Source organism: Candidatus Baltobacteraceae bacterium (assembly GCA_036559195.1).
Taxonomy (GTDB): domain Bacteria; phylum Vulcanimicrobiota; class Vulcanimicrobiia; order Vulcanimicrobiales; family Vulcanimicrobiaceae; genus JALYTZ01.
Window position 1 is genome coordinate 1 of the sequence record DATBTN010000039.1, and the last position, 56,766, is coordinate 56,766.

Below are 56,766 nucleotides of genomic sequence, written 5' to 3' on the forward strand. Positions count from 1 at the left end.
GTTTCATTGTCATACTCAAAGCGACGGCGGATTCAGAAGCGGGAGTGCTGCCGAGCGCGGAGACGTTGCAGACCGTGGGAAAATTTAACGAAGAGATGGCTGCCGCCGGTGTACTGCTTGCAGGCGAGGGTTTACAAGCGAGTTCGAGCGGCGTTCGAATTTCATATTCTGCGAACGTCACTCCGCTGGTGACTGAGGGCCCGTTTCCGGTGACTCAGGGCCTCGCCGCAGGCTTCTGGATCATCAAGGTAGCCTCAAAAGAGGCGGCGATCGCGTGGGCGAGCCGCGCTCCGTTTCCGGAGGGCGAGGTCGAAATTCGGCGGATACTCGAAGCGGATGACTTCGGCGAAGACTTCACCCCTGAGATGCGCAAGCGTGAGGCGCAGCTCCGCAAGGTCGTGGATGCAGGCGACGGCTATTCTTCAAAACGCTCGATGTGGGCACGCCCCCAATGGACGACGCTCTGGAGCAGCGGTACCAGCGTACGTCCGTATTCCGTCAACGAATAGATCACCGGGGCGGGAACCGGTCCCGTCTCTTCCCGCATGACGATGTCGTCGGCGATCAACTCCCCTAGTTGCTCCGTCAGGACTTTCTGGGACACGGCGGGCATGAATCCGCGAAGAGCCGAGAAGTGACGGGGCGAGTCGATCAGGCAATTTACGATAATTAACTTCCATTTGCCGCCCACGGCCGCGAGCGCTGCGGTAAGTGGGCATTCGCTGATCGGGTTGATTCTGCGTGAGCGGACCATGCCGCTGGATTCCACCAAGACGGCCTCGCCACCCTACCGCGACCGCGACCGATAGGCCGCCTGGCCGGCTTGGGCCAGCCCCTAAGGTCGCTCCGGCCGCTTGCCGATGATCTATCTACAGAAAGGGGGTGAGATAGATAGGATTACCACAACTTCTACCCATCGTCCCGGCGGTCGCCGGGAACGTACCGGCCGTACGCGGGCTGCTTCAGTTTAAAGGTTCGACCGGCGAATCGCACTTCGGCGCGATCGTCAAAGCGAAGCTCGACAAAGCAACCAGCGGATCCGATATCGCCGCGCAGCTCGCTGCGCTGCTACAAAACGGTACGCCGATCGCAGCGGTCATCGACCGGATTGCAAAACAGCTTGCGGATTCCGCCGCGCGCTCGCTTGGAAAACCGATCGACGCCGATGCACGCAAACACCTCGAAGAGGTCTTCGCAAACGCTCTCGCTCCACCGGGCACCGGCCCGCCGGGTACGAGCGCACAACAAGCCTCGGCCCTCGGAGAACGACTCAGAAATCTTCTGAGTACGCTCGCGAGGGAAGCGGAAAACGCAGGGCAGCAGAGTCGATTCTCGGGTAAGATCTTGGACGCCGTTACGGCGAAAGAACCCCCGGCCCCGCAAACGAAAAACTCCGCCGACCGTCAATCGGCGCAGATCGCTTCGTTCGTTGAATCGCTCATTGGAAACGCCGTAGCACAGCTGCAGGCGCCAGTTTCCGCATCTGCGCCAGCCGCACCGGTTCCCACCTCGACACATGCGCTACCAGTGCCCGCGCAACCGCCGCAACCCGCGTCGGATCTGCTCGGCCGCATGATCGCGCGCGCGGTGCGAGCCGACGCAGCGGTCAACACGTCGAAACCACCTACGTCCGTCGCCGCGGCGCCGAACGCAGCCGGTACTCGCACGGCGTCCGCAATACCCGCGCAATCCGTTCTCTTCGCACGTCTGATCGCCATCATCGCACACGCAAACAACGATGGCGCAAGCGCGCAAAGCGACGGGCAGTCGCACGCTTCGTTCGATTCAAACGCTCCGCTCGCGATGACGACCATCGCGAATCCGAGCAAACAGGATGGGACGCAGGCGTTTGGCGCGCAGCTCTCCACGAACCCAACCTCGATCCAGGCAACCTCCGCAACGCAGCCGAACGCGGCCGCGCCGTACCGCGCCGTGGATCCGCAAGCGGTCATCGAACAAGTGGTTCAAGGCATCGTTATGCGCAGCGCCGGAAATCATTCCGAGCTTCGCATGCGGTTGTCTCCGGCTCATTTGGGCGACGTTTCGCTCAAGCTCACGGTCGACGGCGGCACCATCAACGCGACCATGATCGCGCAAAATGCCGACGTCCGCGACATGCTGCTGGGCAACCAACACCAACTCGCACGATCGCTCGCCGAAGCCGGGCTCCAACTCGGCTCGTTCTCGGTCGACGTCTCGGGCAACAACGCCAATGGTTCGGGCGGACAGCAGCAACAACCGACCTTCGGCAACCGCCACGGCCAATTCGGGCATCTGGGCGAGCAAGACGGCATGGATCAATGGATCGAACCGCGGTTCGGCCCAGCGGTTTTGCCGGGCATACGCAACCCGTGGTTATTGAACACTCTGGCTTAGGAGAAGATATGTCAACTCCAGTAACTGGAACGGCGAACGGTCTTCCGATCGATTCGCTGGTCCAGCAAAAACCCGCGGCGGCAGCGCCGTCGTCAAACGGTCAACTCGGGCAGGATGCGTTTCTGCAATTGCTTACGGCGGAACTGCGAAATCAGGATCCGCTCAAGCCCATGGACGACACGCAGTCCGTTACCCAGCTCGCGCAGTTCTCGGCGTTGCAATCGCAGACGACCCTCGCGAGTTCGTTCCAGAACTTCCAATCGAACTTCGGCGTCCTGCAAGCCTCGACGCTGCTCGGTAAGAGCGTCACGGTCTCGACGACCAACGGCGCCGGCAATACCTCGACCCAGACGGGAACCGTCTCGTCGATCGACGTGCAAAACGGTCAGCCCTACTTCACGATGAAGGGCGCCAACGGCACTACGCTCGCCGATGCAAACGGCGCACCGCTGCTCTTTAACACGACGCAGATCGTGGGTATCGGAACCGCGTAATATGGATCCAAAAGAGATCGGCGCCCTAACACCCGGCATCGTTCCCGGACCGGCAGCACGTCCGGCCGGCAAACCGGTGCAGATTCCGCCGACATCGGCACCGAGCTTTCGCGCGGTTCTGGAGCAACAAGCGGGCCAACCGCTCAAGTTCTCGGCACACGCGTTGGCGCGATTGCAATCGCGCAACATCAATCTTTCAAACGACGATGTTGCCCGGATGAATCACATGGCCGACAAAGCCGCTCAAAAGGGAGCGAAACAGTCGCTCTTCATGCTTCGCGACGTCGCGATGGTAGTGAGCATTACCAACCGCACCGTCATTACGGCGGTCGATCCCGACTCGATGCGCGAGAACGTTTTCACCAACATCGATTCGGCGGCAATCATCTAGCGAATACTCATTGTCACTAACCGGGGCGGACCGCTTGCGGGGCTCCGGCCGCGGCGTCGATCGATAGACGCGCCGCGGATCTCCGAAAGGTCAAACTTCGAATGGCTTTCGACTCACTCTTTACCGGGATCTCCGGCCTGAACGCGTTTCAGAGCCAGATCGACATGATCTCGAATAACATCGCCAACGCCGGCACGACGGGTTTCAAGGGCCAGCGCATGACGTTCGCCGATCTGTTCTATCAGAGCCAAGGCTACGCGTCGGGCCCCACCCAGCAGCGCGGCGGCGTCGATCCCCAGGAACTCGGTCTCGGCGTCAAAGTGAACTCCGTCGACACGAACTTCCAGCAGGGCGGACTGCAAACGACCGGCATCAACACCGACCTCGCGCTCAACGGCGACGGGTTCTTCGTGCTGCGCAACACCGACGGCAGCGGCGCGCCGATCTACACGCGCAGCGGTGCGTTTTCGCTCAACTCGAGCGGCGTGCTCTACGATCCCGGCTCCGGGCTCGCCGTGCAGGGCTATACCGCTAACGCGAACGGCCAGATCACCTCGACCGGCACGCCCGGGACGGTGCAAATCCCGCTTGGCCTCGCGCAACAGGCCACCGGCACCGGCAGTGCGACCGCGGTAAAACTCGGACCCGGCTCGGACAAGAACTTCGATCTCTCGCTCGGCGGCTCGCTCGACCAGACGCAGTATGCGGCTGAAGCGACCACGACCGGATCGGGACAATCGAAGATTCTCACGACGACCGTGTACGACTCGCTCGGCAACGCGCATCAAGCGACGATCACGTTCAAGCCGATCGCGCCCAACACGCCTCCCGCCACGGCTTTGCCGCCGACGGTCAACGACGCAAACGGCGTCGCGCACAACGACGTCGCGACGCGCTTCCAATACACGGTCAGCTTTGCCGACGGAACGACGATGCCGGCCGGTGCAAATACCGGCTACGCGTTCTTCGATAGCAAAGGTCAGTACATCAATAGTTCGGCTGCCGCAGCCGGCGGTGCCGGTCACGTTGCCGGAACGGCGGCCGCGCCCGCTCAAGGTGACGCGATCACGATCAACGGTTGGGGACCGACCGGACCGAACAACCCGAACAACTCGACCGTCCCCACCACGATCGGATTCGACTTCTCCAACATGTCGGCGCTCGCGGGAACCGCGACGGCGAACGTCATCGCCCAAAACGGCTACGCGGCCGGCATCCTCTCCAACATTACGGTCGGACAGGACGGCACCGTGACCGGTTCGTTCACCAACGGTCAGCAGAAGGCACTCGCACAAGTCGCCGTTGCGACGTTCCAGAACGAGGAAGGCCTGCATCGCGCCGGCGGCAACGGCTTCGTCGAAACGGCGAACTCGGGACTCGCGCAGTACGGCAGCGCTTCCACCGGACGCTTCGGTTCGATCATCTCGGGTTCGCTCGAGCAGTCGAACGTTTCGCTCGCCGATGAGTTCACGAAGATGATCGTGGCTCAGCGTTCGTTCGAGGCGAATAGCCGCAGCATCTCGACCGCCGACCAAAACCTCACAACCGCCATCAACATCCGCGCCAGCGAAAACTAACGGCGCCGATCGATAGAACCAGCGTTATCATGGTGAGCCTGTCGAACCGGCGTTGTCATGGTGAGCTTGTCGAACCACGACAGGCTCCGTCCTTCGACAGGCTCCGTCCTTCGACAGGCTCAGGATGACAGGACGGTGTAACCGCGTGGCGAGCGGGGCGTTGTCATGGTGAGCCTGTCGAACCAACGACGATGGCGGTGTGGGACTTCGGGGGCGGGTCGATAATTTACTGAAGCTATGATCGCTTTAACCCGGCTTAATGGCCAGTCCATCATGGTGAACTCGGATCTGATCGAATCGATCGAACCGACGCCCGATACGGTCGTGACGCTCACGAGCGGCAACAAGTTGATCGTGCGAGACTCGCTCGATGACATCCAGGCCCGCATCATCGAGTTCAAACGGAAAATCTACGGGCCCTAGAGACAAGTGGGGCGGCACTCGCCCCCGCAGCCGCGGCTGCCCGCGGCGGGGCCCCGACGGGGGCTTTAATGTTGGTCCGGCCGCGGCCGATACATGTTAGGTGGGTGCCCGGACTACGTATACACCTGTCCTATAGCCCTCCGAAGTACCGCGGAGAAGCAACCTCTTGGATTTAGCGACCGTCCTCGGCCTCCTTATAGCTTTTGGGGCCATTATACTTGCCGGCTGGGTCGGTGGAACCGATCCGCACGTCGTGTTCGGGCGTTGGGAAGCGCTCGTCTTGATCATTGGCGGAACGATCGGCGCAACGCTCACATCGTTTCCGATGCGCACCTTTCTCAAGGGCTTTTTGGGCGGCTTTAAAGTCGCGTTCACCGAGCCGGTCTACCACGAGCGCGATATCATCGCGACGCTCGTTTCGTTTGCCGAAAAGGCCCGCCGCGAAGGTTTGCTGGCGCTGGAAAACGAGGCCGCGGCACTCGAAGACGAGTTCATGCGCAAGGGCATCCAACTCGTGATCGACGGCCGCGACACCGACGTCATTCGCAAGGTCCTCGAAACCGAGGTCAGCCACGTTCAAGAGCGCGGCACGAAGGCGGAGGCGGTCTTTACGAATCTGGGCGGATACTCGCCCACACTCGGCATCATCGGTACCGTGCTCGGCCTCATCGGCATGCTGCGCGGCCTGGCTTCGGCCGCCGGCAGTTCCAACGTAGCGGGCTCGATCGGCGTCGCCACCGCCCAAGCTTTCGTCGCGACGTTCTTCGGCATTCTCTTCGCCAATCTGCTGTGGCTGCCGATCGCCACCAAGATCAAAGAGCGTTACGGGCAACTGCTGCTGGTGCGCGAGATCATGATCGAGGGCATTCTCTCGATTCAGTCCGGCGATAACCCGCGACTGCTCGAAGAGCGCTTGCACGCGTTCCTGGATCCCGCCGAGCGCGAGACCGAGATCGAAGAAGGCGGCGCCGTGGTCGAACCGAGCTACTCCACATAATGAGCCAACCGGTGAAGACGGCGGGACGCGCGGCCGAAAGCAAGTTCCGCAAACGTGCCGAGGAACAGAAGGTCGAAACGGCCGGCATGATGCGGTGGCTGCTTACGTACGCCGATATGATCACGCTCATGCTGGCGCTCTTCATCATCCTCTTCGCGATGTCGACCATCAGTAAAGTCAAAGTTCAGAGCTTCGCCAAGTCGGTTTCGGGCGGCTTCGATAACGTTTGGTCGGTCAATCAGCCGCCGGCGGGCGGTACGAGTGGCGCCCACGCGTTTAGTTCCCCCTCCGCGGTTCCGACGGTTCAGCGGGAGCTGCAAAAATATATCGAGCAGAACAACCTGCAGAGTCAAGTTCAGCTGCGTATGGATCACCGAGGTCTGGTGATTACGCTGCTTTCCGACAAGTCGTACTACGACGAAGGGAGCGCGCAGCTGCGCCCCCAGACGATGCGGATTCTGGACGAAGTCGATCTGTTCTTAAAGAAGAACGAAAATCTCATCCGAGTGGAGGGCAACACGGACGACGTGCCGATCCACACGGCGCTATATCCGAGTAACTGGGAGTTGTCGACGGCGCGGGCCGTCAACGTCGTGCGGTATCTCGTAGAACGCGATAAGCTCGCGCCTACGCGGATCTCGGCGGCCGGATATGGAGAGTTTCACCCACGGACGGACAACAGCACGGGTAGCGCGCGGCAGACGAATCGACGAGTCGATATCGTTTTGCTCAACGCGTCTATTTCACGCGCCGAAAAGGGGCAGTAAACTCTAACTATGTCGAGTCTCTCGCAAGAAGAAATCGATGCGCTGATCAACCAGCTCTCGCAAGAGCCGGCCGAAAAAGCCGAGGTAGTCGAGCAGAAGAAGATCAAAACGTTCGACTTCCGCTTTAACAAGCGCCTAGACAAGTTCTCGAACAATCAACTGATGACGCTGCGTACGCTGCACGAGAACTTTACGCGGCTGCTGAACAATTCGCTCTCGGTCTATCTGCGCACGCGCGTCGAAGCGACGATCGTTTCGATCGAGCAGATCAGTTACGGAGACTTCATCGCCTCGATCGGGATTCCGTCGATCCTCTCGATCTATTCGATGGATCCGTTGCCCGGCAGCGGTATCGTTCAAGTCGATTTGAACCTCGTCTTCTCGATCATCGACCGGCTTCTAGGCGGTCCGGGTTGGTTTCCGCAAAAACTTCGCGATCTCACCGATATCGAGCGCACGCTCATGCAGCGCTTCATGGCCCGCATGCTCAACAGCTACCGCGAGTCGTGGAACTATCTGCTGACGCTCTCGCTGAAGATCGAAGCGCTCGATTCCAATCCGCAATTCATTCCGCGCATCATCCCGCTCGATCAGATCGTGGCGTACGTTTCGTGCGAACTCAAGGTCGGGGACATGGCCGGGATCATGAACTTCTGCCTCCCGTATCCGGTGCTGCAATCGATCGGCGGCCAATTGACGGACTTTCAATGGTCGCCGTCGCTGACCGCCGGCCGCGCCGTGACGGAAGAAGATATTGCCCAATTGGCGCGTAACGTCGAGCGAGCCGGGGTCGAACTCGAGGTCGAGCTCGGCAAGACGACGGTCTCGCTGCGTGATTTGGTGGCGCTCGCGCCTGGGGACGTGATCTTATTCGATAAGCCCACGGACCAGCCGCTCGTCGCTAAAGTCAACGATCGCGAGAAGTTTCAAGTGTTTCCCGGCGTGAACAGGGATCGAATCACCGTTCAAGTCGCCGGTTTCATTGCGAACGAGGACGGAAGAGTTTAATGCCGGATATTCAACAACTCGCCGATTCGATGCTGGCCGCAGCCGGTACGGTTCTCGGACGGCTCGTCGACGAGCCCATCGGTGCGTCGGGCACGAACCGCAACGATCACGAGGGCTCGATTCGAATGGAAGAAGGCCACCTCGTAACGGTGGCCGGCGTGCCGTCGCTCGGCGCGCAACTCGTCGTGCGTTTCGGGTCGGCCGATCTCGCGCGGGTCGTCGCCTTGATGCTCGGCGGGGCCGATGAGGGCGGCGAGCTCGGAGCGATGCAGCTTTCGATCGTCTCCGAGACCGTCTCGCAGATCGCGGCCGCCATGGCCGAGCAACTCGCAAAGGAACTGGGCGCGAGCGCGGACGGCATTCACGCCGAGCTCTGCAACGACGCGACGAACGTACCGCCGCCGCCGTTTGAATCCTACGAAGGCACGATCCAAGTTGGCGAGATCGCGGCGCACGTCGCGATCGACTTCGACGGGATCGCCGTGTCGAAAATCGCACCGCCGGCGGCGAAGGGGCCGCCCAAGCGCGAGGCCCCAAACGCGCAGGCCGTGACGTTCACGCCGATGACGCCGACGCCGTCGCGCGCGGCGCAGCCCGGCCGAGCAAATCTGGACCTCGTCCACGACGTGCCGCTGCAGATCAGCGCCGTTCTCGGCCGAACCGGTTTGACGTTGCGCGATGTCGTGGCGCTCGCACCCGGAAGCGTTTTCGAACTCGACAAACTCTCGACGGACCCGATCGACCTGTACGTCAATAACATCTTGATCGCGCGCGGCGAAGTGGTCGTCGTGGACGACAAGTTCGCGGTAAAGATTAGCGAACTCAACCCGAACGTCGGGTAGGGCCCATCATGTCATCAGGTTTTTTGGGCCACTACATCCTCATGCTGCTCGTCGTGGCAGTCATGCTCGCCGGCTTATACATGGTCGCTCGCGCTCTCGGCCGCGGCCGCTTGATCGCATCGACCGGGAAGCGTCTGGTGAGCGTCGTCGAGTCCACGTACGTCTCCCAGAACACGACCTTGCACGTCATCAAGGTGGCCAATAGCTATTTCTTGGTCGGCGGCGGAGCGGGTCACCTTCAGACCCTGGCGGAGATTCCGGCCGAGAACGTCGAGCCGTGGCTGACCGAACAGCGCAATCTCTTTACCACACAGACCCAATCGTTCGCAGCGCTATGGCGAAATCTGCGAAAGCCCCAGCAATGATCCGCGCGTTGCTCGTTCGTCTGTGGACCCGGCATCGCTTGTTCTTTGCCGTCGGCGGCGTGGCCGTACTCGCGCTTTGGGTGGTTCCCGCGATCGCGAACGCGGCGACCGCGCCGACCGCGCCGATCGTTCCGATTCCGCAGATCAGCTTCGGCGTCGGCCAAGCGCACAACCCCCGCGATGTTGCGACGTCGCTGCAGATCCTGCTCTTGCTCACCGTGCTTTCGCTCGCGCCGACGCTGCTCGTGCTCGTGACCTCGTTCACTCGCGTCATCGTCGTACTTTCGTTCGTTCGAACGGCACTCGGCACTCAACAAGTTCCGCCGAATCAGGTGCTGGTGGGCCTCGCGCTCCTGCTGACGTTCTTCATCATGAGCCCCGTAATCAAAGACGTGAACGCGAACGCGCTCCAGCCGTACCTCAAGAGTCAGATTTCGCAGCCCGTCGCGCTCGATCGCGCGGCGCGGCCGCTGCGCGCGTTCATGTTCAAGCAAACGCGCGTAAAAGATATCGCGCTCTTTTACGGGCTCGCAAAAGAACCGCAGCCGGCGGCTCAAAAAGACGTCCCAACCTACATCCTGATTCCCGCGTTCGTCATCTCCGAATTGAAGACGGCCTTCGAGATCGGCTTCGCGATCTACGTCCCCTTCATCGTGATCGACATGGTCGTCGCGGCGATCCTGCTCTCGATGGGCATGATGATGATTCCGCCGGTGATCATTTCGCTGCCGTTCAAGATTTTGATCTTCCTCCTCGTCGACGGCTGGAACCTCACGGTGTCGGCGATCTTTCAGAGCTATAGATGAACTACGCCGACGCGATGACCTTAGGCCGGGACGCGATTTTCGTGGCCTTCGTGGTCGCCGCACCCGTGCTGCTGCTCTCCATGGTGGTCGGGCTCGCGATCTCGATTTTCCAAGCCGTGACGCAAATCCAAGAACCGACCCTCACGTTCATTCCGAAGATCCTCGTTTCCGCGTTGGCGCTCCTATTCTTCGGCCCGTTCATGCTCGCAATCTTGACCGATTTCACGAGCCGCGTCTTTACGCACGTCGGTTCGTTCGTCAAGTAGCATGCCCGATGTTTTTGGGCTGAGCGCGGCTCAATTCGAAACGTTCTTGCTCGTACTGATGCGCACCGCAACGATGCTCGCGGTCTTTCCGATCTTTTCAGCCAGTCAGATACCGTCGTACTCGAAGGTCGCGATCGCCGTCATCATCGCGTTTTTGCTTTACCGCACCGTGCCGGCCATCGCTCCGTTTGGCAACATGGGCGAATTGGTCGTTGCCGCGATCAGTCAAGTCGCGCTCGGACTGATCGTGGGCTTCGTAGCGCAACTCGTCTTCGCCGGGATCCAATTCGCGGGGCAGCTTCTCGATATCCAAATCGGCTTCGCGGTCGCCAACATCATCAACCCCACGACGCAGCAGTCGGTAACCGTGCTCGGCGAACTCGAACTCGTTTTGGCGACGCTGGTATTCCTTATCAGCAATTCGCACTTGCTGCTCTTGCAGGGCATCGGCGGTTCGTTCGACCTGCTGCCGCTTCCATACATCAATCTCGACCCGAGCGTTGCCGGGAACATCGTGGCTTTTTTTAGTCAGTCGTTTTGGATCGTTTTTAAGATCGCCGCGCCGCCTGCCATCGCGCTCTTTCTCGTCAACGTGGCCCTCGGGTTGATGGCTCGCGTCGCCCCGCAGATGAACGTTTTCGTGGTCGGCTTTCCGCTGCAAATCGGCATCGGCCTCATCATGCTCGCAATCAGCGTGCCGATTTTGGTGGGCGTGGCGCCCCAGCTCTACGCGCAGATCCCGCATCAAATGGACGCGGTGATGCGCGGCATGGTCGTCTCGTCCCCGCTGCCGTCGCCAACGCCGTAGAGAGATGCGGCGCAACCGCGCCCTCCTACGGCGTTGCCGTTGCTTCTAGTAGCTGAGCTGACCGATCTTGCCGGCCGCAGTCTCGGTGAAGTAGACGCGGCCGTCGGAGCCTAACGCCGCAAAGGCGGGTTGCGCGTTCGCCGTGGTGATGGCGAACTCTTTAACCCCGGGCGTTCCGAGGATCGTCGCTTGCCCGACCTTGTTCTGGAGCGGATCGAGGAAGTAGAACGCGTTATCGGTGCCGAGGACCAGCCCGCTGGCTGACGTCGCGGGTGCGAGCGACGATTCGGGATCCATCGTGCCCTGCGTGGTCATGTGTCCGAGCTTGACGGCGCCCGTTTCGACGAACCACAGCTGGCCGTCGGGACCGATCGCGATGGACCCGGGCTGCGCGTTGGCGCTCGTCGTCGGCGTCTCGAAGGTGATCGCACCGGCGGTCGTGATGCGAGCTACCTTGGATGCCGCAGCCTCGGTGAAGTACAGCGCGCCGTCGAGCCCGGCCACGATATCGGTCGGCGCCGCGTTGGCGGTCGTCGTCGGATATTGCACGACTGCGGGCGTCGCCGCCATCGGATTGATGGCCCCGATCGCCGATGCGTTCTTCTCCGCGAACCACAGTTGACCGTCGGGACCGGGGGTGATTCCGGCCGCGCCTGCGTTGGCCGCGGGAATCGCGTACTCGGTGAAGGTGCCGCTGGTCGACATGCGAGCGATCCGGTTGCCGGCCTGTTCGGTGATCCAGAGATTGTGGTCGGACCCGGTCGCGATCGCATAGGGGCCGCTCCCGGCCGTCGGCATCGCATACTCGGTGACGCTGCCGTTGCTCTCGATGCGGCCGATTTTATTGCCGGCCTGCTCGGTAAAATAGATCAATCCATCGGGACCGCGCGTGAGGCCTTCCGGCTGCGAGCCGGCGGTGGGCACGGCGAATTCGCCGGAGACGGTGGGTGCCGTCGACGGTTGCGCGGTCGGAACCGCGTTTATGGTGCCGCCCTTGCCGCAGGCGGCAAGAGCAAGCAGGCTTAGTAGAGCGAGGGGGGCGAGGGTGGCAAAACTCGTCCTGAGCCGGGCGTTGGGCCGCATGTACTCTCCTTGGGATGGGGGTGGAACGACCTGGCGCTATTCGCCGTCCGCGCCGTAAAGACTGCGTTGCGCGCTGAAGGCTACGCCCCTTCCAACCGATGATAGCTGTAGGCGCTCTTCACGGGCGCCGTTCTATGCCGAGACCAGAACAAACCGAAAGAGCCACTCCGAAGCGCAAAGAAGAAGCGCGCAAGCGTGGCCAGGTAGCAAAGAGTCCAGACCTTGCCGGTGCCGCGATCTTTCTAGCGGTCGTATTCGTGCTGCACTCGAACATGATGCAGGCCCTCGGCGGCATCGGCGGGACGATGCAGAGCATCCTCGTCGGTCTCCACCAGCGTCAGGAATTTACGATCGTTTCGGTGTGGATGCTCTTCGTGCAGGCGTTCGGCGGCGCGGCGATGTTGCTGCTCGTGCTTTTCGGAACGGCATTGGGTATCGGCTTGCTCGCAAACTATCTGCAAGTCGGCGTCCTCTTCACGCTCAAGTCGATCACGCCGAGTTTTTCCAAGATCAACCCGGCGACCGGCTTGAAGCGGATGTTTTCCAAGCAAGTGTTGGTCAATCTCGTAAAGCAGCTGCTCAAACTCACGGCCGTCTTCATCATCATTTACACGAGCATCGCGGGCAACCTCGACATGTTCTATCGTTTCGCCGGCCTCGCGCCGCAGGCGATGGTGAGTTACGTCAACGACATCGTCTTCGGGATCGGCTGGAAGTTCGGGTTTCTACTGGTGGCCGTTGGGCTGCTCGACTTCGGCTACGAGAAGTGGAACAACGAGCAAAGCCTCAAGATGTCCAAGCAAGAAGTGAAGGACGAGTACCGTCAATCCGAGGGCAATCCCGAGGCGAAGGGCGCGTTCAAACGGCGCCAGCGCGAGTTTGCCCGCCGGCGGATGATGTCGGCCGTGCCCACCGCCACCGTCGTCGTTACCAACCCGACGCACTACGCCGTGGCGCTCGGATGGGACGAATTGAAGATGGATGCCCCGGTCGTCGTCGCCAAGGGCGCGGACTTGATCGCTAAGCGAATCCGCGAGATTGCCGAAGAACATGGTGTGCCGATCATGGAGAACCCGCCGCTCGCGCGGACGCTGTACGCGAAGGTCGACCTCGATGGGGCGATTCCGCCGAACATGTACGCAGCCGTCGCGCAAGTGATTGCCTTCGTCTTCAAACTCAAACGAAAGACCATCGCCTAATGGCCTGGTCCTTCGACAAGCTCTCGTCCTTCGACAAGCTCTCGTCCTTCGACAAGCTCAGGATGACAGAGAGTCGTGGCTAGTACGCAGGTTCCGGCTCCCTCATCGGGGGGAATCGTCACACGTATTGGAGCGAGTGCACCCATCTGGGTGGCCGGCGCTTCGGTGATGCTCGTCATCTTGATGATCGTGCCGATCCCGCCCGAGTTGCTGGATCTGTTTCTTTCTCTCAATATTATGATCGCGTTGCTGATCATCGGCACGAGCTTGTACGCGGAGAACGCGCTGCAGTTTAGCGTGTTTCCGACCTTGCTGTTGATCGTCACGCTTTTCCGGCTTTCGCTCAACGTCACCGCGACGCGCGCGATCCTCCTCCATGGCTATGCGGGCCAGGTGATCGAGTTCTTCGGCAATATCGTTGTCGGCGGCAACTATGCCGTGGGCTTCGTGATCTTCTTGATTCTCATCGTCATTCAGTTCGTCGTCATCACCAACGGCGCCGGACGCGTCGCCGAAGTCGCCGCGCGCTTCACGCTCGATGCCATGCCGGGCAAACAGCTCGCGATCGACGCGGACCTTAACGCCGGGCTCATCACGGAGTCGGACGCACGCCAACGCCGCAAGGATATCCAGCGTTCGGCCGATTTCTACGGCGCGATGGACGGCGCGAGCAAGTTCGTGCGCGGCGATGCGATCGCGGCGCTCATCATCGTCGCGATCAACACGGTCGGCGGCTTCATCGTCGGCATCTTTCAGCAGCACATGGGAATCATCCAGGCGCTGCAGCATTTCACGCTGCTCACCGTGGGTGAGGGCATCGTCACGCAAGTCCCGGCATTGCTGATCTCGACGGCGACCGGCATCATCGTCACGCGCGCCGCATCCGAATCGAACTTCGGTTCGGATTTAACCAAACAGCTGGCCGCGCAGCCGACCGCGATCCTGATCGCGGCCATCATGACCGGGATCTTCGGTTTGGCGGGTTTGGCGCGCTGGTTTATGCTCCCTATCTCGCTCTTGCTCTTCGTGTTTTGGCTGCGCCGCCGCCGGATGACGGCGGCCGCCGGCCCGGGCGGCGTGCTGCCCAGCGCAGCGCAGGCAGCGGCCGTGGCCGGCGGCTCGAGCACGCCGATCGCCAAGGGTGCGGAGAGCGTCATACCGCTGCTTTCCTACGATCCGATGGAGCTAGAGATCGGCTTCGGGCTCATTCCGCTCGTCGACGTCGGACAGGGCGGCGATTTGCTCGAACGCATCACGCTCATTCGCCGTCACGCCGCGCGCGATCTCGGCATCGTCGTGCCCCCGATTCGCGTGCGCGACAACCTGCAGCTCAAACCCAGCAGCTACGTCGTAAAGATCTACGGTCTCGAGGTCGCCTCGGCGGAAGTGATGGTGAGCCGATTGCTCGCGATGAACCCGGGAACGGCGACCGCGCCGATCGACGGGATCGCGACGACCGAGCCGGCGTTCAATCTGCCGGCGCTCTGGGTTCCCGAATCCTCGCGAGCGGAGGCGGAGATGGCGGGCTACACGGTGATCGATCCGACCAGCGTTATCGCAACGCACCTGACCGAGATCATCAAGAACCACTCGCCCGATTTGCTCGGCCGCCAAGAAACCTCGGCGCTGCTCGACAACGTCAAGACGCACTACCCCGTCGTCGTCGAAGAACTCGTGCCGAATCTGTTGACCGTCGGCGAAATCCAACGCGTCATGCAGAACTTGCTGCGCGAGCGCATCCCCGTACGCAATCTCTTATTGATTCTCGAGACGCTCGCCGACGCCGCACGCGTCAGCAAAGACGTCGATTTTCTCACCGAGAAAGTTCGCGGCGCGATGGCGCGCCACATCTGCGCCGAGTATGCCGAGGACGGCCTGCTCTCCGTCATCACCGTCGATCCGCGCCTGGAATCGCTGCTGGGCGAAGCCGTGCGCCGCGGCGAAGATGCCTACGCGCTGCTCGATCCGAATACGGTTGCGAAGATCTATTCGTCGCTGACCAAGCAAATGGCCACGGCGCAGGGAGCGGGCTTGCATCCGATCGTTTTGGCTTCGCCGTCGGTGCGCTTGGCACTCAAACGCCTGACGGAACGGGCCGCCCCGCAACTGGTCGTGCTCTCCTATTCGGAGATCGCGCCGGGCTTACGCGTCGAATCGATCGGGCAGATCTCGACGACCGATGAGGCGAACGAACCGATGGGGAGCGCGGCACCGTGATATTTAAGTTGTTTGGCGGCGCGAATGCGAAGAAGAAGAAGAAACTCGATGCGCAGCAGCTTCCCGCGATACACGCGTTCGTCGACGTTACCGTGATGGGGCGTTCGATGAAATCGGTCTCGATCGAGGATATCGGCGAGAAAGAGATCGTGACCGGCGAGGCTCTCGGACGAGCGGGCGAGACCGCCGCGTTCATCTATCAAAACGAGCACGGCCGCTTTCGCTTTTCGACCCGGGTGGTCGGATTCGGCGGGGGGCGAACCCGGTTCGAACTACCCACCTTCATCGAACCGTTGGGCGGCGGCACGGAAGACGGTCAAAAGCGCGCCAGCCTCCGCCTCGACACGCTCGTCCCCGGCTTCTGGCGATTCGCCCCCAGCTGCCAGGGCGTGGGCGAGTTCATGAAGGGTAGCGTCCGGGATATCAGCCGGGGCGGCTGCTCCCTCATTACCGATCGCCGGTTCAAGATCGGGCAGATGCTCGAGCTTAAACTCCAGCTGCGTGCCGATTTCGCACCGCTGCAGGTCTTCGGCGAAGTCGTCCGGGTCGAGCAGATCCCAACCTCGGGGAAATTCTCTCACGGCTTGCGCCTGCATGGCACGCGCGAGGACGAAGAGCGCGCGATCCTGGAGTTCATCCACCGGCGGCAAGCCGACCTTCGCAACCGGGGCCTCGCCTAGCGAAGCGCCCCGGATGGCCTTAAAGTACTAGTGGGATTCTACCGATGAAGTTCAAGGAGAGCACGCGCTCGTTATAGCGATGTGCGTGCCCCATTTTCAAAGGAGCAGCCAGTGAGCAAGAGGGTCCTCATCGTCGACGACGCGGTCGTCATGCGGATGATGATTAAGGGCATTCTGAGCAAGAACGGATTCGACGTCGTTGGCGAAGCCCAAAATGGCCTCGAGGCGGTCGACAAGTATAAGGCTCTGACGCCCGATCTCGTGACCATGGACATGGTCATGCCGGAGATGGACGGCATCAGTGCCGTTCGTCAAATCATCAGCCACGATCCCGAAGCCAAGATCATTATGTGCACGTCCATGGGGCAGCAGGCGCTGGTCGTCGAGGCCATCCAGGCCGGTGCGAAATCGTTCATTACCAAGCCCTTCCAACCGCCGAAGATCCTCGAAACCATCAATAAGGTGCTCACGTGAGTACCGAGACGATGAAACTGAGCGATCTCCAAAAGGACGCGCTCAAAGAGGTCGGAAACATCGGCGCCGGACATGCCGCGACGGCGCTCTCTCAATTGCTCAATACGAAGATTAACCTGAGCGAACCGCGCATCGACGTCGTCAAATTTCGCGACTTGGCATCGCGCGTCGGGCACGAAAACCGCACGGTCGCCGCGCTGCACATGTACGTCCGCGGCGAAACGCCGGGTCAGATGGTCGTGCTTTTCGATCGCGATCAGGCGCTCGATTTCGTCGGCACCTTTCTCAAACGCGTGATCGGCGACATTCAGATTTTCGATTCGATCGCGGATTCGACGCTCAAGGAGATCGGCAACATCATCGCCGGTTCGTATCTGACGGCCATCATCAACCTGACCGGTCATAGCGTTCTGCCCTCGGTTCCGACGCTCTCCTACGGCACGATTCAAGCGGCCTTCCGGACGTTGATGTCGATATTGCCCGATCAAGATGTGTTCTTGATCGAGAGCGCGTTTCTCGATAAGGAGAAGGTGGTCGCGGGCCAGTTTATCCTCATCCCCGAAACCGGATCGCTCGGACCGCTCCTCTCCGTCTTCGGCGTGGAGTAGGACCGCACCGAAAATGTTTCGGGCGCGATGAGTGAAGATGTTTTCGATCGTTCGGAGTTCGTTGCGTATTTTCGCGACGAAACCGAAGAGTTATTGCAACAGATCGATGCCGATCTGTTGCAACTCGAAGACCTCGTCGCATCCGGACACCCCGATCCGGAAATCGTAAACTCGCTCTTCCGGGCGCTTCACACGATAAAAGGCAGCGCCGGCATGCTGCAGTTCGGTGAAGTGCAAAACCTCGCGCACAAACTCGAAAACCTCTGCGATCTGCTCCGCAAAGACCGCATGCCTCTCTCCGAGGGATGCGTCGACATCCTGTTCTCGGGGCGCGATTTCCTCACCGATCTGGTCGAGGGAGCGATCGGCGATGCGGTCGTTCCGGAGGGACTCGGCGACTACGTGGCGCGACTCGATCAATTCGTCTCCGTCTACGAGGAGACGTCGCAGATGATCGACGGGATCGCCGGCGCCGAACCGCCGTTCGAGGAAGTTTCGGAACGGGCCGTGCAATCCGCGAGTGCCGGCGACGCGGAAGCTTTCGAGGCCGAGATCGAGCGTCTGCTCGAAGAGGCGCAGCGCGCGAAACCCGGCCCCGCTGCCGTAGCGGAGATCGTCGTAGCGGAGGTCGTCGTCGCCGAGCCCGCCTCGCTGCCGCGAGCGGCCGAGAAGCGCGAAAAGCGCACGGGTTCGCATCAGACGATCCGGGTCGATATCGAGCGGTTGGACATGCTGCTCAATCTGGTCGGCGAACTCGTGATCAATCGCACGCGCATATCCGATATCGCCAATACGCTCGATCGCACGTTATCGGATAAGAACGGCGCGCGCCTCAACGGCGACGCGCAAGCGATCGCGCCGCTAGCCAAGGATCTTGCCGAGAGTTCGGCCCTCTTGGCGCGTACGACCAACGAAATCCAAGAATCGATCATGAAGGTCCGCATGGTGCCGATCGGGCAGGTCTTCGATCGTTTTCCGCGCCTGGTTCGCGACGTGGCCAAGGCGCGCGGCAAAGAAGTGCAATTGCGCATCTCCGGCGCGGAGACGGATCTGGACAAGACGATCGTCGACGAAGTCGGCGAGCCGCTCATGCATCTCTTGCGCAACTGCGTCGACCACGGCATCGAAACGCCGGAGGTTCGCGAGAAGAACGGCAAGCCGCGCGCCGGCACCCTCTCGCTCAACGCGTACCACGAGGGCAATCAAATCATCATCGAGGTCGCCGACGACGGCGCCGGGATCAATCTCGAGGCGGTGCGCGCGCGCGGTATCAAGCAAGGGTTGATCGCCGCCGACGACCGGCTGACCGATCGCGAGATCATCGAGTTGATCTTTACTCCGGGGTTCTCGACCGCGGAGGTTATCTCCGACGTTAGCGGGCGCGGCGTTGGAATGGACGTCGTGAAGAAGAATATCTCGCGCCTCAAAGGCGTCTTCGACGTCAATAGCGAGACCGGCGGCGGAACGAAGTTTACGATCAAACTGCCGCTCACGCTGGCAATTATCCAAGCGCTGCTCGTGCGCGTGACCGACGAACTCTACGCCATCCCGCTCGACTCGGTCATCGAGTCGCAGCGCGTCGAGATGCGCGACGTTCGCACGGTCCACGGCAGCGAAGTGATCACCTTGCGCGGTCAGGTCGTGCCGCTCTTGCGGGTCGCCGACTTCTTCGAACTCGCCGGCGCGCGCGACCCGGACAAGGTCATGATCGTGATCGTCGGTTTGCAGGGCCGTCAGGTAGGGCTGGTCGTCGATTCGTTTCAGGGCGAGCAAGAGATCGTCATCAAACCGCTCTCGGACGTCGTCGGACGTATCGCCGGCATCTCGGGAGCGACCATCCTCGGGAACGGCTCCATCTCGCTGATCATCGACGTTCACTCGCTCGTATCCGAAGCTTACGCCAGCGGCCGCGTTGCGCGCGCCGAATACTCGGGGGTCTAACCATGTCAACGATGTCTTTCGCATCAACGGGCTCCGCTCACACCCGATCCAGGTCGCAGGACCACGAGAACGTACAGCTCTCGGGCGAACGCGTGCAAGTCGTCTCGTTTCATCTCGGCAGCGAAGAGTACGGCGTGGATATCTCGCAGGTGCAGGAGATCATCCGGATGGTCGAGATCACGCACGTTCCGCGAGCGCCGCGGTTCATGGAAGGCGTCATCAACCTGCGCGGACAGCTGATTCCGATCATCGATCTGCGCACGCGATTCGGCATGTCGCGGGCGGAGCACTCGAAGAGCACGCGCATCGTCGTGACCGAGATCGGCAACAAGCGCGTCGGCATCGTGGTCGACTCGGTCTCCGAAGTATTGAACATTCCGATCGAGCACGTTGAGGATGCGCCGGATATGATCGCCGGCGTCGGTACCGAGTACATTCAGGGCGTCGGTAAAGTGGGCGATCGTCTGATCATTTTGCTCGACCTTACGATGGTCATGAGCGGCGAGGAAAAGCAGCAGCTCGAGAACGTTACGTCGGAGATCGCAGGCTAAGCTTCATCCCTTCGTGGGTAGCGGCAAGGCCGAGGCGTTCGTAGAAGCGGCGAGCCTCCGGACGCGCTTTATCCGTGGTGAGTTGCACGATGCTGCAGCCGCGCGTTCGAGCCGCATCGATAGCGAAGGCCATCAGCCGCTCTCCGAGCCCGGCCCCCCTAGAGGCCGACGCGACGCGCACCGACTCGATTTGAGCCCGCCAGGCACCCCGACGGCTCAACCCGGGTATGAAGCTCAGCTGCAGGCACCCGACGACGAGGCCGTCTTGCTCGCAGACGATCAGCTGCTGATTCGGATCCGACTCCAGCGCGGCGAACGCGGTTACGTAGCATCGCGGGACCGGATCTTCGGCTAGTTCGCGCGTCGCGCCGAGCCGATCGTCGGCCAGCAACTCCACGATTCGCTGTAGGTCGGCGCGCGTCGCACGACGGAATGCAATCTCGGACACGATTAATACCAGCTGTCTGCGAGTTGGGTCAACTCGTAGAGCGCCTTGTCGAACTCGGAGGACGTCGCGGCTGCGCCGTTAGCGATCGCGGCTTGGAGTGCCGCGGCGAGGGCGGTTTCGAAGGCCGCGCGCCGGCCCCGCTTCGCGACGATCAAGGCGTCGATTGCAGAGCGCTCGAGACCCTTGATGGCGCTTTCGTTGACGTCGCCCCGGAGCTTGTCTACTTGCGAACGCGCCCCGTCGGCGATCGTCGCGACGCGCGTGCCGTCGGCGTGCGAAACCCCGTGCGCGAACGGTGCGTTCGGGCTGAGCGGATCGAACGAGCCGTACGAGCGGCCGTAGCGCCGGTAGAGTTCGCCGAGTTCGCGTCGCGTACGTTCGCGAATTTCGTGGACGCGCTCGCGAAATGTGGCCATGGCGGCCAGCAGCGAGCCGGCGGATTGCGGCGGCAGCACCTCCCCTATCGTGCGACGGTACTCGCGATCGGCTTCGTCGAGCGCGCCGATCGCGGGAACGAACGACTCGCGAAACGCCGTCTCGCGCTCCTCGAGATGAAGGCGGGATGCGGCGGCGGCGGCGAGCGCGAGTGCCAGCGGAGGGGTGGCTCGATCGATCATTGGGGCCCTGTTCGCCACGATCCGGTAGGAGTAATTTACTATTAAAGAATTAATTGACATTTCCAACGAAAGTCGATATATTCTACTAACGAATTAATACTTCGATCCCTGGAGGCCCGTTTTGGCACGTAAGAAGTCCGCGATCCTCACCGAAGGAGAGCTTCGGCTTATGGAGATCCTGTGGCAAAAAGGCAAGGCGACCGTAGCGGACGTTACGAGTGCGCTCCCGCCGCCGCCGATCGCTTATAGTACGGTGCTTACGACGATGCGCATACTCGAACAAAAAGGCTACGTCTCGCACGAAGAGGACGGACGCGCCTACTTGTACCGTCCGCTCGTCGCGCGGGACGAGGCGGCAAAGTCGGCGATCGGTCAACTCGTCGATCGTTTTTTTAAGGATAATTCCGGCGAACTCGCGTTGCGTTTGGTCGCGCAAGAGCGGCCCTCCGATGAAGAACTGCGCCGGCTTAAGGCCCTCATCGAACGGTACGAGGAAAACGGCAAATGAACGCGATCATAGCGATGCTCGAACCGATCGCTCGTGCGGTCGTCGCAACCCTTTTTAACAGTTTGTGGGAGTCGACGCTGCTCGCGATCGCCGTCTGGGCCGTCCTGCGTTTCGTTCCCAATCTCAATGCCGCAACTCGCTATGCGGCGTGGTGCGTTGCCATCGCCGCGGCGATCGTGTTGCCGCTGGCGACGACTCTTCCACGCATCTCGCTCCAACACAATGTGGCGTACGAGCGCGTACGGCTGACCTCCGCTCACGCCGTACGACCCTCGGCCGCAACGCTGCGAACGACGCACGCTCGCGTCGCGTCGCCTGCAGTAGACTCGAAGGCGGCGCCGTCGCCGAGTGGGTTTCGCTTCCCCGATCGGCTGCGTGTCGCCGTCCCGAGTCTCGCGGCGCTGGTGATTTTTTCCGCTTGGCTGTTGGTGGCTCTTGCGATTCTCGGGCGCCTGCTCCTCAATCTCGTACGGCTGGAAAAGCTTAAACGCGATGCGTTGCCGTTACCGGTCGACTATCGCGAACACCTCAAGCAATGGGAAGGCGCCGCCAAGGGCGTCCGCGACGTTCGGCTTTGCGTCTCCGACAAGATCGAGGTGCCGATCGCCGTCGGTCTCTTCGATTCGATGGTGTTGATTCCGCAGCATCTCTTGGAGGCGCTCTCGCGCAGCGAAATCGATCAGATTACCCTGCACGAACTCGGACATCTCCGTCGCGGAGACGACTGGACCAACGCATTTCAACGAGTCGTGCAAGCGTTGTTTTTCTTCAACCCGGCGATCCTTTGGATCGCGCAGCAGCTCGATCTCGAACGCGAAGTAGCCTGCGACGATTGGGTTCTCACGACGACGCGCGAGGTGCGTCCGTATGCGTTCTGCCTCACCAAGATGGCGGAAGCCACCACGTGGCCGCACCGGCCGATGGCTGCGCCGGGCGTCTTCGTTACGCGCAAGAGCCTCTCGATTCGCGTCGAGCGATTGCTGCGCGGCGGCCGCAACGTGCGCACCTGCATCGATTTTGCACCCACGGGCTTGGTTGCGGCGGCGCTGATCGTGCTGTTCTTCGGACTGCAAACGGTGGCGCCATCGATCGCATTCACGCTCCCGCAGGAGAGCATTGCCGCGCCGCCCGTCGTCGCGCGGCCGGCGCCCGTAGCCACTCGAGTACGGCACGAAGTACGCATCGTAAAGGTGCAGACACGTACCGTTACGATTCCGGCACGACACATTCACCTGCCGGCGCGGGATATCCACGTTCACATTCCGCCGATACATATCGATTCACCCGAACAGCGCTTCGTCGTGCCCGACCGCGCCGCACTGCGGGCGCAGATCCAAGATTCGATGCGGCTGCCGATGCTCAAGATGCAAGGCGTCTTCGGGCATATGCCGCGTCTCACGGGCGCCGGCTGCACCGGCTGCGATATGAGCGGCGCCAATCTGGCCGGTCACAACTTTCGCAACAAAAATTATCTCGGGACGAATTTCAAACGAGCCAACCTGCAGAACGCGGATTTCCGCGGCGCATCGCTCACCGGGGTGGACTTCAGCGACGCCAATCTGCGCGGTGCCGACCTGCGCGGCGCCACGATGGAAGGATGCAATCTGCGCGGCGCCGATCTTACCGGTGCGAATTTGGAGGGAACGCAGATGACCGGCTGCGATATCGACATTTCGCGGCTGGTGCCGGCGCAGTCTCGCGCCGTGTTGCGCGGGTGCATGGGATGCGATTTCAAAAATGCCGACCTCCGCGGGCAAGACCTGCGTAACGTTTCGCTCGAGGGCGACGATCTTCAAGACGCCGACCTTCGAGGCGCCGATCTCTCGGGAGCGCAGTTTACGGGTGTCGATCTGCACGGAGCGCGGCTCGACGGCGCTCGTCTGAGCGGTACGACGTTTACGGGCTGCGATTTTTCCGGCGTCGATCTGCACAACGTCGATCTCTCGCATACCCGCATCGTAGGCAGCAAACTTCGAGACTTGGGAACGCCCTAACTTCAAGCCGCGTGCGCCTCATAAAATGCCGGCCCGTGGGATCGGGCTTCCTTCTCTGCATGGTTCTATAAGGAGTGATTACCTCAATGCTCGCCCTTTTCCAACTCGCACTCGCGGGCGCCCTCGCGCTGGCACCGGCCCCGGGATTGCCGGCCGTCTGCATCGGATGCGATCTCGCTCGTACGGATCTTCACGGCCGCGACTTGCACGCCGTAAAGTGGGTCGGGACCGATCTGCGTTCTGCCGATCTGCGCGCGGCCAATCTGCGCGGCGCGCACCTAGCGGGCGTCGATTTTACCGGCGCCGATCTGCGCGGCGCCGATCTGCGCGACGCGAGCCTCGCCGGGGTGGATCTGCGCGACGCGAAGCTCGACGGCGCTCGGTTCGAGGGCGCACGACTCGCGGGCGTCGACTTGAGCCGCAGCACCTTCGCCGGGTTGCCCGACGCGCAGGTACGGGCGCTGCTCGGCCAATGCGCGGGCTGCGACGTCGAACATGTAGACCTCCACGGCCGGGACTTGCACGGTATCGCCGTCGTCGGATCGAGCTTTCGCGATTCCGATCTGCGTGGGGCCAACGTCTCGGGCGCGACGCTGTGCTCGCACTCCGAACACATCTCGCATAACGGTGACGTCGAGAATATCGGACGCATCGTTTGCGCCGACCTCGCGGGGGCCGACCTGCGCGGAACGGATCTGCGCGGGGTTCAACTCTGCGACGAGGTACGCGGCAATCGTCGCGACTGTCGGGCGGTCGACGCGGCTACATTGCGAACGGCCGCACACGCAAATCTCGATGGGGCGGTCGGACCGTAGCGATGCGTTGGATTCTCACGGCTCTGCTCGCAATCGTCACGACCGGGGCGGCGTCGGCCGCGGCCCTCGAATCCGCCACGCCGGCGGCGATCGCCGTTCCAAGGGTAGCGAGCGCGCCTCCCACGATCGCGGATATTTCCGATCCGGCTTGGCAAAAGGCGGCGCATGTAACGATGGATTGGGATCTGCTCGCACACGGACGCGCGCGGGAAGCTACCACGGCCTACGTTTGCAGCGACGGGACCTTTCTGTATGTCGCCTTCGATGCGCGCCAGAGCGAGAGCGTCGTCGCAACCCAGCACACGAATAACGCCGGTTACGGCGCCGACGACGACGTCCAAATCGTGCTCTGGCCCGGCGGCGCAAATGGATTTCAATACCAATTCGTCGCCAATCCAATCGGCACGCACTATCAGTTCTCGTCGGAGAACACGGCCTACGAGCCGAAATGGACCTCGGTTGCAAAAATCGTTCCCGGCGGGTACGTGGTCGTCATGCGAATTCCGATGGACGTGATGCGCGGAACGTCCGGGGCCGGAGTGTGGAAAGTTCAATTCGCGCGAGCGGTGGAGTCGACGGGCAACACGTTCGTGTACGCGTACGACACGAATGCCACGAGCCCGACCGACGTGCGCTACGCCGGTTCGCTGACCGGTTTGCGCACCGTTGCCGTACGCCCGCAATCGCGCGTTGCCGTCTACGGTTTGGGCACGATCGCAGGCTCCTCCATCGGAGGCTCGACCTCGCGTGCCGGTCTCGATCTCTCGATCCCGATAACGGCGACGTCCTCTTTTTACGCCACGATTCATCCGGACTATTCGAACGTGGAGCGCGACCAGCAATCGATCTCGCCCACGGCCTTCCGGCGTTCGTTTAGCGAAATACGCCCGTTCTTTACGCAAGGCCAATCGTCGTATAATAACTTCGATTGCGACGCCTGCAGCGGCTACACCACCACGCTGTATACGCCGGGCATTCCCACGCCTCGCGACGGATACGCGATAGAAGGCAAGCAGGGCGAATATGGATTCGGCGCCTTCGATGCCGTTGGAGTGGGACGCAGCGACTCCGCGCAGGCGTTGCGATACACGAACGGGGCGCATACCATCTTCGGCTCGGTTCAACGCATCGCCGTAAACATGCCGGGCTTCCACGACGACGCGCTCGAGGGTGGGCTCAGCGTTGGCGACGGCAAGCATCTCAGCGCCTATTTTAATTACGCAGTCGACTCGGGAACGAACGTCCTTCACCCGGAGCGCGCCAAATACTACGACGGCGGCGGAGGATGGGCTAACCAGACGACGGCCATCTTCGGCTCGTTGCGCAAAATCGGGTCCGAGTTTAACCCGTACGACGGATTCGTCTCGCACGGCGATATCGCGGGGTATGCGGCCTACTATAGTCACGCCGTCCTGTTTGCGCCGGGCCGGCCTTTGCGCAGCGTGACGTGGTCGGGTTTCGTGGACCGCTACCACGGCACCGGCGTCGGCCTCAACCAAACCGATCAGAACTACACCTTCGATCTGCTGACGCGGGGACTGATCGACGTCAGCTTGAGCGCCGGTTCGAGTTTCTTACGAATGAATAACGGCGTCTTTTCACCGGTTTCGCAGAACGGGGTCTCCGTGACGTTCGGCAGCGGCGCCTCCAATGCAAGCGTCAACAACGGCGCGCAGCACGGGCAAGGCGCGACGCCAACCACGGTCGCGTTCTATACGGGCCGATTCGGACCGGGGAGCCTGAACTCGTCATCGCTGGCTTCGACGATTCGCGCCGGAAAACGCGGACTTGTTAGCGGCGAGCTCGACGACAATCGGCAATTCCTCGATCGCGGCGGACGGTTCGAACAATGGCTGGAGCGCGTTGCCTATACGTATCAGGCCGGCCCCGACGAATCGTTCGCCCTCGGCGTTCGGCGCATCATCGGAACGCCGCCGGAGCTTGAGATCGACCAAGTACCGTCGTTTCAAAGCGGCTGGAACCTCTCGGCGGCGTTCCACCGAATCGTGGGTCCCAACGAACTCTACGCCGTCTACGGCGATGCGAGCGCGTTCGCAACGTCGCCGCAATTCATCGTCAAATGGATCCATTATTTCGGTGCGGGGAAGGGCACGTAGAGCAAGGCGAGCAGGCCAGCGTCCACGTTCGGAGTAAGGTGACCGGCATGCTCAGTGTCTACGTCGCCGCGCTCGTACTCGGCGCGCTCTCCCCTGCTGCGGCGGCGCCGCACCCGGCGCCCACCTCGACGCCGTTAAAAACTATCGCGCACACGATCTCGACGCCGTTCTGCAGCGCGTTTCGCCGGAATATCGCGCCCGCCATCGGGCACGTGCTCGATAACGATCGCATCATTGCCGCGAGTAAGCCGGCATTCGTGCAGTTTGCCAAAGATCACGCGGCCGCGCTGCACAACGGTTCCCAGGCCGCCGAAGACCTCGACGTCCTGCAGCTGGAGAATATGGTCGGACCGATGGTGCAGAACGTACAGCAGACCGAATCGCTGCTCGGCAGCAACGCCGCCTTTCCCGTCCGCCCGTTAACGAAGGACGACCGGCAAATCGTAACGCTGCGTTCGCAGCTGCTCGGCGTATTGCAAGAGCAAAAAGGCGTGCTCGATTTGATTTCGGGCTTGGTCGATACGCAGCAACTCGGAGAATTGCAGGCGGCCGGGCACGAGTACGACAAGGCGCTCAGCCCCGACGTACGCACGTCCAGTGGCGGCGCGAACTCGCACAACGCGCCGTCCGATTCGCCGACGACGGCGCCGGATTCGCTCGTCAACGCGGGCCTGCCGAGCAAGAACCCCGGCGGACTTCCCGACGTGAGTAAGCTCAACACCGACTCGGCGCTCGCCAACAATCCGATCTTCGCTTTTCCGCGTCAGGTCGGAACCTACCAGCAGCGCATCTCGGCCCGCGAGGACGTTACCGCGACCGGCGTTCGCAATGCGATTCCGCTCTGCGGCGGTCACAACGCGGGCGCGCCCGCGCCCTCACCGTCGCCGCAGCCGTAACCGCCGCCGCCCGGCGTTGCGATAACGAGCGTATCTCCCGGCACGAGATCGAGCGTCGTCTTTGCCGGCAGCACCGTCGTTCGCGCGTCGCGTACGAGTGCGTGCCGTCCGGTTGCGCCGGCGCCGCCGCCGCGGGCGCCCGACGGCGCGACGGCATGCCGTTCGGCGAGCAGCGACACCCGCGCGCTGCCGTCGGTGAGTTCGAGCGCCCGAATCAACCCGTCGCCGCCGCGAAATCGCCCCGCGCCGCCGGTACCGTCGGCGAATTCGTAGCGCGTGACGCGTAGCGGAAACTCCCGCTCGATCGCTTCGATCGGCGTGTTGAGCGTATTGGTCATGTGGCATTGTATGCCGGAGAGGCCGTCGCTCGTGGGGCGCGCGCCCATACCGCAGCCGTTGGTTTCGTAAAACGCCCAGCTTTCGCCCGAGGCCCGCACGCCGCCGATCATCACGTTGCTCATCGTACCGCCGCTCGGAGCCGGCACGCGATCGGGCGCGGCAAGCGCCAGCGCCGCGAGCACGACGTCGGCGTTGCGCGTGCTGGTCTCGACGTTGCCGCCGGAGACGGGCGCGGGGCGGCGCGGATTGAGCAGCGTACCGACGGGCACGTCCACGGTCACCGGACGAAAGCAGCCGTCGTTCATCGGAATACTCGGATCGGTGACCGCGCGCAGCGCGTAATAGACGCCCGAAAGGGTGACGCCGTAGACCGCGTTCATTGGAAAGGCGACCTGCTGCGCCGTTCCAGCATAATCGAAGTGCGCGCTGCCGTCGCGAAGCGTCAAACGCAGGGCGATGCGGATCGACGGCCGGCCCGCGCGATCCTCGAGGACGTCGCTGCTTTCGAAGACGCCGTCGCCGAGCGCGCGCAAGGCGTTGCGCATGCGGCGTTCGCTTTCGTTGAGGATCCGCTCCAGCGCCGCTTCGACGACGGGCTCGCCGTAGCGGGCGTAGAGTTCGAGGAGCCGCCGCTCGCCCGTGTGGTTGCCGGCGAGCTGCGCGCGGAGGTCGCCGCTGCGCGCGTGCGGCGTACGCGAGTTGGCTCGAAAAATGGCGATCGTTGAAGTCACGACGCGATCGTCGCGCACGAGGCGAATCGGCGGCACGATCAAGCCTTCGGCGAAGAGTTCGGGCGCATCGGCCGACATCGAACCGGGTACCATGCCGCCGACGTCGGTATGATGCGCTTTGTTGGCCGCATAGCCGACGAGCGTCGAGTTGAAATAGATCGGGCGAATGACGGTGACGTCGTTGAGATGGGTGCCCGAGAGATACGGATCGTTGACGACCCACATCTCGCCTTCGCGTACGCCGCCGTCCTGCGCCTCGATTGCATCGAGCGTCGCGCGCAATCCCCACGGCAGCGATCCCAGGTGCACCGGAATATGCTCGGCTTGTGCGATCAGCCGGCCGCGCCGATCGAAGAGCGCGCACGAATGGTCGAGCCGTTCCTTGATGTTCGCCGAATACGCGCTATTGCGAACCGCGATGCCCATCTCTTCGCTTGCGTAGATAAGCGAACTCTTGATCACTTCGCTCACGATCGGGTCGACGGCACCGACCTTCATGCGACGGGTTTTCCGAAGCCGGTAAAAGCGATCAGCCCGCTAAAGGGACCGGCTTCGACGAACGCGTCGATCCAGAGCGCGCGCGCTCGCAGCAGATGTTTCTCACGGTCGGCGGCGATTCGCGCCAGCAACGAGCCGCCGTCCGCGCGCGCGAGTTCGATCAGCAGCGCGCAATCGTGTACGTCGCCGAGGGCCCCGACCAACTGCGCGAGGCGCTCGGTCGCGGCGCCAAGTTCCGGCCGATTCCGGTGGCCGCTCTCGAGCAGATAGCGCAAGCGCTTTCCGGCCAACCGCAGCGCGTGCAGGCGAGCGTCGTCGTTCTGCGATGCGAGGTCGCGCGCGCTCTCGAGCATTTCGGCAAACCGCACGCCGAGCGAGCGCCGCAGGGCGTCGATGGCCGGGTCCGCCGGCTCGATCCGCAATTGACGCGGCGTCATTGCGAGACCCGTAAGAACGCATCGAGACGGTTCTCCGCTTTGCGTTTGCGGCGCGCGACGGCGCTGCGAAGGCGTTCGATCGCCTCGCGCTCTTCGAGCGTGGAGGCCGCCCGATAAGCGCGCAACCGCTGCAGATGCACGTCTGCATCGCGCACCTTTCCCAGCCATTTGCGCAAGGCTCGAACGCGCGGCGCGAGGGCGGGTTCCTCGTCCACGCAAGCCGGGAAGTCCTCCAAGATCGCGAGCAGCCGTGCCGCGGCCTTGCGGGCGCGGTGAACGCGTTTTGCCGACGGCTTCTTTTCGAAGCGTCGCAGCGCGCGCTCCATGTGCGCGCGCGCCCGCTCGCAGGCATCGACCGCCCAATCGCCGATCGTTCCGGCCGTCTCGTTCACAACGCACGCTCCAGGGTGAGAATATCCCCGTCCTGCGCGCGCCAACCCGGCGGGACGTAGGCGCAGGTGTCGTATTGCTCGACGAGCGCCGGCCCGTCGATCGCCGGCGGAAGATGCTCGCGCGTGTAGACCGGCGTCGGCCGAAAAGCGCCGTCGATAAACACGTCGCGCGTGGCCGGCGCGGGCGCGGGAGTTGCGGCGGCACGCGTTCGATCGGCGCGCGGAGCACGAGCCAGGTTGCCGATTGCCGTAAGCCGCGCGTTGACCAGCTCCACCGCTTCGTCGCGGACCGCGTATCCATACCGGCGTTCGTGCTTGCGGTGAAAGCTCTCGGCGATCGCATCGATCGAATCGCCGTGTTCGATATCGAGCTCGAAGCTCTGTCCGCGATAGCGCATGTCGTATTCGCGCACGAAACCGATGGCGGCGTCGTCGACACCCTGCTCGCGCAGCGCTTGGCGGCCTTCCTCTTCCAGACCGGCGAAGAGCGCTTGCAATTCGTCGCAATCGAACGCGGAGAGTTCGCGTAAGACCGGCCGCACGAAACTGGCGCGCATTTCGGCGACGAGCAACCCGTAGGCGGAGAAGACGCCGGGATGGCGCGGGACGAGCACGCGTGCGATGCCGAGCTCCTCCGCGAGCGCGCAGGCGTGCAGCGGACCGTTGCCGCCGAACGCGATCATGGCGAACTCGCGCGGATCGAGTCCCCGTTCGACCGTGACGATGCGCAGCACTTTGGCCATCTCGCTATCGACGAGCGTAAGAATGCCGCTCGCGGCCGCCTCCACCGAGAGCTGCAGCGCTTGCGCGAGCGTCGCAACCGCGTCGCGCGAACGGCGCGCGTCGATCGGAAACGTCCCGCCGACCAGGTGCGTTTGATTCAAACGCCCGAGCACGACGTTGGCATCGGTGACCGTCGCGCGATCGGAGCGTCCGTAACAGGCGGGACCGGGGTCGGCGCCGGCCGAGAGCGGCCCGACGCGTAGCGATCCGCCGTCGTCGATCCACGCGACCGTGCCGCCGCCCGCGCTAATCTCGGCGAGATCGACGAACGGAAAACGCACGGGATAGCCGCTGCCCTTGATCGAGCGTCCGGAGTGCGTGGAGCCCGCCGCCTCGAATTCGCCGACGACTTGCACCGCGCCGTCGGCGATCGTGCCGGCCTTTGCGGTTGTGCCGCCCATATCGAACGAGAGCACTTTCTCGAGGGCTAATTGACGCGCGGTTTCGGCCGCGGCGATGACGCCCGAGGCCGGCCCGCTCTCGATGATCGTTGCCGGCCGCGCCGCGGCGCGTTGCGCGGTCGCCATGCCGCCGTTGCTTTGCATGACGTAGAGCGGCGCGGTGATGCCGTCGTCGTGCAACGCCCGAACCAACCGCTCGATGTACCGGCGGACGATCGGCAAGAGCGCGGCGTTAACGACGGTCGTGGAGAAGCGCTCGTACTCGCGATACTCCGGATCGATCTCCGCGGAAGACGTAATCGGTATGCCGGGCAGCGCGCGAGCGATCGCTCGCGCGAGGCGCCGTTCGTGCGCGTCGTTTGCGTAAGCGTGGAGCAGCCCGATCGCGACGGCATCGACGTTACGAGCGCGCAGTTCGGCGATCGCGCGCTCGATCTCGGCATCTTCGAGCGCGACGAGCACGTTGCCGGAAAAGTCCATGCGCTCGCGCACGCCGATGCGATCCGCACGCGCGACCAGCGGCTTGGGGCGCGTCACGAACAGATTGTAGACTTCGCTGCGATTCTGCCGCCCGATCTCGATGACGTCGCGAAACCCCTCGGTGGTGACGAACGCCACCCGCGGCAACTCGAGATGCATCTGCCCGAGCAGCGCGTTGGTTGCGATCGTCGTCGAATGGGAGAGCCATTCGATATGCGGGGCCGTTGCATACCGTGCCCGCAGTTCGCGCATAGCTTCAAGCACGCCGCGCTCCGGTGCCTGAGGCGTGGAAGCAACTTTGAGCGCGACGATCTCGCCGCTAGCCGTATCGACGGCGACGAGGTCCGTAAACGTCCCCCCGACGTCGATCCCAACGCGAAGTCTCGTGGCCGTTGGCAAAATGGGCACCCCGCCCTCGATTCAACACGACTGGCGGAACGTCTCTTGGCAATGCAGGTGGAAATCGAAAGGCCGCTCTCGCGAGCGGCCCGGCCGGTTGACTTGACAGCAAGGAGATTGACATCGAACATATGTTCGATTAGGATGATCTCCCATGCTTGCGGCGATAGAACCCGATCCCCGGCGAACAGCCTTCCAGGCCCTTAAGGCCGGAATGGATTTGGGGAGCGCGCGCGCCATCGTTCAGCCTGGAGAACGCCTGCTTTCGACCGGCTTTCCGGAGCTGGACCGGGCCCTAGGCGGCGGTTTTCCACGCGGGGCGATCGGGACGCTCGAAGGGGGCCTCAGCTCCGGCCGCACGGCTATTGCCGCCGGCTTGTTGGCGGTCGCCACCAGCCGGGGATTGGCGGCGGTGGTCGACGATGGCTCGCTGTATCCGCCCACGCTGGCAGCGGCCGGAGTGCGGCTGGACCGGCTGCTGGTGGTGGCTGCTGCCACGACCCTGGGCATCGCCCGGGCGGCCGATATTCTCTTACGGTCGCGGGCCTTCGAAGTGATCGTCGCGCCGGGCGCCGCGCTCAAGGCAACGGTGTGGTCGCGGTTGGCGGGACTCGCGCAGAAAGCCGATGCGCTGTTGGTCACACTAGGGCCGGAGGCGCGTTCCGAACTTGGATACTTTGCGAGCGCTCGCGTGGGATGCGCGATCGAACGCGTGCTCTGGTGTAACGAATCGGGACCTTTCTGCGAACTCGCCGGCTACGATATCTCGGCGCGCGTACTTAAACATCGCCGTGCGGCACCCGGCGCGATCGCCCGCCTGCGCGTTCTCTCAAACGGAAGCGGCGCAGTCGTACGCGAGCGCCTCGTCGGGAACCGCCGGCTCACTGCTGTGGCCTATTAGGAACGTCTTTTTATGCTCTGCGTCTACGTTCCCAACTACGCACTCGCCGTTGCGCGCCGCGATCGCCCCGATCTCGGCGACGTTGCGGCACTGCTGGCCGATAAACCCGATCGCGGACGCGTTCTCGCGCTCGACGAACGCGCCGCGGCATGCGGGGCGCGCGTCGGACAGACGGTCGTGCAGGCGCGCGCCTCGGCTAACGACGCGTGCGTGCTGGTACACGATCCGATTCGCTCGCATCTGGTTTGGAGCGACATGCTCGACGCGCTCGATGCGGTTTCGCCGCTGGTCGACGACACGGCCGAAGGGCTCGCCTATCTCGAGATGCGCGGCATCGACGGCGCTCCATCCGATTGGATCGCGCGCGCGCATACGGTGCTGCGCGATTTCGATCTGCCGCTGCGCGTAGCGATCGCACCGAATAAGTTTCTCGCGCACGCGGCGGCCAGCGTGGCCGACGGATACGTTTGCGGGCGAGAAGACGTGCGCGCGCTGCTCGAGCCGCTGCCGGTCGAACTGCTCGATCTCGACCCGAAGACGATCGAACGCTTGGGGCTGCTGGGCGTGCGCGCGCTCGGCGACCTCGCGCGCCTACCGCATGGTCCGCTCGTCCGTCGCTTCGGAAAGAGCGCGGCCACGTGGCACGCGCGAGCCAACGGAAACGACCCGACGCCGCTCTTGCCGCGCGCGCACGAGATACAGATCGATGCAGCGATGTACGGCGAAGGCACGGCCGATCGCGAAGAACAGCTCTACTTTGCCTTGCGTATGTTGACCGACCGCGTCTGTTCGGATCTCGCGCGGATGGGTAAAGGTGCGGCGATGGTCCAGGTGAGTTTCGAATGTGAGAGCGGCGATAACCGCCGCATGGAGGTCGGGCTGGCTCAAGCGACGGCCGATTCGCGCATGATGCTCGATGTCGTACGCGCGAAACTCGAGGGGCAAGCGTTCGAGTCGCCGGTCGTGGGCTTGCGAGTAGCGGTCATGCGCTTGGAAGAGCTCGGCACCCCCGCCACGCTCTTCGCGCAACGCGAACCGGATCCGCAGGCGATCGCACTGGCGCTCGCACGTCTGGAGAACGCGCTCGGTGCGAGCGGAACGCGAATGCGCGCGCAAGCGGCCCACTGTTTCGAGCAGCGATTCACCGCCGAAGCCTTTGCCGTTGGTGCGGGTGAGGCGCCCACAACTGCGAATGCGGCGCATCCGGTGCCGCAGTTGCGGTTGCTCGCGGTGCGCGAGATCGACGTCGTCATACGGGCCAACGAGCCGGTGCTCGTTGGATCGCCCCCACGAGCCGTGACCGATTGTGCGGGGCCCTGGCGCATCGACGAAGGCTGGTTCGATGGCCCGGTCGTCCGCGACGAATACGACGTATTATTAGAAGACGGTCAACTGTATCGCATCTATCGCCAAGGCGAACGCTGGTATCTTCGAGGAGCCTATGATTGAAGCAGTAGCCGATACCGGTTGCCAACGGTTTCAGCGCGTCGCGTGGGATTGGCTGCAAAGCGGCGAGAGCACGCGAACCAATCATCTGCTCTCGCCGCTCGAAGAACTTTGCGGCTATAACTACGGCTTCGTCTATCTCATGCGGATCGACGACGCATCGGTAAAGATCGGCTTCTCCGAACACCCGCAACGCCGTTTGCGAGAACTCAAAGCGGAGTACGGCGAAGGTATCGGCCTGAAAGCCTGCTTCGTCGGCGAAGCGTCATCCGAGCGTTTCGCGCATCGGCGATTTGCGAGCCTGCGCATTCGCAACGAGTTGTTCTATCCGCATCCAACGATCGAGGCCTACTTCGCGAGTTCGCGCAAACAGATGCACGATGCGATCCGCCAACTGCACGTCTGCAGCGCGGAATGTCCGCAACTCAACCGCCGCCTCGACCTCCGCATGCTCGGCGCCTGGCTATCGCGCTAAAAACCGCCCCCCAGATGCTTCGACAGCTCATGCTTCGACAAGCTCAGCATGACAACACACGCCCCCTTCTTGTCATCCTGAGCTTGTCGAAGGACGAGCTTGTCGAAGGACGGCGCGTGGCAGACCAGTCGCATTTGGGTACCATCGTAAAACCGGGGCTTTCCGCCTGCCAAACTACCGAAAGTAGCATCATTTAATGTTGACCACCGCAGATCTGCAAAAGCACGTCGATGCATTCTTTGTCGAAAATATCGAAGAACAGAGTAAGTTGAACGAAGGCCAGCAGCTTCGGCAACTCATCCTCTTGCAGACGGAGGCCACGCTAAACCTGACGCGTACGATCGAGAAGGCGCTCGAGCGATTGCCTTAAGCGCGGCCTTCCTCGGCGTCCTGCTTGTCGAGGTGCGACTTCATGTCGTCGAGCACGTATGAATTGGCTGCTTCGCGGTGCGGGTCGTCGACGTGTTTGTCGAAGTAGTCCGCGAGATCCGAATCGCTCGCGCCATCGCGAATGAGTTTGTCGAAGTCGGCAACGCTCACGCCCGCACGGTCGAGAAACCCCGTCGAAAGGCCGCAGTACGCGATGTATTCGCCTTCTAATCCGGCATGCTCCGCGCGCACTTTGTCGGCCAGTCTCGCGAGCCACGTGTAGCGGCCTAGCAAGAAGCGCCCGCTGCGCGGCGGCGTCGTATTCAGGTCCGGTGCGATGATGCTCATGCGTCTCTTTTACCCGCTCGCGCAGTAAACCTACTCGAAAAGGAGCGGCCGTCCGAATCGGCCGGCGTTGAAGTCTTGGATTGTTTGATTGATTTCGTCGTGCGTGTTCATCACGAAGGGGCCGTAGCCGACAACCGGCTCATCGAGCGGCTTGCCGCTCAGGATAAGCAGTGACGAGTCTGTTTCCGCAGATAGGTGCAGGTCCGCTTGCCCCCGTTCGAACGTCACGAGCTGACCAGCCTCCGCCGCGGCCCGATCATTGATACCGACGCGGCCGTCAAGCATGACGACCGCTAGCGTGCGTCCGCCTTGGAGCGGTATAGCAGTAGCGTTTCCGCCCTTCAACCGCACGTCGAGTACGTCCATCGGCGTATGCGTGGCCGCCGCGCCGCTAACCGCCGCAAATTTGCCCGCGATCACGCGCACGCTTCCGGCAGCATTTGGTAAACCGACGACGGGGATATCGGTGCTCAGAATCGTCTGATATGCCGGCTCAGTCATCTTTTTTGCGGCTGGCAGATTCACCCACAGCTGCAGCATGTGCATCGGACCGCCGCGCTCCGCAAAGGCGCGCGAATGGAACTCTTCGTGCAGAATGCCGGAGCCGGCGGTCATCCATTGCACATCACCCGGCCCGATGACGCCACCGTTACCGAGCGAATCGTGGTGCTCGACTTCGCCTGCATAGACGATGGTTACTGTTTCGAAACCGCGGTGTGGATGCCAGCCGACGCCACGCTGTTTCGACGTTGGGCTATATTCGCGCGGAGCGGCGTGGTCGAGCAAGATAAAGGGGCTAAGATCGTGCTTGTCGGCATACGAGAAGAGCGATTGGACATGGAAGCCGTCGCCTACCCAGTGCGGTGCAGGGGCGTCGTGTACGCCCGTAATCGTTTTCATACTCCCCATAACCCAAATCGGGTTTCGCTCCGAGCCTCCAGAGCCCGGAGTCCCCTAGCCGGCCGCTCGCCTTGCCCTTGACGATCGAACGCATGTTCGACTACGATGGCGGCCCATGGATGGTTATGCGGAGCTGCACTGCTGGTCGAATTTCACGTTTCTCGAGGGTGGGTCGCACCCCGAGGAGCTGGTGGATCGTGCGGTCGAGCTGGGCCTCAAGAGCCTCGCTATAACCGATCGGGACGGCTTCTATGGGGCGGTCCGCTTCGCCAAACATGCCAAGCTGCGAGGGCTGCCGGCGATCCTCGGCAGCGAACTGACCTTTGAAGACGGCGCCCGGATCGTGCTGCTGGTCGAGAACGAGCGCGGGTATGCGAATCTGTGCGAACTGATCTCGGTCGCGCAGATGCGGGGCAGCAAGGGCGATGCGCGCTTGCAGCTGGGCGATCTGGACGAACGCAGCGACGGGCTCGTCGCGCTCTCGGGCGGTGCGAACGGACGGATCGAGCGCGCGTTGCGAACCTGCGATCGCGAGCGAGCCGTGCGCGAAGCCGATGCGCTGCACGAACGATTCGGCGATCGGTTCTATCTCGAACTCCAACAGCATCTGCACGCCGAAGACGCGCGTCTGTGTAATGCATTGCTCGATCTCTCGCGGGAGCGATCGCTTCCGTGCGTGGTTACCAACGGCGTCGCTTACGCGCGTAAAGAGGACGCGCAACTCGCCGACATCCTCGCATGCATCAAGCTGAAGACGAACCTCGGCCAGGCTCGTAGCGATGCGCTGCTGCGCGCCAATGCGGAGTATCACTTAAAAGACGCGAGGATGATGCGGCGGCTCTTCAAGCCTTACCCGTACGCCCTTCGCAATACGTTGAACGTGGCCGAGCGGTGCGGGTTCCGGCTCGACCGTTTGCTCGGGCAGTTCCCGCTCTTTCCGGTACCGGAAGGTTACACGCGTCAAACCTATCTGCGCGAACTGGTAGCGCGAGGTGCGGCCGAACGGTACGGCATGCCGCTGAGCAGCGCGGTCGAACGGCAGTTGGAATACGAACTCGGCATCATCGCCAAGATGGATCTTGCCGGATACTTTCTCATCGTTTGGGATATCGTGCGCGCGGCCAACGAACTGCGCGTACTCTGCCAGGGCCGCGGGTCGGCAGCGAATTCCGCGGTCTGCTACGCGCTCGGGATCACCGCCGTCGATCCGGTCGGCATGGATCTGCTCTTCGAGCGCTTCATGTCCGAAGAGCGTCAAGAGATTCCCGACATCGACATCGACTTCGCGCATCAAGACCGCGAGAAGGTCATTCAATATATCTACGATCGATACGGGCGCAGTAACGCCGCGATGGCGGCCGAGGTCATCAGTTATCGCACGCGTTCGGCGATTCGCGATGTGGGCAAAGCGATCGGTCTTACGCTCGCCCAAGTGGACGCCGTCGCGCGCGAATACGACGCACGTGAATCGCTCGCCGATTCGATGGGCGGCGGCGAGACCGGCGAGCGGCTTTTGACGTTTTGCCGGCGCATCGACGGGTTTCCGCGGCATATGGGGATTCACTCCGGCGGCATGGTGATCACGCGCGATCCACTCGTGCGCGTGGCGCCGGTGGAGTGGGCGACGATGCGCGACCGCACGATCGTGCAATGGGATAAGGACGACCTGCAAGACCTCGGACTTATCAAGATCGATCTGTTGGGTTTGGGCATGCTCTCGCTGTTGCGGGAAGCGTTTGCCATTCACGCAGTCCTTCGACCGTTCGACGAGCTCAGGGCAGGCTTAGCTCAGGATGACAAAGGGGGATTGGGTTTGCATAGTATTCCGGCGGGGGATCCGGCGACGTATGAGATGATGCAGCGGGCGGATACGATCGGGGTGTTTCAGATCGAATCGCGCGCGCAGCAGTCGATGCTGCCGAAGATGAAGCCGACGTGTTTTTACGATATCGTCATGCAGGTTGCGATCATTCGGCCCGGGCCGATTCAAGGGCAGATGATCCATCCGTTTTTGCGGCGGCGCGCCGGACTCGAGCCGGTGACCTATCCGCATCCCAAACTCAAACCGATTCTCGAACGAACGCTCGGCGTACCGCTCTTTCAAGAACAAGGAATGCGCATGGCGATCGAAGCGGGCGGGTTTTCGCCGGGGCAAGCCGATCAATTGCGCCGCGCGATGGGGCATAAGCGCTCGCACGAACGCATGCAGGAGATTTATCCGCGGCTCGTCGAGGGTATGGTGAGCAACGGCATCGATCGCGACGCCGCGGATAAACTCTTTAAGATGCTCGAGGGCTTTGCCGATTACGGATTTCCGGAATCGCACGCCGCCAGTTTCGCGCTCTTGGCCTACGCGTCGGCATACGTAAAGTGCCACTACCCGGCGATCTTTGCGGCGGCGATCCTCAACGTGCAGCCGATGGGGTTTTACTCAACCGAAGTGCTGGTCAACGACGCGCGCCGTCACGGCGTCGCGATTAAACCCGTCGCCGTAAACGCGAGCGAGTACTGGAGCCGCGTCGATAGCGACGGTGCGTTGCGATTGGGGTTCCACGTGATACGGGGGCTCGGCGAAGCGCAGAAAGAGCGGTTAGAAGCGGCGCTCGCGCAGGGACCGTTCGAAGATATTCGTGCCTTCGCGCAGCGAACGCAACTGGAAAAAGAGGCGCTCGAAAATCTGGCGGCGGCCGGCGCCTTTGCGCCTTGGTTTGCCGCGCGGCGCGATGCGATGTGGGCGCTGCGCGGGCTCGACGAGCGCGAGACGCGCGGCGAACTGGGGCGCATCATGGATGTCGACGAACCGCAAGCGCGTTTCAAAACGCTCTCGAAACAGGAAGAGTCGGCGTTCGATCTGTGGTCGACGGGCATCGCGCCGACGGAGCAGCCGATCGTGCATTTCCGGCCGTTTTTGGAGCGCGAACGAGTGCTGCAAGCCGCGCAGCTCGCCGCCCAGCCGAACAATCTCATCTGTCGCGTCGGCGGCATGGTGATAACGCGCCAGCGTCCCGGAACCGCGAAGGGGTTCGTCTTCTTGACGCTCGAGGACGAAACGGGGCTCGTCAACGTCATCGTGCGGCCCGACGTTTACGAACGCAACCGCCGAACGATCCGCCAATCGTCGACGCTGATTATCGAAGGCAAGCTGCAGAAGGACGGCGCCGGCATCGACGTGCTCGCGCGCAAGTTCTGGGCCTTCGAAAGCGACGGCATCGTCGATGGCGTGCGTGCCCGGAACTTTCACTAGTCGCTTCAACTATCGAGGCGTCAATTGGTACACCATTTGGAGAAAACGCGTGAGTTGGGTGCCGGGCGGTAAGACGTAGCCGGGTAACGGCCCGCGGACCGGGAAATGGTCGCGGTGTTCGGCGAACGGATCGTCGCCGTTGGGGTAACGTTCGGGCCACGGAATCACGCCGTTCTCCACGCTGCCGTCGCCGAAGAGCGCGGAATAGCGAATATAATAGTAATCCCAATCGCCTTCGCGCCACGATTTGATCGGTTCGCCGTAGACTTCGACCGACGGCGTGCCGGCCGCACCCGCAAAGTTGATGCGATAGTGCCTGATCGAAACCGGGGGCTGCGTGGCGCGTGCGGCTCCGAGAACGGGATCGTCAACTTTGCGCGTTTGTGCGATCGTTCGCGCGAATCGCTGTTCTTGTTGCGCGATGGCTTGCGGCGTGAGCGTCCGCGGCTGCTCCGTCCGGGGTGCCTTCACGTGAGCCACGTGATTCACGTGATTCACGTGGATCACGTGAATCGCGGGCGGCACCTTCGCCGCTATCCGTCGAAACGCAACCCGGCGCGGCTGCGGCCGAACGAGCCGTTGCGGGCGCGCGCGGCGTTCGATGCGAATCGCCGACGAGGTAACGACTTCTCGCTCGATCGGCACTTGGTTCGGATTCGGGAGCAAGCGAAAGAAGATCAACGCCGCCAACAGCGGCCCGAAAACGAAATGCAGGATCGTCGAGAGCAGCAGCGCCCACATGAGCGCGTGAAACCCCCGCTCGCGCGCGCGTGACACGCTCTAATTATGATCGATCGGGCAATAGGGCAAGCGGTGTGCGTAGCAATACGCGACCAGCGGCTGCATCGCCACGCCGGCCGCGAGTTGAAAGTCGGCCAGCGGGCCCGGCAGCGGAATGCGCCGGATACCTCGCACGAAGGGATCTTCCCCGGGCAGGTAGCGGATCGGCCACGGCACGATGCCCTCTTCGGGCGTGCCGTCGGCGTACGTGACCCGGTAGCGCACGTAGTAGTAGTCGTACCCCCCGTCTTTCCAGGATTTGACGGGATAGAGATAGCCGTCCCCGGAGCCGGCGCCCGGAATGCCGGAGAGATCCCGTTTGAAATGGGCGGGCGGCTCGGCGGCGACCCTTCCCGAAGTGGCGCCCGCTACGGGGTTGATCGCCTTTTTCGCATCCGCGATCGTTTTGGCAAATTGGGCGTCCTGCTGCGCGATCGTCTTGGCCGTCAATCGAGCGGGCGCGCGCTTATCGAAGTGCGAGAGTTCTTTGCGATGCGGCGCGGCCGATCGCTGCGACGGGGCGGCCGCGGCGTTAGCCGTGCGGGGCACGACGATCGTTCGAGGCGTCCGCACGGCGGTGCGGCGCGGCTGCGGCGTGTGCTGGGGCCGGGGAGTCGCCGGCGGCCGGTGCTCGATGGTGACGTGAGCGGTTACGACGATCGGCGCCCGCTCGCCGCCGAATCGCAGGACGTGGCGAAAAAAGAGGGTCGCCAGATACGACCCGATCGTGAAGTGAATGAGAACCGAAAGCAAGAGCGACCACCAAAGCAGCCGTCGTGCGCGGTCTTTAAGGCGCCGCACCGCTTTCGAGGGTACGGGTTCCGGGTTAAGGGCGCCTGGGGAAGTAGCGCAGCCCCGCCCGCTCGAGGATCGCCTTCCCCGCACCGTCCAACACAAAATCGGCGAAGCGGCGGGCCGCCTGCGGATGCCGGGCGTTGCTCATAATCGCGAGGGTGTACGTAATCTTGGACGCCAAGTTGGCTTGCTCGGGCAGTTCGACCACGGGCAACTGTTTGGCGCTGGTCTCGGTCGAGTAGAAGAAGCCCGCATCGAGTTCGCCGCTCTCGACCCGCACGAGCAGGTCCTGTTCTGGAAAGACTTCGGCCTTGGCCAGAAGGGCTTTTTCGGCAGACGGCTTGCGGTAATAAGCGGCCAAGAGGTGCGCCGCCTCGAGGGTGCGCTGGCCTTTTGGATCGAGTTGCGGATCGGTCCGGCCGACTCGTACGCCGGACGCGAGCAGCACGTTGAGAATCGAGCGTTTTCCGGCAGCCGCTTCTTCAAAAAGCGCGCGGTTTGGCGATTTTGCCGAGTATCCCACGACCATGCGCGCGGACCCGAACGTAACGCTCGAGCCGACCGGCAGGCCCGCGAGCAGTTTCGGATCGGCGGTGATGAAGACGTCGGGCATCCGCAGGCCGTCGCGTATAAGATTCGCAAGCTCGCGGCTGCCCTTGCCTTCGCCCTGAAACGTCAAACCGGTCCGTGCCGCCAGGGCTTGGGCGAGCGGACCCTCCATCGTCGTAACGAGCGAGCCCGCGTAAGCCACAGACACCGGGCCGGCGGATTGGGGTACCACTGCAAGTGTTATGGCGAGCAATCCGATCGCGAATATCTTCGTCATGGATGCGCCTTCGCGCGAAGCGCGGAAAAGACATTGAGCGTGCGCGTAGCGAATACCGTGATGGCCCGTAGGAGTAGGAGATTTTGACGCAAGCGCAATTCACGAACGAAACGAATCCGACCAACGGTCAGATTCCGCCGCGCACCGGCCGCGACTCGCAGGCGCTCACGCGAACGCTCATCTGGGTCGGCGTTGCCGGACTCTCGGCCGCACTTGCATTTACCGTCGTTCGCGCCATGATGAACCGGCGGCCCGTGGATCCCACGAGCCAACGCATCCAACAACTCATCGACGAGGCCAACTCGCTGCTCAAAACGCTTGACGATCAGAGAAACGCCTAGCCCTCCCGGCGCGCCGTTGCGCGTCGGGGCGCACGTCGAACTCGGGTTCAACGATCTGCTCGCGAACGGACAAGCCGTCGGCCGCACCGGCGGGCTGGTGGTTTTTTGTTTTGGCCCGTTGCCGCAAGAGCGCGCCCGCGTTCGCATCAACGCCATCAAACCGAAGTACGCGGTCGGCGAGCTGATCGAGATCACCAAAGCCTCGCCGTTTCGCGCCGTTCCATTCTGCCCGGTATTCGGAACGTGCGGCGGTTGCCAGGTGCAGCACTTGAGCTACCCCGCCCAGCTCGCGTGGAAGAAGGACGTCGTGCGTAACGCGCTCGCGCGCATCGGCGGCTTTACGGATATCGAGATCCGCGATCCGGTCGGGATGATCAATCCGCGCAACTACCGCAACAAGATGTCGCTCGTCGTCGAGCATCGCGCGGCCGTGCCGGAGATCGGCTTCTATCAGCAGCGCTCGCACGATCTCGTGCCGATCGAGGGCTGCCCGATCGTGACGTCGCAGCTCAACGCGCACATCGGGCGGCTTAACGAGGCGCGTTTCGACGCACGAACGGCACCGGCATTCGAGCAGACGCGGCATATCGTCGCGCGCAGTGCCAAGGCGACCGATCAAAGCGTGGTCACCTTTACGACCGCCCAGCCCTCCGACGGCGTCACTACAACGGCGCCGGCCATGCTGGAGCGGCTGCGCGGCGCGGTCGGCCTGACCAACTCGTTCGATCTCACGAGCCAGAATGCGATCATGGGCCGCAAACACCGCGTCGTTGCGGGTTCGCCGCAGATCGAGGAATCGATTGCGGGCGTGCGCTACCGGGTTTCGGCCGGCTCGTTCTTTCAGGTCAACGTCGAGATCGTCGGGCGCATATTCGAACTCATGGCGCGCGGATTGGAGGCGCCGCGAAAAATCGTCGATCTCTATTGCGGGGCCGGCACGTTCGCGCTGTATTTTGCCAAACTCGGCTGCGAGCTTTTCGGCGTCGAAGAGAGCCCGCAAGCCATTGCCGAAGCCAACGAGAACGCCGCGCTCAACGGCCTGAGCGAACGGGTGCGCTTTCGCTCCGGCCGCGTGGAAGATGTGCTCCGTCAGGCCGAGGGGCGCGAGGCGCTGGCCGGCGCGCAGATCGTTTTTCTGGATCCGCCCCGCAAGGGCTCCGACGAAGTGACGCTCGGAGCCGTCGTTGCCGCCGAGGTGCCCAACGTGTGGTATCTCTCGTGCGACCCGGCGACGCTGGCCCGGGATTTGAAGTTTCTGGTCGCCAATGGATATCGGCTCGGCGTCGTCGCGCCGTTCGATATGTTTCCGCATACCGGACACGTCGAGACGCTGGTAACGCTCTATCGGGAGTCCACGATGGCCAACCACATCGCGGCGACCGAGTTCAAAGACGCGCCGGTGCCGCAGTGGCCGGGCGACGAACGCGCCGCACACCCAGATCGCACGGAGAATCCGGAGTACCCTGACTTTGTCATCCGATAAGATCGATATCCGTTACGTGGCCAAACTCGCGCGGCTGGCACTCACCGACGACGAGGTCGAGTCGTTTGGCCGGCAGCTCGGCGATCTACTCGGACACGTCGACGCACTCGGCGAACTCGATACGGCCGCCGTCTCGGCGACCGCACAGGTCGTCGAATCGCGCAACGTCGAGCGGGTCGACGCCGTCGGACCGTGTTTGGATCGGGAAACGGTTCTCGCGCAGGCTCCGCAGCGCCAGGGCTCGTTTTTCCGCGTTCCGCGAATCATCGCGGAGGAGGGTTAGCGATGCGCACGGCGGCGCAGATCGCACGCGACGTGAACGCGAAGACGGAGTCGGCGCGCGAAGTAACCGATGCGACGCTCGCGCACGTCGACGCCGTCGACGGGCAGATCGGCGCCTATCTGACGCGTCTGCACGATCTCGCGCGGGCGCAGGCCGCTCGCGTGGACGAACGCGTTCGCAACGGAGAACGGCTACCGCTCGCCGGCGTTCCGATTGCCGTCAAAGACAATATGTGTTTGGCGGGAACGCGCACGACGTGCGGATCGAAGATTCTCGAGCATTGGGTGGCTCCGTACACGGCGACGGCGGTGCAGCGCATTCTCGATGCGGGCGGCATCCCGATCGGCAAGACGAACATGGACGAGTTCGCGATGGGCAGTTCGTGCGAGAACTCCGCGCTCGGTACCACGCACAATCCGTTCGATCTCACCCGCGTGCCCGGCGGGAGTTCGGGCGGCTCGGCCGCCGCCGCGGCCGCGCACGAAGCGGCGATCGCCCTGGGCAGCGATACGGGCGGTTCGATTCGCGAGCCGGCGGCGTTCTGCAATCTCGTCGGGTTCAAACCAACGTACGGTCGCATCTCTCGCTACGGGCTGATCGCGTTTGCATCGAGCCTCGATCAGATCGGACCGCTCACGCGCACCGTCGAAGATGCGGCGCTCGCGTACGACGTCATGGCGGGTAAGGATCCGATGGATTCAACCAGCATCGATCGGGCGGTCGAACCCACGGCGACGGCGCTGCGCACCGATCTGGCGGGCGTGCGCGTCGGGATCGTCAAAGAATTCGTCACCGAGACCTTGGGACCCGATATTGCGGCGCTCTACGCGCGCGCCTATGCCGACTTGGAGAAGCTGGGCGCCCAACTCGTGGAGGTCTCGCTGCCGACCGCCGAGTACGGCCTCGCGACCTATTATTTGATCGCACCCGCCGAGTGCAGCAGCAATCTCGCCCGCTTCGACGGCGTGCGATACGGCCTGCGCGTCGACGGCGCCGACGTCGGTCAGATGTACGAAGCCACGCGCGCCGCCGGTTTCGGCGCCGAGGTGAAGCGCCGCATTCTGATCGGCACCTACGCGCTTTCGAGCGGGTACTACGACGCGTACTACGTGAAAGCACAGAAGGCACGAACGCTCATCGGCGACGATTTCAAGCGCGCCTTCGCAACCTGCGACTTGATCGCGTCGCCCGCCGCCAGCTCGCCGGCATTCGCGTTCAACGCGAAGAGCGATCCCTACAGCATGTATATGATGGATTATTACACGATTCCGATGTCGCTCGCCGGATTGCCGGCGCTTTCGGTTCCCTGCGGATACGTTACGCCGGCGGGCGGCGAAGCGCCGATGCCGATGGGGCTACAGCTTGCAGCACCGCTCTTTGAAGAAGCGAAACTCCTCGGCGCCGCGCACGCCTACGAACAGGCGACGCAGCACGCGCTCAAGGCCGCGGTGGCCGTGGCATGAGTGCGTTCGAAGCGGTTATCGGTATCGAGTGTCACGTCGAGCTCAAGACGAAGAGCAAGATGTTTTGCGCGTGCCCCAACGAGTTCGGCGGCGAGCCCAATACTAAGGTCTGCCCGGTGTGTTTGGCGCTCCCCGGCGCGCTGCCGGTCGTCAATCGAGAAGCGGTGCTCCACATGGTGCGCGCGGGCCTGGCGTTTGGCACGGAGATTCCGGCCTTTTCGAAGTTCGATCGAAAGAATTACTTCTATCCCGACATGCCCAAAGATTACCAGATCTCGCAGTTCGACATGCCGCTCACGCAGGGCGGCGTGGTTCGCTATTGGCTCGAAGACGGCACGATCAAGGAATGCCGCTTAACGCGGATTCATCTGGAAGAGGATACCGGAAAGTCGACGCACGCGGGCAGCGGCGACGGCCGCATCGCCGGCAGTTCGCACTCGCTGATCGACTTCAATCGCGCGGGCGTTCCGCTCATGGAGTGCGTCTCGGAGCCCGATATCCGCAGCGCTGACGAAGCGGTGGGCTATCTCGATGCACTCAAGCGCACCTTCGTTCAGCTCGGCGTGAGCGACGTTAAGATGGAAGAAGGCTCGCTGCGCTGCGATGCCAACGTCTCGATCCGCCCGGTCGGAGCCTCCGAGTACGGCACGAAGACGGAGATCAAAAACATGAACTCGTTTCGCTCGGTGCATCGCGCCATCGAGAGCGAGATCGCGCGCCAGACCGCCTTGATCGAGTCCGGCGGGCGCGTGACGCAGGAGACTCGCGGGTGGGACGAAGGCGCCGGTACCACGCACCCGATGCGCAGCAAAGAAGAGGCGCACGATTACCGCTACTTCCCCGATCCCGATTTGCTGCCGATCGAACTCGACCGCAGCGTCGTCGATCGCATCGGAAGCGAGTTGCCGGAATTGCCGCTCGCCCGTTTCGAGCGTTATCATGGCGGGTTCGGCCTGACGCCGTCGCAGGCGACGCAGCTCGTGGATAACGCACCGCTCGCGACCTATTTCGACGCCGTGGTCGCCGCGAGCAAACACGCCGCGCAGTCCACGAACTTCGTTCTTGGAGATCTCTCGCGTCTGGCCAACGAGACCGGCGTCGCGATCTACGAATCGCCGGTGGCACCGGCTGCCTTGGCCGAATTGATCGCACTCGTTGAGAGCCAAACGATCAACTCGAAAATCGCTAAAGATCTGCTCGAGCGTATGTGGAAGGGCGAAGGTTCGCCGAAGACGATCGTCGAGCGCGAGGGGCTCGCGCAGACGAGCGACGCGGGCGAGATCGCAACCTTCGTCGACGAGGTGCTCGCCGCGAACGAAAAGGCCGTGGCCGACTACAAATCCGGGAAGACCAACATCCTCGGCTTCTTGACGGGCCAAGTAATGAAGCACTCGCGCGGCAAGGCCAATCCCGCCCTCGTCGGAGCGTTGCTCAAGCAAAAGCTCGACTGACGGCGCGCACTTGTCATGGATCTAGCGGACCCGCGGACACTCGATACGCTCGATTTTGCGAGCGTGCGCGAGCGCGTCGTCGGCCAAACGCGTACGGAGCGCGGGCATACCTACGCAAGCGCGCTCGCGCCGCTGGTCGATTTCGCGGGCGTGCGAGCGGAGCAGGCGGCGACCGATGCCGTCCGCGGATTGGTCGAGTCCATCGACCTGCACGTGGGCGCCGCGCGCGATACGGCCGCGTGGACGGCGAGCGCGGCGCTCGGCTCGACGTTGGCCGCCGCGGAGCTTCGGAGCGTAGCCGAGGCGCTTGCCGCCGCCGCCGCCGCTTTCAATAAAACGCGCGAAACGCCGAGCGAGGCGCTGGCCCCGATTACGGCGCCGTACCGGCCGCTGCGCGAGGTAGCGCGGGATATTCTCGATGCGATCGACGAGCGCGGCGCGGTGATGGACCGCGCGTCGCCGGCGCTCGCGCGCATTCGTAAGAGTATCGTGCAATCGCAGAGCGACGCGCGCGACCGAGTTGCAGCCATGCTGCGCTCGGCGAAGTACGCCAATGCCATTCAGGATTCGGTCGTCACGATTCGCGAGGGCCGCTTCGTGGTGCCGATCAAGGCCGAGTTCTCCGGCGAGTTTCCCGGAATCGTGCACGATACGAGTTCGAGCGGCCAAACGCTCTTCGTCGAGCCGCTCGCGGCTCTCGAATCGAACAATCGGCTGCGTACGCTGCGCATCGAAGAGGAGCGCGAAGTGGCGCGCGTGCTCGCCGCACTTTCGCGCATCGTCGGGGTAAATGCCGCGCAGATCGAAGCGAACGTCGAAGTGCTGGCGCTCCTCGACGTACTCGTAGCGAAGGCGCAGATCGCGCGGTCGATGCGGGCCCTGGTACCGGAGCTCGTCGAGAGCGCGACGATCGCCGTGTACGAGGGGCGTCATCCGCTTCTCGGAGAACGCGCGATTCCGCAGTCGCTGCAGATCGACGACGCGACGCGGCTGATCGTCATCAGCGGTCCGAACATGGGGGGCAAGACCGTCGCGCTCAAGATGGTCGGGCTCTTCGTCGCGATGACGTATGCGGGCATGCAGATTCCGGCCGGCGCCGGCACGCAGATCGGCAGCTTCACCCGGATCTTCACCGACATCGGCGACGAACAATCGATCGCCGAGAACGCTTCGACGTTTTCGGCGCATCTGCAGCGGATGCGCGAGATCATTTCGGAGGCCGACGCGTGCTCGCTCGTACTCGTCGACGAAATCGGCGGGGGGACGGAGCCCACGAGCGGCGCGGCCTTGGCGGTTGCGATTCTCGAGCGCCTGCTCGCGGTTCGTGCGTGCGGCATCGTGACGACACACGCGACCGAACTCAAGCTCTTCGCTCATTCGACCGAAGGCGTCGCGAACGCCTCGGTGCGTTTCGACCCGCGTACCTTCGCGCCGACCTATCACCTCGATATCGGCGCGCCCGGACAGTCGCTCGCCTTCGCACTCGCACGATCGCGCGGGATTCCGCCCGAGTTGATCGCGCGTGCCGAATCGCTGCTCTCTACCCGCGAACGGGACTACGAAGGCGCGCTCGCGGAGCTTTCCGAGGTCAACGCCGGTCTCCAACACGATCGGGAAGCGCTCGCGCGCGATCGCGCGCATCTCGAGTCGCTGCAGAACAACCTGCGCGCACGCACCGAGGCGCTCGAACGCGAACGCCGCCAGTTCGCCGATGCTGCCGAGACGCGCATGCAGCAGGCGCTGCGCGAATTCGCAGCCGAACTCGAGCGGCGCGCGGCGCTGCGAGGCGCGCAAGGCGAACGCGCGCGCGTAACGCCGGGGCAAAGCGCGCTGCTCTCGCGCACCGTCGACGAGATGCACCGCGATCTCGGTATCCGCCCGGAGCGTAGCGACGCGCGCGTGACCGGGCGATTCGAAATCGACGAGCCGGTTCGCGTGCTTTCGTTCGATCAGGATGCGACGGTCATCGCCGATAACGGGCAGTCGGTGCTCGTCGCGATCGGTGCGATGCGAACGGTAGTGCCCAAGAGCGACCTTGCGCGGCGCGGCGCGGCCGTCCCGGGTGCGAAGCGCCGGCGGGCCGAGGCCCAGGCGGGCATGGCAAAGCTCGAAGCCGCAACGCGGACGATGGCCGAGCTGGACGTTCGCGGCAAGCGGTTCGTCGATGCCGAGCCGATCGTCGAACGCTGGATCGACGAAGCGGTTCTCGCCGGCAGTTCCCCCTTGCGATTGATTCACGGCAAGGGTACGGGCATGCTCGGCCGCGGGCTGCAAGAGCACCTGCGCGCGCATCCGAGCGTTGCGAGCCTGCGCTACGGCGATGAAAACGAGGGAGGCGGCGGCGTCACCATCTTGGAATTGCGCTAGCCTCTATGACCGCCCAAGAATTGCTCGACGGGTTCGACCACGTCGAGACGAAAGCCGAATTCGAAACGCGCCTCAAGGCCGCGACGCCGCTCGTCATTAAGCTGGGTCTCGATCCCACCTCGCCGGACCTGCACATCGGCCACGCCGTCGTGCTGCGCAAGATGCAGCAATTCGTCGACGACGGTCACAAGGTTACGCTGCTGATCGGCGATTTCACGACGCGCATCGGGGATCCGACCGGGCGCAACGAGACGCGGCCTCCGCTAAGCGCCGAGCAAATCGAAGCGAACATGCGCACCTACACGGACCAGGCGGGCAAAGTGCTCGACATGTCGCGCGTGTCTCTACGGTATAACTCGGAGTGGTTGGGTAAACTCGCGCTCGCCGACCTTCTGCGGCTCCTCTCGCAAGTCACGGTGGCGCAAATGCTCGCGCGCAACGATTTCGACGAGCGGTACAAGGGCGGCGTTTCGATCTCGCTGCACGAGTTTCTCTATCCGGTGGCGCAGGCGTACGACAGCGTCGCGCTCGAAGCCGATGTGGAACTCGGAGGAAACGATCAGCTCTTCAACCTGCTGATGGGGCGGCATTTTCAAGCGCACGCGCGGCAGCGCCAGCAGATTTGCATGACCGTGCCGCTGCTCGAGGGCCTCGACGGAACGCGCAAAATGTCGAAGTCGTACGGCAACTACGTCGGCCTTACCGAATCCGCGCAAACGCAATTCGGCAAATTGATGTCGATTCCGGATACGATCGTGCCGCGCTATGCGCGCCTGGCTGCGTTCCGGTCACAGAGCGCGTGCGACGCGCTGGCGGCGGGACTCGCGGCCGGAACGCTCGCGCCGATGGAAGAGAAGAAGCGGCTCGCGCGGGAGGTCGTAGCTCGCTATCACGGTGCGGAGGCCGCCCGCGAAGCGTGCGAGTATTTCGAACGCACGATTCAGCGCAAGGAGATTCCGACCGAGAACGTCCCGGAACTGCGCGTGGGGGACGCTCGCCGCGTCGTGGACCTGATCGTCGGCGCCGGATTCGCCGAGAGCAAGCGCGCCGCCGAGCGACTAATCTCGGGGAACGGCGTGCGGGTGGATGGTATACTCGTCTCCGACCCGAAGGCGCCCTGGGCGTCGCCCGATCCCGCCGTGCTCTCGGTCGGATCGCGCCGATTCGTTCGCGTTCTTCCCAACGAAAGGTAACCATGGCCGACCCTGCGGTGACGTACACCTCGTCCATGCCGAAGATCGAAGGCAAGAAATTCGTTTGCAAGCGCTGCAAACGCGAGTATGGCTATCCGCAGCCCGGCGAGCGGCCGATTCGCTGCGAATGCGGCTGGTGGTATGAGAACGTTGCGGGCAGCATAAAAGAAGCCTATTGGCAGCGGATCGAGCCGTATCGCGTGCCTCCGGCTAAGCTGTTTCCAATCGAGTAATCAGGTCGTTTACCTCTTCGGAGGTAAAGACGTAGAGTTTCTTGCAGAACTCGCACGTCGCTTGCGTTTCCTTACGCTCTTCCAACATACGGCGCAGTTCGGTGACGCCGAGGCCCAAGAGGGCCGTCTCCACTTTGTCGCGATTGCAGCGGCACGCGAAGCGTACGGCGAGGCTGCGGTGCGAACGCAGGACCGCATCGCCCGCGAGCGCGTGCAGCAGCGCGTGCGCGTCGGCACCCTCCGCAATCATCGTCGTAATCGGCGGCATCGCGAGCGCGCGCCGCTCGAGCGCCGCGATCGCTTTTTCGTCGGCTCCGGGTAAGACTTGCGCGATCAGCCCGCCGGCGGCGATAACGCCGCTCGGATTCGCCAGCACGCCGAGCGCCACGACGCTCGGAATTTGTTCGGAATCTACGAGATACGACGCGATGTCTTCGGCGATCTCGCCGGAATAGAGCGGCACGACGCCGACGTACGGTTGCCCCACTTCGTAAGATTTGGTTACTTGCAGCGATCCGCTGCCGATCGCGCCGGCAACGTCGAATTTTCCGCGATCGTTGAGCGGCATGTCCGCTTCGGGCACCTTCGCGTATCCGCGCGCGCCGATCGCGCCGTCGCCGAGCATCCATGCGTCGCCGATCACGGCGCGGATCGGTCCGTCGCCCGAGATCTGCAGCGAAACGCGTTCGCTGCCTTTAAGGCTCGCGCCCAGGAGCGCGGCCCCCGTCGTGATGCGTCCGACGGCCGCGGCCGCCGTCGGCGCCAGCGCGTGGCGGACTTGCGATTCGCGTACGAGTTCGGTGGTGATTCCGGCAACGACGGCAAAACCGGCTTCCGGCGCCGACGCGGCAATGATGAGATCGGGCATAGGGGCTCGACTTACCGAGGGCAGTCGCATTTCCTCCCCGAATGGCGCGCCATGCGAGTGCTCGTCATACACGGCCCCAATCTCAACTTACTCGGCGAACGCGAGCCGAGCGTATACGGCACGCAAACGCTCGCGCAGATCGATTCCGCGATCGCGGCGGCCGCGCGCGACCTGGGATTGGAAACGCGCAGCGTGCAGCACAATAGCGAAGGCGCGATCGTCGACGAATTGCACGCCGCGCGATCGACCTACGATGCGATCGTTATCAACCCCGGTGCGTACACGCACTATTCGTACGCCATCGCCGACGCGATTGCGGCGATCGCGATTCCGGTGATCGAAGTGCACCTTTCCAACGTTCGCGCGCGCGAAACGTTCCGTGCCAACAGCGTCGTGGCGCCCGTATGCGTCGGCTCCGTCGCCGGATTCGGCGCCAACTCCTACGTACTCGCGGTTCGCGCGGCCGCCGAGCTACTGGGTCCAAAGTCGGAAAAAGCCCGGTAGATTAAGGTTTTTCGGCACTTTTTGGAAGGAGCGCGCTACGGACTTGCGTATATGCAGTTCCCAGGCGGCCTGCCCTACTGAAGCACTTTTTTAAGAGCCGCTAAGGAGAATTTCATTTGACGAAAGCCGATCTAATTGAGACCGTTGCCGCCGAAGCCGAGCTGTCCAAACGACAGGCGGGCGAAATCGTCGATCTCGTCCTCGACGAAATCAAAACGGCGCTTCAGAAGGGCGATCGGGTCGCCCTAACCCCGTTTGGCAGCTTCGTCGTTCGTCAGCGGAAGGCGCGCGAAGGCCGCAATCCTAAGACGGGCGCAAAGATCAAGATCGCCGCTCGCAAGGTCCCGGCGTTTGTAGCCGGCAAGGCCCTCAAGGAGGCCGTTTCGGGCATCCGTGCCGGCGCGAAGAAAGCGACTGCGAAGAAGAGCGCCGCGAAGAAGAGTCCCGCGAAGAAGGGCGGACGCAAGCGCTAACGATCGGTCCGCTCGCGCGGAACGAACTTTCGCAAGCCGTCGAAATCTTTGGGCTTGCTTTTGCGGACGAGCACGGACCCCGCTTTAACGGACCGGCTCGTCCCGCTGCTTTTATCGACGTTTGGAGATTCATTCACGACGTCGAACCCGCGGGGTTTCTCGCGGCGCGCGACGACGGGAGAGTCGTTGGCTATGCAATCTTTGTGCGTAGTATAAAAGCAATCCAGCGCAAGGCCGTGCTCTCGGGCACGGCCTTCGTCTGGGCCGTCCGCGCCCTGACGGGACGATACGATCTGCGGTTGGGCGCGATGTGGCGAATCGTGCGCAACAAAGCGCTCTTCATCACGAGCGGCCAGAAGTATCGTTCGCAGGGTGACGCGCAGCTACTTAACGTCGCCGTTCATCCCGATGCCCGGGGCCGGGGCATCGCAACGGCGCTTGTGGAGGAAGGCCTGCGCGCGATGGGCGCTGCCGGCGTTTCCGAGGTTCGACTCGAGGTGCGGCCGAGCAACGCGAGCGCCCGTCGAGTCTACGAACGCACGGGATGGCGCGAAGTGGGCCGAACGCGCGACATCGAAGGGGAATGGATGGTAATGGTAGCAAACCCGCCCTTGTCGAAGGGACACAATAACGGGCTGTAGCGCAGTTTGGTAGCGCACTTGACTGGGGGTCAAGGGGTCGCAGGTTCAAATCCTGTCAGCCCGAATCGACCGAACGGACCTGGAAATATCTATTCCGGGTCCGTTTTCCATCTGCACCTCAATTTTGCAACCTCGAAGGCGCTTCAATCGGGTATATGCAGACAGCGCTTTCAAGATAGTTTGAAACACTCGATTTCGCGCGTTGCACCGGATAGATTGTGACTATCAGACTGAGAGATAGCGCCTGTAAAAACAGGCTGTGCTCCTCGTCAGTCTCCTGCGATTGCAGCATTTCCAAAATCGCATCTCGAAAGTACGAGTGCTCGTTGCGAGTCTCGCCCTTGAACAGCATCAGGCCTTATCCCGGATCACGTATGTTTGCAACTCAGCCGCCGAACTCCACGCAACTATTGGGTATAGGTCGCCCAACGCAAAATTCTCTGCACGCAAGCCGTTGCGGTGGTCGTATACGACGACAATATTGTCGATCGAGCCGCATCGCAAAGTGAGCTTTCCTGACGCAATGAGGCGAAGCTGCTCTGCGTCATCTTCGTCGGCCGATCCGAGCGTAGCCACCATCAAGTCGCCGCCAAAATTTCGCAGCACGCCGATGCCCACGAGGTAATTGTCATCGGACAACTTCCACGCTTCGGTGCTAACACGCCAAAACGGCACCAGCGTCATGATGTACTCACAGACTTCCTGACCAAACGTTCGGGTTTCCATGATTGCTCCCACGGCAAAGACCGTCGTGGGCCTCTCACCCTGCGCGCTAAAGCCCAGGAGATCAGGCTATCACACGTGTCAACCTTCCTCCACTCGGCGATAACGCCCGTCAGATACGGGACTGTTCCTCGAATAGATGGTCCCATCGCTACGTTTCGACCCAGCTGTTTAACAGAATTCCTTGACGATGAGTGATTCTGTCAACCGATAGCAAGTTTACCTGGCATTAGTTTTCAGGCCGTCTACCAGGTAGGATGTGACTGACGGTTTTTTGGAGCGGACGAGGCCGATGAACTCAAGTAAAATAACGGATTTTGATCTCGGCTGGAGGACAATCTACCAGCCCGACCATATGGAAACCCGAGCGCTTCTGCGCCGGGTTTTCTGCTTGTCGAAGCGCGTCCTTCGACCCAGTCCTTCGACAAGCTCAGGATGACAAGGGGTTTGCTCGCGCCATGTCGTCGGCTAGCAGGCGGTCCGATTCGCGACCGGTTGCGCGTAGGGCGCGGATGAGATGTTGGGGTTCGCCGTCGCTTTTGTTTTGGCTCAGTTTAAACTTCGCGGTTACGTCGGTCACGCCGATCGAAAAGGCGACGATCGCTTTTTGAAGCCGGTCGAAATACTCATCGTCCAACTCGTCGATGCTCCACGAATCGGGGGCTCCGGACTCCACGTGCTCGACGAGGCGGCGCAGTATCGGCCGGGTTTGGTCGCCGGCCGCTAGACGAACCGTGCCGGTGCAGTGAACGGTCGAATAGTTCCATGTCGGAACGTTGCGGGTACGGTCGGCATAAAAGCGCGGCGAGATGTACCCGTGCGCGCCGTGAAAGGCGACGAGGACCTCCGCGCCCTCGAGTTCTTTCCACTGCGGATTGGCGCGCGCGAAATGGCCGAGCAGCGTGAGCGGCGTCTCGTCCGCAATGACAAATGGCAGGTACGAAACGAACGGGCGTCCGTTCTCCGCGGAACTGACGATTGTCCCGAGCGGAAAGTCCCGAATCAGACGCAGCGCGGCTTCGCGATCCGGTAGCTGATTGTGCGCCGGTATGTACATACCGTAAATCTACCATACGCGGCACGCGGCGCGCGCAACGCTTTGCCTCGAAGCGTGTTATACGGTGTAGAATGCAATCGAAACGGCAGCCCCCGGTGGGGGATTTTCTCGTTATTACTTTAGTCGCTATTGCGACGGGCGTCCTAATGATCGCGCAACCCGAGTTGGGCTTAGCGATGGCGGTGGGTTGCCTACTGGTCGGCGCCTCCGCGGTCACGTTCTTCGGCCTGCGCCGCTTGGGATGGCTAAAGAACTTCTAGGAGGACCGGAAATGCTGAAACGATTTCTCTGCGGCGTCTTTGGACTGTTGCTTGCCTGCACGGTCTGCGCCGCAGCCGATCAAAGCCCGACCTTCAACGGCCCCTTGAACCCCTCTGAAAAGGCCTTCGTGGCGGCGATCCAAGCCGACCTGACGGCGCGCTTTCCGACGGCGGCCGACGCCGAGAAAGCCGGCTACATCCGCTACACGAACGCCGACGATACCGGCGCGATCAGCTATGCCAATCTGCATTGGCAATCGTCCGACATCAGGCACCCTAGCCAACTCTGGTACGACGCCGCCGGAAATCTCCTCGGGGCCGATTTTTCCGTAGTGCAAACCGGCACCAAGCGACCGAGCCTTTTCGGCGTGAACCCGGGGCGCCTCTATCAATTTAACGATCACGTTCACTACGTTGCCAAGAGTGCAACGGGTGCGCTCGAGTACGACAAGTACATCATGGCGCCCGCCTTCCGCCAGGCCGGCGGAGATCCGGCGCATCCGACGGCGGCCGATCTGGTCAAGATGGGCAAAGTCGCGAGCGCGAGCGACGTCGTCGCCGTTTTCGACATGCCGTCGATCTGGGACGCGATCGTGTGGGTGAAAGCGAACCCGAACGGTGCCTTTGCCGAAAAGAACCCGCTGGTAAAGCCGTAAATGACGATGAAACACGATGCCTCGCCGGAAGTCGAGAAGACCGAAGCCGATTGGCGCAAGGAGCTCTCGCCCGAGCACTATCACATCCTGCGCGAAGCGGGTACGGAGCGGGCGTTTAGCGGCGAGTTGCTGGTAAATCACGATAGCGGGCTCTACCGCTGCGGTGCCTGCGGGGCCGAGCTCTTTACTTCCGATGCCAAATTCGACTCGCACTGTGGCTGGCCGAGCTTCACCAAACCCCAGCAGCAGCAAAACGTGCGGCTGCTGGACGATTCGAGCTTGGGAATGCGCCGGACGGAAGTCCGCTGCAAGCGCTGCGATTCACATCTCGGCCACGTTTTCGACGACGGCCCCGGCCCCGAGGGTACGCGTTACTGCATCAACTCGCTCTCTTTGAAGTTCGAGAAGCAATAGCGCTCGTCATCGCCGAACCTCGCCTCCAGATGAATTCGCTCTTCGAATCGACTCCGGTGCAGGTGACGCTTTTCGCCGACGGCGGCTCGCGCGGTAACCCGGGACCGGCCGCGAGCGGCGCCGTGCTCCTGACCCCCGACGGCACCGTGATCGGCGAGGTCGGGCGCTTTCTGGGCATCGCGACCAATAACGTCGCGGAGTGGAGCGCCGTGCTCTTCGGCTTGCAAGCCGCGTTGGAGCTGGGCATCACGACCATCGCAATTCGTTTGGATAGCGAACTCGTGGTCAAGCAGCTTACCGGCGAATATCGCGTGAAGCACCCCGATCTTCAGCCGCTGCACCGCCAGGTGACCGCGCTGCTGCGACGGTTCTCGCACGTCGATCTCAAGCACGTGCCGCGCAAGCAGAACAAACTTGCGGATGCCGTCGTCAATCGGGTTCTCGACCAGGAGCGTCCTTCGTCAACCAAGTAAGGTCCCTCGATGCGTCGTAACCTCGTCCCCGCCGCGATCGGTATTTTCGCCACGATCATGTTCGTTGCGGG

At 62.7% G+C, this 56,766-nt stretch carries 59 protein-coding genes, 1 tRNA gene and 2 pseudogenes (1 of these 62 only partly in view); 47 read left to right on the forward strand and 15 right to left on the reverse strand.

What is annotated here, in order from left to right; all coding sequences use genetic code 11:
• The 14 genes from VIG32_04435 to fliR form a co-directional block, all read left to right on the forward strand.
• A partial coding sequence (locus VIG32_04435) for a YciI family protein (GenBank protein HEY8297254.1) occupies positions 1-509 on the forward strand: 509 nt, incomplete at its 5' end.
• Positions 510-1,527: 1,018 nt separating this feature from the next.
• Positions 1,528-2,376, forward strand: a complete 849-nt coding sequence (locus VIG32_04440; GenBank protein HEY8297255.1) for a flagellar hook-length control protein FliK — start codon at positions 1,528-1,530, stop codon at positions 2,374-2,376.
• 8 nt (positions 2,377-2,384) lie between these two features.
• Positions 2,385-2,870, forward strand: a complete 486-nt coding sequence (locus VIG32_04445; protein HEY8297256.1) for a flagellar hook capping FlgD N-terminal domain-containing protein — start codon at positions 2,385-2,387, stop codon at positions 2,868-2,870.
• A gap of 1 nt (position 2,871) precedes the next feature.
• Entirely contained in the window at positions 2,872-3,261 is a 390-nt protein-coding gene (locus VIG32_04450; protein ID HEY8297257.1) for a TIGR02530 family flagellar biosynthesis protein, read from the forward strand.
• Positions 3,262-3,362: 101 nt separating this feature from the next.
• The gene (locus VIG32_04455) at positions 3,363-4,838 is read left to right on the forward strand and encodes a flagellar hook protein FlgE (GenBank protein ID HEY8297258.1); all 1,476 of its coding nucleotides are present in this window, start codon (positions 3,363-3,365) and stop codon (positions 4,836-4,838) included.
• A 237-nt stretch (positions 4,839-5,075) separates the two neighbouring features.
• A complete protein-coding gene (locus VIG32_04460; protein ID HEY8297259.1) occupies positions 5,076-5,261 on the forward strand; it encodes a flagellar FlbD family protein in 186 nt (61 codons plus the stop codon).
• Positions 5,262-5,427: 166 nt separating this feature from the next.
• The gene (locus tag VIG32_04465) at positions 5,428-6,258 is read left to right on the forward strand and encodes a motility protein A (GenBank protein HEY8297260.1); all 831 of its coding nucleotides are present in this window, start codon (positions 5,428-5,430) and stop codon (positions 6,256-6,258) included.
• Positions 6,259-6,269: 11 nt separating this feature from the next.
• Entirely contained in the window at positions 6,270-7,025 is a 756-nt protein-coding gene (locus tag VIG32_04470; protein ID HEY8297261.1) for an OmpA family protein, read from the forward strand.
• 9 nt (positions 7,026-7,034) lie between these two features.
• Complete coding sequence (fliM, locus tag VIG32_04475) at positions 7,035-8,033, forward strand: flagellar motor switch protein FliM (protein HEY8297262.1); 999 nt, start codon at positions 7,035-7,037, stop codon at positions 8,031-8,033.
• Positions 8,033-8,875 carry a flagellar motor switch protein FliN gene (fliN, locus tag VIG32_04480; protein HEY8297263.1) on the forward strand — a complete coding sequence of 281 codons (843 nt, stop codon included), beginning with the start codon at positions 8,033-8,035 and terminating at the stop codon, positions 8,873-8,875. Before fliM ends, fliN begins: the two co-directional genes overlap by 1 nt.
• An 8-nt stretch (positions 8,876-8,883) precedes the next feature.
• Positions 8,884-9,240: a flagellar biosynthetic protein FliO gene (locus tag VIG32_04485; GenBank protein ID HEY8297264.1), complete on the forward strand. Its 357-nt coding sequence runs from the start codon at positions 8,884-8,886 to the stop codon at positions 9,238-9,240.
• Positions 9,237-10,046: a flagellar type III secretion system pore protein FliP gene (fliP, locus tag VIG32_04490; protein HEY8297265.1), complete on the forward strand. Its 810-nt coding sequence runs from the start codon at positions 9,237-9,239 to the stop codon at positions 10,044-10,046. Before VIG32_04485 ends, fliP begins: the two co-directional genes overlap by 4 nt.
• Entirely contained in the window at positions 10,043-10,312 is a 270-nt protein-coding gene (gene fliQ, locus VIG32_04495) for a flagellar biosynthesis protein FliQ (protein ID HEY8297266.1), read from the forward strand. The genes fliP and fliQ overlap by 4 nt, the downstream gene beginning before the upstream one ends.
• Position 10,313: 1 nt before the next feature.
• Positions 10,314-11,120 carry a flagellar biosynthetic protein FliR gene (gene fliR, locus VIG32_04500; GenBank protein HEY8297267.1) on the forward strand — a complete coding sequence of 269 codons (807 nt, stop codon included), beginning with the start codon at positions 10,314-10,316 and terminating at the stop codon, positions 11,118-11,120.
• Between the two features lie 45 nt (positions 11,121-11,165).
• Here the strand turns inward: fliR and VIG32_04505 are convergent, their stop codons facing one another.
• A complete protein-coding gene (locus tag VIG32_04505; GenBank protein HEY8297268.1) occupies positions 11,166-12,203 on the reverse strand; it encodes a hypothetical protein in 1,038 nt (345 codons plus the stop codon).
• A gap of 134 nt (positions 12,204-12,337) precedes the next feature.
• Here VIG32_04505 and flhB point away from each other — a divergent pair, with 134 nt between their 5' ends.
• The 7 genes from flhB to VIG32_04540 all read left to right on the forward strand — a co-directional run bounded on the left by flhB (position 12,338) and on the right by VIG32_04540 (position 19,873).
• Positions 12,338-13,402: a flagellar biosynthesis protein FlhB gene (flhB, locus tag VIG32_04510; protein HEY8297269.1), complete on the forward strand. Its 1,065-nt coding sequence runs from the start codon at positions 12,338-12,340 to the stop codon at positions 13,400-13,402.
• Positions 13,403-13,477: 75 nt separating this feature from the next.
• Positions 13,478-15,619 carry a flagellar biosynthesis protein FlhA gene (gene flhA / locus VIG32_04515; protein ID HEY8297270.1) on the forward strand — a complete coding sequence of 714 codons (2,142 nt, stop codon included), beginning with the start codon at positions 13,478-13,480 and terminating at the stop codon, positions 15,617-15,619.
• Positions 15,616-16,299, forward strand: a complete 684-nt coding sequence (locus VIG32_04520; GenBank protein HEY8297271.1) for a PilZ domain-containing protein — start codon at positions 15,616-15,618, stop codon at positions 16,297-16,299. The genes flhA and VIG32_04520 overlap by 4 nt, the downstream gene beginning before the upstream one ends.
• A 111-nt stretch (positions 16,300-16,410) precedes the next feature.
• Positions 16,411-16,773 (forward strand): response regulator, encoded by a 363-nt coding sequence (locus VIG32_04525; GenBank protein ID HEY8297272.1) that lies wholly within the window; start codon positions 16,411-16,413, stop codon positions 16,771-16,773.
• Positions 16,770-17,381, forward strand: a complete 612-nt coding sequence (locus VIG32_04530) for a chemotaxis protein CheC (GenBank protein ID HEY8297273.1) — start codon at positions 16,770-16,772, stop codon at positions 17,379-17,381. Before VIG32_04525 ends, VIG32_04530 begins: the two co-directional genes overlap by 4 nt.
• A gap of 27 nt (positions 17,382-17,408) precedes the next feature.
• A complete protein-coding gene (locus VIG32_04535; GenBank protein HEY8297274.1) occupies positions 17,409-19,322 on the forward strand; it encodes a chemotaxis protein CheA in 1,914 nt (637 codons plus the stop codon).
• Positions 19,323-19,414: 92 nt separating this feature from the next.
• The gene (locus VIG32_04540; GenBank protein HEY8297275.1) at positions 19,415-19,873 is read left to right on the forward strand and encodes a chemotaxis protein CheW; all 459 of its coding nucleotides are present in this window, start codon (positions 19,415-19,417) and stop codon (positions 19,871-19,873) included.
• Here the strand turns inward: VIG32_04540 and VIG32_04545 are convergent.
• Entirely contained in the window at positions 19,851-20,321 is a 471-nt protein-coding gene (locus VIG32_04545) for a GNAT family N-acetyltransferase (protein ID HEY8297276.1), read from the reverse strand. The genes VIG32_04540 and VIG32_04545 overlap by 23 nt on opposite strands.
• 2 nt (positions 20,322-20,323) lie before the next feature.
• The gene (locus VIG32_04550) at positions 20,324-20,938 is read right to left on the reverse strand and encodes a hypothetical protein (GenBank protein HEY8297277.1); all 615 of its coding nucleotides are present in this window, start codon (positions 20,936-20,938) and stop codon (positions 20,324-20,326) included.
• A 121-nt stretch (positions 20,939-21,059) separates the two neighbouring features.
• Between VIG32_04550 and VIG32_04555 the strand changes: the two genes are divergently transcribed.
• From VIG32_04555 to VIG32_04575, 5 genes are all read left to right on the forward strand, one after another.
• The gene (locus VIG32_04555; GenBank protein ID HEY8297278.1) at positions 21,060-21,446 is read left to right on the forward strand and encodes a BlaI/MecI/CopY family transcriptional regulator; all 387 of its coding nucleotides are present in this window, start codon (positions 21,060-21,062) and stop codon (positions 21,444-21,446) included.
• Entirely contained in the window at positions 21,443-23,440 is a 1,998-nt protein-coding gene (locus VIG32_04560; GenBank protein HEY8297279.1) for a pentapeptide repeat-containing protein, read from the forward strand. The genes VIG32_04555 and VIG32_04560 overlap by 4 nt, the downstream gene beginning before the upstream one ends.
• An 86-nt stretch (positions 23,441-23,526) precedes the next feature.
• On the forward strand, positions 23,527-24,255 hold the full coding sequence (locus tag VIG32_04565; protein HEY8297280.1) for a pentapeptide repeat-containing protein: 729 nt from the start codon (positions 23,527-23,529) through the stop codon (positions 24,253-24,255).
• Positions 24,256-24,257: 2 nt separating this feature from the next.
• Positions 24,258-26,372, forward strand: a complete 2,115-nt coding sequence (locus VIG32_04570) for a hypothetical protein (protein ID HEY8297281.1) — start codon at positions 24,258-24,260, stop codon at positions 26,370-26,372.
• A gap of 47 nt (positions 26,373-26,419) precedes the next feature.
• Positions 26,420-27,268, forward strand: a complete 849-nt coding sequence (locus VIG32_04575) for a hypothetical protein (GenBank protein ID HEY8297282.1) — start codon at positions 26,420-26,422, stop codon at positions 27,266-27,268.
• Here the strand turns inward: VIG32_04575 and VIG32_04580 are convergent.
• The 4 genes and pseudogenes from VIG32_04580 to VIG32_04595 all read right to left on the reverse strand — a co-directional run bounded on the left by VIG32_04580 (position 27,223) and on the right by VIG32_04595 (position 31,737).
• On the reverse strand, positions 27,223-28,836 hold the full coding sequence (locus VIG32_04580; protein ID HEY8297283.1) for a hydantoinase B/oxoprolinase family protein: 1,614 nt from the start codon (positions 28,834-28,836) through the stop codon (positions 27,223-27,225). The genes VIG32_04575 and VIG32_04580 overlap by 46 nt on opposite strands.
• Positions 28,833-29,381: pseudogene (locus VIG32_04585) on the reverse strand (CHAD domain-containing protein). Before VIG32_04585 ends, VIG32_04580 begins: the two are co-directional and overlap by 4 nt.
• Positions 29,270-29,599: a CHAD domain-containing protein gene (locus VIG32_04590; protein HEY8297284.1), complete on the reverse strand. Its 330-nt coding sequence runs from the start codon at positions 29,597-29,599 to the stop codon at positions 29,270-29,272. The pseudogene VIG32_04585 and the gene VIG32_04590 overlap by 112 nt, the downstream one beginning before the upstream one ends.
• A 62-nt stretch (positions 29,600-29,661) precedes the next feature.
• Entirely contained in the window at positions 29,662-31,737 is a 2,076-nt protein-coding gene (locus VIG32_04595) for a hydantoinase/oxoprolinase family protein (GenBank protein ID HEY8297285.1), read from the reverse strand.
• A gap of 145 nt (positions 31,738-31,882) precedes the next feature.
• Here VIG32_04595 and VIG32_04600 point away from each other — a divergent pair, with 145 nt between their 5' ends.
• From VIG32_04600 to VIG32_04615, 4 genes are all read left to right on the forward strand, one after another.
• On the forward strand, positions 31,883-32,629 hold the full coding sequence (locus VIG32_04600) for a hypothetical protein (GenBank protein HEY8297286.1): 747 nt from the start codon (positions 31,883-31,885) through the stop codon (positions 32,627-32,629).
• Positions 32,630-32,641: 12 nt separating this feature from the next.
• Positions 32,642-34,078: a DNA polymerase Y family protein gene (locus tag VIG32_04605; protein ID HEY8297287.1), complete on the forward strand. Its 1,437-nt coding sequence runs from the start codon at positions 32,642-32,644 to the stop codon at positions 34,076-34,078.
• Positions 34,071-34,550 carry a GIY-YIG nuclease family protein gene (locus VIG32_04610; protein HEY8297288.1) on the forward strand — a complete coding sequence of 160 codons (480 nt, stop codon included), beginning with the start codon at positions 34,071-34,073 and terminating at the stop codon, positions 34,548-34,550. Before VIG32_04605 ends, VIG32_04610 begins: the two co-directional genes overlap by 8 nt.
• Before the next feature lie 196 nt (positions 34,551-34,746).
• Complete coding sequence (locus VIG32_04615; protein HEY8297289.1) at positions 34,747-34,920, forward strand: hypothetical protein; 174 nt, start codon at positions 34,747-34,749, stop codon at positions 34,918-34,920.
• Here the strand turns inward: VIG32_04615 and VIG32_04620 are convergent.
• Entirely contained in the window at positions 34,917-35,267 is a 351-nt protein-coding gene (locus VIG32_04620; protein HEY8297290.1) for a DUF5069 domain-containing protein, read from the reverse strand. The genes VIG32_04615 and VIG32_04620 overlap by 4 nt on opposite strands.
• 30 nt (positions 35,268-35,297) lie before the next feature.
• Positions 35,298-36,167 (reverse strand): pirin family protein, encoded by an 870-nt coding sequence (locus VIG32_04625; GenBank protein HEY8297291.1) that lies wholly within the window; start codon positions 36,165-36,167, stop codon positions 35,298-35,300.
• A gap of 115 nt (positions 36,168-36,282) precedes the next feature.
• On the opposite strand from VIG32_04625, the gene VIG32_04630 reads away from it, so the two are divergent.
• A complete protein-coding gene (locus VIG32_04630) occupies positions 36,283-39,411 on the forward strand; it encodes an error-prone DNA polymerase (protein ID HEY8297292.1) in 3,129 nt (1,042 codons plus the stop codon).
• A gap of 9 nt (positions 39,412-39,420) precedes the next feature.
• Here the strand turns inward: VIG32_04630 and VIG32_04635 are convergent, their stop codons facing one another.
• Genes VIG32_04635 through VIG32_04645 form a run of 3 tightly spaced genes read right to left on the reverse strand, consistent with a single transcriptional unit; the run spans position 39,421 to position 41,812 of the window.
• Positions 39,421-40,188: a hypothetical protein gene (locus tag VIG32_04635; protein ID HEY8297293.1), complete on the reverse strand. Its 768-nt coding sequence runs from the start codon at positions 40,186-40,188 to the stop codon at positions 39,421-39,423.
• A gap of 3 nt (positions 40,189-40,191) precedes the next feature.
• Positions 40,192-40,992 (reverse strand): hypothetical protein, encoded by an 801-nt coding sequence (locus VIG32_04640; GenBank protein ID HEY8297294.1) that lies wholly within the window; start codon positions 40,990-40,992, stop codon positions 40,192-40,194.
• 25 nt (positions 40,993-41,017) lie between these two features.
• Entirely contained in the window at positions 41,018-41,812 is a 795-nt protein-coding gene (locus VIG32_04645) for a substrate-binding domain-containing protein (protein ID HEY8297295.1), read from the reverse strand.
• Positions 41,813-41,895: 83 nt separating this feature from the next.
• Here VIG32_04645 and VIG32_04650 point away from each other — a divergent pair, with 83 nt between their 5' ends.
• The 8 genes from VIG32_04650 to VIG32_04685 are packed head-to-tail and all read left to right on the forward strand — an operon-like array spanning position 41,896 to position 50,626.
• Positions 41,896-42,153, forward strand: coding sequence for a hypothetical protein (locus tag VIG32_04650; GenBank protein HEY8297296.1), 258 nt, complete (start codon positions 41,896-41,898; stop codon positions 42,151-42,153).
• Positions 42,131-43,636: a 23S rRNA (uracil(1939)-C(5))-methyltransferase RlmD gene (gene rlmD / locus VIG32_04655; GenBank protein HEY8297297.1), complete on the forward strand. Its 1,506-nt coding sequence runs from the start codon at positions 42,131-42,133 to the stop codon at positions 43,634-43,636. The genes VIG32_04650 and rlmD overlap by 23 nt, the downstream gene beginning before the upstream one ends.
• Positions 43,623-43,919, forward strand: a complete 297-nt coding sequence (gene gatC / locus VIG32_04660; protein ID HEY8297298.1) for an Asp-tRNA(Asn)/Glu-tRNA(Gln) amidotransferase subunit GatC — start codon at positions 43,623-43,625, stop codon at positions 43,917-43,919. The genes rlmD and gatC overlap by 14 nt, the downstream gene beginning before the upstream one ends.
• Before the next feature lie 2 nt (positions 43,920-43,921).
• Positions 43,922-45,382 (forward strand): Asp-tRNA(Asn)/Glu-tRNA(Gln) amidotransferase subunit GatA, encoded by a 1,461-nt coding sequence (gene gatA / locus VIG32_04665; GenBank protein ID HEY8297299.1) that lies wholly within the window; start codon positions 43,922-43,924, stop codon positions 45,380-45,382.
• Entirely contained in the window at positions 45,379-46,833 is a 1,455-nt protein-coding gene (gatB, locus tag VIG32_04670; GenBank protein ID HEY8297300.1) for an Asp-tRNA(Asn)/Glu-tRNA(Gln) amidotransferase subunit GatB, read from the forward strand. The genes gatA and gatB overlap by 4 nt, the downstream gene beginning before the upstream one ends.
• 15 nt (positions 46,834-46,848) lie before the next feature.
• The gene (locus VIG32_04675) at positions 46,849-49,200 is read left to right on the forward strand and encodes an endonuclease MutS2 (GenBank protein ID HEY8297301.1); all 2,352 of its coding nucleotides are present in this window, start codon (positions 46,849-46,851) and stop codon (positions 49,198-49,200) included.
• Between the two features lie 5 nt (positions 49,201-49,205).
• The gene (gene tyrS, locus VIG32_04680; protein ID HEY8297302.1) at positions 49,206-50,393 is read left to right on the forward strand and encodes a tyrosine--tRNA ligase; all 1,188 of its coding nucleotides are present in this window, start codon (positions 49,206-49,208) and stop codon (positions 50,391-50,393) included.
• Positions 50,394-50,395: 2 nt separating this feature from the next.
• Positions 50,396-50,626, forward strand: a complete 231-nt coding sequence (locus VIG32_04685; GenBank protein HEY8297303.1) for a hypothetical protein — start codon at positions 50,396-50,398, stop codon at positions 50,624-50,626.
• Here VIG32_04685 and hslO read toward each other — a convergent pair.
• Entirely contained in the window at positions 50,604-51,494 is an 891-nt protein-coding gene (hslO, locus tag VIG32_04690) for an Hsp33 family molecular chaperone HslO (protein ID HEY8297304.1), read from the reverse strand. The two genes, VIG32_04685 and hslO, sit on opposite strands and share 23 nt — an antisense overlap.
• A gap of 57 nt (positions 51,495-51,551) precedes the next feature.
• Here hslO and aroQ point away from each other — a divergent pair, with 57 nt between their 5' ends.
• The 4 genes and pseudogenes from aroQ (at position 51,552) to VIG32_04710 (ending at position 53,176) form a co-directional block, all read left to right on the forward strand.
• Positions 51,552-51,998: a type II 3-dehydroquinate dehydratase gene (gene aroQ, locus VIG32_04695; protein ID HEY8297305.1), complete on the forward strand. Its 447-nt coding sequence runs from the start codon at positions 51,552-51,554 to the stop codon at positions 51,996-51,998.
• 116 nt (positions 51,999-52,114) lie between these two features.
• Positions 52,115-52,384 (forward strand): annotated as a pseudogene (locus VIG32_04700) (HU family DNA-binding protein).
• 131 nt (positions 52,385-52,515) lie between these two features.
• Positions 52,516-53,112 (forward strand): GNAT family N-acetyltransferase, encoded by a 597-nt coding sequence (locus VIG32_04705; GenBank protein ID HEY8297306.1) that lies wholly within the window; start codon positions 52,516-52,518, stop codon positions 53,110-53,112.
• Positions 53,103-53,176, forward strand: a tRNA-Pro gene (locus VIG32_04710). The genes VIG32_04705 and VIG32_04710 overlap by 10 nt, the downstream gene beginning before the upstream one ends.
• A 287-nt stretch (positions 53,177-53,463) precedes the next feature.
• On the opposite strand, the gene VIG32_04715 is transcribed toward VIG32_04710, so the two are convergent.
• Positions 53,464-53,838 carry a hypothetical protein gene (locus VIG32_04715; protein HEY8297307.1) on the reverse strand — a complete coding sequence of 125 codons (375 nt, stop codon included), beginning with the start codon at positions 53,836-53,838 and terminating at the stop codon, positions 53,464-53,466.
• Between the two features lie 427 nt (positions 53,839-54,265).
• The gene (locus tag VIG32_04720; protein HEY8297308.1) at positions 54,266-54,892 is read right to left on the reverse strand and encodes an FMN-binding negative transcriptional regulator; all 627 of its coding nucleotides are present in this window, start codon (positions 54,890-54,892) and stop codon (positions 54,266-54,268) included.
• 271 nt (positions 54,893-55,163) lie between these two features.
• Here VIG32_04720 and VIG32_04725 point away from each other — a divergent pair, with 271 nt between their 5' ends.
• The 4 genes in view from VIG32_04725 to VIG32_04740 are tightly spaced (at most 29 nt apart) and all read left to right on the forward strand, a layout consistent with a single transcriptional unit that may run on beyond the window.
• Entirely contained in the window at positions 55,164-55,808 is a 645-nt protein-coding gene (locus VIG32_04725) for a hypothetical protein (GenBank protein ID HEY8297309.1), read from the forward strand.
• Between the two features lie 6 nt (positions 55,809-55,814).
• Complete coding sequence (gene msrB, locus VIG32_04730; protein HEY8297310.1) at positions 55,815-56,222, forward strand: peptide-methionine (R)-S-oxide reductase MsrB; 408 nt, start codon at positions 55,815-55,817, stop codon at positions 56,220-56,222.
• A gap of 29 nt (positions 56,223-56,251) precedes the next feature.
• Entirely contained in the window at positions 56,252-56,695 is a 444-nt protein-coding gene (locus VIG32_04735; protein HEY8297311.1) for a ribonuclease HI family protein, read from the forward strand.
• A gap of 9 nt (positions 56,696-56,704) precedes the next feature.
• A protein-coding gene (locus VIG32_04740; protein ID HEY8297312.1) for a hypothetical protein crosses the window boundary here: on the forward strand, positions 56,705-56,766 show its beginning. The gene runs 589 nt beyond the window's last position; the window shows 62 of its 651 coding nt (coding positions 1-62); the start codon lies at positions 56,705-56,707; its stop codon lies off the right edge, out of view.

Bases quoted from the DNA above. Each gene is read 5' to 3' on its own strand.
- fliQ (HEY8297266.1), top strand. From the start codon at position 10,043: ATGAACTACGCCGACGCGATGACCTTAGGCCGGGACGCGATTTTCGTG.
- VIG32_04485 (HEY8297264.1), top strand. From the start codon at position 8,884: ATGTCATCAGGTTTTTTGGGCCACTACATCCTCATGCTGCTCGTCGTG.
- VIG32_04630 (HEY8297292.1), top strand. From the start codon at position 36,283: ATGGATGGTTATGCGGAGCTGCACTGCTGGTCGAATTTCACGTTTCTC.
- VIG32_04570 (HEY8297281.1), top strand. From the start codon at position 24,258: ATGCGTTGGATTCTCACGGCTCTGCTCGCAATCGTCACGACCGGGGCG.
- VIG32_04625 (HEY8297291.1), bottom strand. From the start codon at position 36,167: ATGAAAACGATTACGGGCGTACACGACGCCCCTGCACCGCACTGGGTA.
- hslO (HEY8297304.1), bottom strand. From the start codon at position 51,494: ATGCCCGATCTCATCATTGCCGCGTCGGCGCCGGAAGCCGGTTTTGCC.
- VIG32_04460 (HEY8297259.1), top strand. From the start codon at position 5,076: ATGATCGCTTTAACCCGGCTTAATGGCCAGTCCATCATGGTGAACTCG.
- VIG32_04610 (HEY8297288.1), top strand. From the start codon at position 34,071: ATGATTGAAGCAGTAGCCGATACCGGTTGCCAACGGTTTCAGCGCGTC.
- VIG32_04550 (HEY8297277.1), bottom strand. From the start codon at position 20,938: ATGATCGATCGAGCCACCCCTCCGCTGGCACTCGCGCTCGCCGCCGCC.
- VIG32_04575 (HEY8297282.1), top strand. From the start codon at position 26,420: ATGCTCAGTGTCTACGTCGCCGCGCTCGTACTCGGCGCGCTCTCCCCT.
- VIG32_04580 (HEY8297283.1), bottom strand. From the start codon at position 28,836: ATGAAGGTCGGTGCCGTCGACCCGATCGTGAGCGAAGTGATCAAGAGT.
- VIG32_04715 (HEY8297307.1), bottom strand. From the start codon at position 53,838: ATGGAAACCCGAACGTTTGGTCAGGAAGTCTGTGAGTACATCATGACG.
- VIG32_04605 (HEY8297287.1), top strand. From the start codon at position 32,642: ATGCTCTGCGTCTACGTTCCCAACTACGCACTCGCCGTTGCGCGCCGC.
- VIG32_04615 (HEY8297289.1), top strand. From the start codon at position 34,747: ATGTTGACCACCGCAGATCTGCAAAAGCACGTCGATGCATTCTTTGTC.
- VIG32_04505 (HEY8297268.1), bottom strand. From the start codon at position 12,203: ATGCGGCCCAACGCCCGGCTCAGGACGAGTTTTGCCACCCTCGCCCCC.
- VIG32_04645 (HEY8297295.1), bottom strand. From the start codon at position 41,812: ATGACGAAGATATTCGCGATCGGATTGCTCGCCATAACACTTGCAGTG.
- fliR (HEY8297267.1), top strand. From the start codon at position 10,314: ATGCCCGATGTTTTTGGGCTGAGCGCGGCTCAATTCGAAACGTTCTTG.
- VIG32_04445 (HEY8297256.1), top strand. From the start codon at position 2,385: ATGTCAACTCCAGTAACTGGAACGGCGAACGGTCTTCCGATCGATTCG.
- VIG32_04455 (HEY8297258.1), top strand. From the start codon at position 3,363: ATGGCTTTCGACTCACTCTTTACCGGGATCTCCGGCCTGAACGCGTTT.
- VIG32_04600 (HEY8297286.1), top strand. From the start codon at position 31,883: ATGCTTGCGGCGATAGAACCCGATCCCCGGCGAACAGCCTTCCAGGCC.
- VIG32_04590 (HEY8297284.1), bottom strand. From the start codon at position 29,599: ATGGAGCGCGCGCTGCGACGCTTCGAAAAGAAGCCGTCGGCAAAACGC.
- VIG32_04675 (HEY8297301.1), top strand. From the start codon at position 46,849: ATGGATCTAGCGGACCCGCGGACACTCGATACGCTCGATTTTGCGAGC.
- flhB (HEY8297269.1), top strand. From the start codon at position 12,338: ATGCCGAGACCAGAACAAACCGAAAGAGCCACTCCGAAGCGCAAAGAA.
- VIG32_04560 (HEY8297279.1), top strand. From the start codon at position 21,443: ATGAACGCGATCATAGCGATGCTCGAACCGATCGCTCGTGCGGTCGTC.
- fliM (HEY8297262.1), top strand. From the start codon at position 7,035: ATGTCGAGTCTCTCGCAAGAAGAAATCGATGCGCTGATCAACCAGCTC.
- msrB (HEY8297310.1), top strand. From the start codon at position 55,815: ATGAAACACGATGCCTCGCCGGAAGTCGAGAAGACCGAAGCCGATTGG.
- VIG32_04620 (HEY8297290.1), bottom strand. From the start codon at position 35,267: ATGAGCATCATCGCACCGGACCTGAATACGACGCCGCCGCGCAGCGGG.
- VIG32_04720 (HEY8297308.1), bottom strand. From the start codon at position 54,892: ATGTACATACCGGCGCACAATCAGCTACCGGATCGCGAAGCCGCGCTG.
- fliN (HEY8297263.1), top strand. From the start codon at position 8,033: ATGCCGGATATTCAACAACTCGCCGATTCGATGCTGGCCGCAGCCGGT.
- fliP (HEY8297265.1), top strand. From the start codon at position 9,237: ATGATCCGCGCGTTGCTCGTTCGTCTGTGGACCCGGCATCGCTTGTTC.
- VIG32_04685 (HEY8297303.1), top strand. From the start codon at position 50,396: ATGGCCGACCCTGCGGTGACGTACACCTCGTCCATGCCGAAGATCGAA.
- VIG32_04535 (HEY8297274.1), top strand. From the start codon at position 17,409: ATGAGTGAAGATGTTTTCGATCGTTCGGAGTTCGTTGCGTATTTTCGC.
- gatA (HEY8297299.1), top strand. From the start codon at position 43,922: ATGCGCACGGCGGCGCAGATCGCACGCGACGTGAACGCGAAGACGGAG.
- VIG32_04565 (HEY8297280.1), top strand. From the start codon at position 23,527: ATGCTCGCCCTTTTCCAACTCGCACTCGCGGGCGCCCTCGCGCTGGCA.
- VIG32_04735 (HEY8297311.1), top strand. From the start codon at position 56,252: ATGAATTCGCTCTTCGAATCGACTCCGGTGCAGGTGACGCTTTTCGCC.
- gatB (HEY8297300.1), top strand. From the start codon at position 45,379: ATGAGTGCGTTCGAAGCGGTTATCGGTATCGAGTGTCACGTCGAGCTC.
- VIG32_04450 (HEY8297257.1), top strand. From the start codon at position 2,872: ATGGATCCAAAAGAGATCGGCGCCCTAACACCCGGCATCGTTCCCGGA.
- tyrS (HEY8297302.1), top strand. From the start codon at position 49,206: ATGACCGCCCAAGAATTGCTCGACGGGTTCGACCACGTCGAGACGAAA.
- VIG32_04725 (HEY8297309.1), top strand. From the start codon at position 55,164: ATGCTGAAACGATTTCTCTGCGGCGTCTTTGGACTGTTGCTTGCCTGC.